55 protein-coding genes (2 of these 55 cut by a window edge) are annotated in these 54,838 nt (G+C 68.8%); 28 read left to right on the top strand and 27 right to left on the bottom strand.

The window, feature by feature from the left end; translation table 11 throughout:
- On the bottom strand, positions 1-1,803 hold the 5' portion of the coding sequence (locus AC1D2H_RS04870) for a TonB-dependent receptor plug domain-containing protein (protein WP_478010096.1). Its footprint begins 1,110 nt before the window's first position; 1,803 of the gene's 2,913 nt are visible here — the first part of the coding sequence; its start codon is at positions 1,801-1,803; the stop codon falls past the left edge of the window.
- Between the two features lie 202 nt (positions 1,804-2,005).
- On the opposite strand from AC1D2H_RS04870, the gene AC1D2H_RS04875 reads away from it, so the two are divergent.
- From AC1D2H_RS04875 to AC1D2H_RS04885, 3 genes are read left to right on the top strand one after another with little or no spacing between them, the layout of a single operon-like run.
- Positions 2,006-2,938: an NAD(P)-binding domain-containing protein gene (locus tag AC1D2H_RS04875; RefSeq protein ID WP_478010097.1), complete on the top strand. Its 933-nt coding sequence runs from the start codon at positions 2,006-2,008 to the stop codon at positions 2,936-2,938.
- Complete coding sequence (gene dacB / locus AC1D2H_RS04880) at positions 2,938-4,353, top strand: D-alanyl-D-alanine carboxypeptidase/D-alanyl-D-alanine endopeptidase (RefSeq protein WP_478010098.1); 1,416 nt, start codon at positions 2,938-2,940, stop codon at positions 4,351-4,353. Before AC1D2H_RS04875 ends, dacB begins: the two co-directional genes overlap by 1 nt.
- A 31-nt stretch (positions 4,354-4,384) precedes the next feature.
- Positions 4,385-5,149 carry a substrate-binding periplasmic protein gene (locus tag AC1D2H_RS04885; protein WP_478010099.1) on the top strand — a complete coding sequence of 255 codons (765 nt, stop codon included), beginning with the start codon at positions 4,385-4,387 and terminating at the stop codon, positions 5,147-5,149.
- On the opposite strand, the gene AC1D2H_RS04890 is transcribed toward AC1D2H_RS04885, so the two are convergent.
- Entirely contained in the window at positions 5,142-6,179 is a 1,038-nt protein-coding gene (locus tag AC1D2H_RS04890; RefSeq protein WP_477927694.1) for a S66 peptidase family protein, read from the bottom strand. The two genes, AC1D2H_RS04885 and AC1D2H_RS04890, sit on opposite strands and share 8 nt — an antisense overlap.
- Before the next feature lie 49 nt (positions 6,180-6,228).
- Here AC1D2H_RS04890 and AC1D2H_RS04895 point away from each other — a divergent pair, with 49 nt between their 5' ends.
- The 4 genes from AC1D2H_RS04895 (at position 6,229) to AC1D2H_RS04910 (ending at position 11,765) form a co-directional block, all read left to right on the top strand.
- Positions 6,229-7,074: a type 2 periplasmic-binding domain-containing protein gene (locus AC1D2H_RS04895; protein WP_478010100.1), complete on the top strand. Its 846-nt coding sequence runs from the start codon at positions 6,229-6,231 to the stop codon at positions 7,072-7,074.
- 106 nt (positions 7,075-7,180) lie between these two features.
- Positions 7,181-10,024: a peroxidase family protein gene (locus tag AC1D2H_RS04900; RefSeq protein WP_478010101.1), complete on the top strand. Its 2,844-nt coding sequence runs from the start codon at positions 7,181-7,183 to the stop codon at positions 10,022-10,024.
- A gap of 15 nt (positions 10,025-10,039) precedes the next feature.
- Complete coding sequence (locus tag AC1D2H_RS04905; RefSeq protein ID WP_478010102.1) at positions 10,040-10,273, top strand: DUF1653 domain-containing protein; 234 nt, start codon at positions 10,040-10,042, stop codon at positions 10,271-10,273.
- A gap of 31 nt (positions 10,274-10,304) precedes the next feature.
- A complete protein-coding gene (locus AC1D2H_RS04910; protein WP_478010103.1) occupies positions 10,305-11,765 on the top strand; it encodes a C13 family peptidase in 1,461 nt (486 codons plus the stop codon).
- On the opposite strand, the gene AC1D2H_RS04915 is transcribed toward AC1D2H_RS04910, so the two are convergent.
- Positions 11,766-12,356 carry a twin-arginine translocation signal domain-containing protein gene (locus AC1D2H_RS04915; RefSeq protein WP_478010104.1) on the bottom strand — a complete coding sequence of 197 codons (591 nt, stop codon included), beginning with the start codon at positions 12,354-12,356 and terminating at the stop codon, positions 11,766-11,768.
- 86 nt (positions 12,357-12,442) lie between these two features.
- Between AC1D2H_RS04915 and AC1D2H_RS04920 the strand changes: the two genes are divergently transcribed.
- From AC1D2H_RS04920 to AC1D2H_RS04940, 5 genes are all read left to right on the top strand, one after another.
- On the top strand, positions 12,443-13,417 hold the full coding sequence (locus tag AC1D2H_RS04920) for a helix-turn-helix transcriptional regulator (protein WP_477927704.1): 975 nt from the start codon (positions 12,443-12,445) through the stop codon (positions 13,415-13,417).
- A 164-nt stretch (positions 13,418-13,581) separates the two neighbouring features.
- The gene (locus AC1D2H_RS04925) at positions 13,582-13,947 is read left to right on the top strand and encodes a hypothetical protein (protein ID WP_477927706.1); all 366 of its coding nucleotides are present in this window, start codon (positions 13,582-13,584) and stop codon (positions 13,945-13,947) included.
- A gap of 65 nt (positions 13,948-14,012) precedes the next feature.
- Complete coding sequence (locus AC1D2H_RS04930; RefSeq protein WP_477927707.1) at positions 14,013-14,297, top strand: hypothetical protein; 285 nt, start codon at positions 14,013-14,015, stop codon at positions 14,295-14,297.
- Between the two features lie 76 nt (positions 14,298-14,373).
- Positions 14,374-14,844 carry a GNAT family N-acetyltransferase gene (locus tag AC1D2H_RS04935; RefSeq protein ID WP_478010105.1) on the top strand — a complete coding sequence of 157 codons (471 nt, stop codon included), beginning with the start codon at positions 14,374-14,376 and terminating at the stop codon, positions 14,842-14,844.
- Between the two features lie 11 nt (positions 14,845-14,855).
- Positions 14,856-15,194 carry a hypothetical protein gene (locus AC1D2H_RS04940; RefSeq protein ID WP_477927711.1) on the top strand — a complete coding sequence of 113 codons (339 nt, stop codon included), beginning with the start codon at positions 14,856-14,858 and terminating at the stop codon, positions 15,192-15,194.
- A gap of 6 nt (positions 15,195-15,200) precedes the next feature.
- On the opposite strand, the gene AC1D2H_RS04945 is transcribed toward AC1D2H_RS04940, so the two are convergent.
- The 3 genes from AC1D2H_RS04945 to AC1D2H_RS04955 form a co-directional block, all read right to left on the bottom strand.
- Positions 15,201-15,806, bottom strand: coding sequence for a M15 family metallopeptidase (locus AC1D2H_RS04945; RefSeq protein WP_477927713.1), 606 nt, complete (start codon positions 15,804-15,806; stop codon positions 15,201-15,203).
- Positions 15,803-16,702, bottom strand: coding sequence for a LysR family transcriptional regulator (locus AC1D2H_RS04950; RefSeq protein ID WP_477927715.1), 900 nt, complete (start codon positions 16,700-16,702; stop codon positions 15,803-15,805). Before AC1D2H_RS04950 ends, AC1D2H_RS04945 begins: the two co-directional genes overlap by 4 nt.
- 144 nt (positions 16,703-16,846) lie before the next feature.
- Positions 16,847-18,430 carry an ABC transporter substrate-binding protein gene (locus AC1D2H_RS04955; protein WP_478010106.1) on the bottom strand — a complete coding sequence of 528 codons (1,584 nt, stop codon included), beginning with the start codon at positions 18,428-18,430 and terminating at the stop codon, positions 16,847-16,849.
- Positions 18,431-18,758: 328 nt separating this feature from the next.
- Between AC1D2H_RS04955 and AC1D2H_RS04960 the strand changes: the two genes are divergently transcribed.
- The 4 genes from AC1D2H_RS04960 to AC1D2H_RS04975 all read left to right on the top strand — a co-directional run bounded on the left by AC1D2H_RS04960 (position 18,759) and on the right by AC1D2H_RS04975 (position 25,215).
- Positions 18,759-21,920 (top strand): hypothetical protein, encoded by a 3,162-nt coding sequence (locus AC1D2H_RS04960; RefSeq protein ID WP_478010107.1) that lies wholly within the window; start codon positions 18,759-18,761, stop codon positions 21,918-21,920.
- Between the two features lie 15 nt (positions 21,921-21,935).
- The gene (locus AC1D2H_RS04965; RefSeq protein ID WP_478010108.1) at positions 21,936-22,823 is read left to right on the top strand and encodes an alpha/beta fold hydrolase; all 888 of its coding nucleotides are present in this window, start codon (positions 21,936-21,938) and stop codon (positions 22,821-22,823) included.
- Positions 22,824-23,089: 266 nt separating this feature from the next.
- Positions 23,090-24,166 (top strand): tartrate dehydrogenase, encoded by a 1,077-nt coding sequence (locus AC1D2H_RS04970; protein WP_478010109.1) that lies wholly within the window; start codon positions 23,090-23,092, stop codon positions 24,164-24,166.
- Positions 24,163-25,215, top strand: coding sequence for a homocysteine S-methyltransferase family protein (locus AC1D2H_RS04975; protein ID WP_478010110.1), 1,053 nt, complete (start codon positions 24,163-24,165; stop codon positions 25,213-25,215). The genes AC1D2H_RS04970 and AC1D2H_RS04975 overlap by 4 nt, the downstream gene beginning before the upstream one ends.
- A gap of 66 nt (positions 25,216-25,281) precedes the next feature.
- Here the strand turns inward: AC1D2H_RS04975 and AC1D2H_RS04980 are convergent, their stop codons facing one another.
- The 4 genes from AC1D2H_RS04980 to AC1D2H_RS04995 all read right to left on the bottom strand — a co-directional run bounded on the left by AC1D2H_RS04980 (position 25,282) and on the right by AC1D2H_RS04995 (position 28,956).
- On the bottom strand, positions 25,282-26,472 hold the full coding sequence (locus AC1D2H_RS04980) for a glycoside hydrolase family 19 protein (protein WP_478010111.1): 1,191 nt from the start codon (positions 26,470-26,472) through the stop codon (positions 25,282-25,284).
- 204 nt (positions 26,473-26,676) lie between these two features.
- Entirely contained in the window at positions 26,677-27,840 is a 1,164-nt protein-coding gene (locus AC1D2H_RS04985; protein WP_478010112.1) for a hypothetical protein, read from the bottom strand.
- A gap of 13 nt (positions 27,841-27,853) precedes the next feature.
- Positions 27,854-28,360 carry a hypothetical protein gene (locus AC1D2H_RS04990; RefSeq protein ID WP_478010113.1) on the bottom strand — a complete coding sequence of 169 codons (507 nt, stop codon included), beginning with the start codon at positions 28,358-28,360 and terminating at the stop codon, positions 27,854-27,856.
- Complete coding sequence (locus AC1D2H_RS04995; protein ID WP_478010114.1) at positions 28,357-28,956, bottom strand: RNA polymerase sigma factor; 600 nt, start codon at positions 28,954-28,956, stop codon at positions 28,357-28,359. The genes AC1D2H_RS04990 and AC1D2H_RS04995 overlap by 4 nt, the downstream gene beginning before the upstream one ends.
- A 150-nt stretch (positions 28,957-29,106) precedes the next feature.
- Here AC1D2H_RS04995 and AC1D2H_RS05000 point away from each other — a divergent pair, with 150 nt between their 5' ends.
- From AC1D2H_RS05000 to AC1D2H_RS05010, 3 genes are all read left to right on the top strand, one after another.
- Positions 29,107-29,511, top strand: coding sequence for a VOC family protein (locus tag AC1D2H_RS05000; protein WP_477927734.1), 405 nt, complete (start codon positions 29,107-29,109; stop codon positions 29,509-29,511).
- Between the two features lie 8 nt (positions 29,512-29,519).
- On the top strand, positions 29,520-29,978 hold the full coding sequence (locus tag AC1D2H_RS05005) for a hypothetical protein (protein WP_478010115.1): 459 nt from the start codon (positions 29,520-29,522) through the stop codon (positions 29,976-29,978).
- Between the two features lie 69 nt (positions 29,979-30,047).
- A complete protein-coding gene (locus AC1D2H_RS05010) occupies positions 30,048-31,199 on the top strand; it encodes a methionine aminotransferase (RefSeq protein ID WP_478010116.1) in 1,152 nt (383 codons plus the stop codon).
- A 12-nt stretch (positions 31,200-31,211) separates the two neighbouring features.
- On the opposite strand, the gene AC1D2H_RS05015 is transcribed toward AC1D2H_RS05010, so the two are convergent.
- The gene (locus tag AC1D2H_RS05015; protein ID WP_478010117.1) at positions 31,212-31,787 is read right to left on the bottom strand and encodes a hypothetical protein; all 576 of its coding nucleotides are present in this window, start codon (positions 31,785-31,787) and stop codon (positions 31,212-31,214) included.
- A 280-nt stretch (positions 31,788-32,067) separates the two neighbouring features.
- On the opposite strand from AC1D2H_RS05015, the gene AC1D2H_RS05020 reads away from it, so the two are divergent.
- Entirely contained in the window at positions 32,068-32,700 is a 633-nt protein-coding gene (locus AC1D2H_RS05020) for a type IV pili methyl-accepting chemotaxis transducer N-terminal domain-containing protein (RefSeq protein WP_477927739.1), read from the top strand.
- Positions 32,701-32,704: 4 nt separating this feature from the next.
- Here the strand turns inward: AC1D2H_RS05020 and AC1D2H_RS05025 are convergent, their stop codons facing one another.
- On the bottom strand, positions 32,705-33,079 hold the full coding sequence (locus AC1D2H_RS05025) for a MerR family transcriptional regulator (protein WP_478010118.1): 375 nt from the start codon (positions 33,077-33,079) through the stop codon (positions 32,705-32,707).
- Positions 33,080-33,157: 78 nt separating this feature from the next.
- Between AC1D2H_RS05025 and AC1D2H_RS05030 the strand changes: the two genes are divergently transcribed.
- Positions 33,158-33,583 (top strand): hypothetical protein, encoded by a 426-nt coding sequence (locus AC1D2H_RS05030; protein WP_478010119.1) that lies wholly within the window; start codon positions 33,158-33,160, stop codon positions 33,581-33,583.
- Here AC1D2H_RS05030 and AC1D2H_RS05035 read toward each other — a convergent pair.
- The 8 genes from AC1D2H_RS05035 to AC1D2H_RS05070 all read right to left on the bottom strand — a co-directional run bounded on the left by AC1D2H_RS05035 (position 33,564) and on the right by AC1D2H_RS05070 (position 43,524).
- Positions 33,564-34,631, bottom strand: a complete 1,068-nt coding sequence (locus AC1D2H_RS05035) for an alpha/beta fold hydrolase (protein WP_477927745.1) — start codon at positions 34,629-34,631, stop codon at positions 33,564-33,566. The genes AC1D2H_RS05030 and AC1D2H_RS05035 overlap by 20 nt on opposite strands.
- 75 nt (positions 34,632-34,706) lie before the next feature.
- Positions 34,707-35,960: a Zn-dependent hydrolase gene (locus AC1D2H_RS05040; protein WP_477927747.1), complete on the bottom strand. Its 1,254-nt coding sequence runs from the start codon at positions 35,958-35,960 to the stop codon at positions 34,707-34,709.
- 9 nt (positions 35,961-35,969) lie between these two features.
- Complete coding sequence (locus AC1D2H_RS05045) at positions 35,970-36,323, bottom strand: bleomycin resistance protein (RefSeq protein WP_478010120.1); 354 nt, start codon at positions 36,321-36,323, stop codon at positions 35,970-35,972.
- Between the two features lie 81 nt (positions 36,324-36,404).
- Positions 36,405-37,853: a dihydropyrimidinase gene (gene hydA / locus AC1D2H_RS05050; RefSeq protein WP_478010121.1), complete on the bottom strand. Its 1,449-nt coding sequence runs from the start codon at positions 37,851-37,853 to the stop codon at positions 36,405-36,407.
- Positions 37,850-39,319 carry an NCS1 family nucleobase:cation symporter-1 gene (locus AC1D2H_RS05055; RefSeq protein ID WP_478010122.1) on the bottom strand — a complete coding sequence of 490 codons (1,470 nt, stop codon included), beginning with the start codon at positions 39,317-39,319 and terminating at the stop codon, positions 37,850-37,852. Before AC1D2H_RS05055 ends, hydA begins: the two co-directional genes overlap by 4 nt.
- Positions 39,320-39,337: 18 nt before the next feature.
- On the bottom strand, positions 39,338-40,840 hold the full coding sequence (locus AC1D2H_RS05060; protein ID WP_478010123.1) for a CoA-acylating methylmalonate-semialdehyde dehydrogenase: 1,503 nt from the start codon (positions 40,838-40,840) through the stop codon (positions 39,338-39,340).
- Between the two features lie 10 nt (positions 40,841-40,850).
- Entirely contained in the window at positions 40,851-42,158 is a 1,308-nt protein-coding gene (preA, locus tag AC1D2H_RS05065) for an NAD-dependent dihydropyrimidine dehydrogenase subunit PreA (protein ID WP_478010124.1), read from the bottom strand.
- Entirely contained in the window at positions 42,151-43,524 is a 1,374-nt protein-coding gene (locus tag AC1D2H_RS05070) for an NAD(P)-dependent oxidoreductase (RefSeq protein WP_478010125.1), read from the bottom strand. The genes preA and AC1D2H_RS05070 overlap by 8 nt, the downstream gene beginning before the upstream one ends.
- 106 nt (positions 43,525-43,630) lie before the next feature.
- Here AC1D2H_RS05070 and AC1D2H_RS05075 point away from each other — a divergent pair, with 106 nt between their 5' ends.
- Genes AC1D2H_RS05075 through AC1D2H_RS05095 form a run of 5 tightly spaced genes read left to right on the top strand, consistent with a single transcriptional unit; the run spans position 43,631 to position 45,879 of the window.
- The gene (locus AC1D2H_RS05075) at positions 43,631-44,263 is read left to right on the top strand and encodes a TetR family transcriptional regulator C-terminal domain-containing protein (RefSeq protein ID WP_477927760.1); all 633 of its coding nucleotides are present in this window, start codon (positions 43,631-43,633) and stop codon (positions 44,261-44,263) included.
- The gene (locus tag AC1D2H_RS05080; protein ID WP_478010126.1) at positions 44,260-44,718 is read left to right on the top strand and encodes a nuclear transport factor 2 family protein; all 459 of its coding nucleotides are present in this window, start codon (positions 44,260-44,262) and stop codon (positions 44,716-44,718) included. Before AC1D2H_RS05075 ends, AC1D2H_RS05080 begins: the two co-directional genes overlap by 4 nt.
- Positions 44,719-44,778: 60 nt before the next feature.
- The gene (locus AC1D2H_RS05085) at positions 44,779-45,192 is read left to right on the top strand and encodes a helix-turn-helix domain-containing protein (RefSeq protein ID WP_477927764.1); all 414 of its coding nucleotides are present in this window, start codon (positions 44,779-44,781) and stop codon (positions 45,190-45,192) included.
- Complete coding sequence (locus AC1D2H_RS05090; RefSeq protein WP_477927766.1) at positions 45,189-45,548, top strand: VOC family protein; 360 nt, start codon at positions 45,189-45,191, stop codon at positions 45,546-45,548. The genes AC1D2H_RS05085 and AC1D2H_RS05090 overlap by 4 nt, the downstream gene beginning before the upstream one ends.
- A gap of 37 nt (positions 45,549-45,585) precedes the next feature.
- Positions 45,586-45,879: an antibiotic biosynthesis monooxygenase family protein gene (locus AC1D2H_RS05095; protein WP_478010127.1), complete on the top strand. Its 294-nt coding sequence runs from the start codon at positions 45,586-45,588 to the stop codon at positions 45,877-45,879.
- Here AC1D2H_RS05095 and AC1D2H_RS05100 read toward each other — a convergent pair.
- The 3 genes from AC1D2H_RS05100 to AC1D2H_RS05110 are packed head-to-tail and all read right to left on the bottom strand — an operon-like array spanning position 45,876 to position 48,879.
- Positions 45,876-47,735, bottom strand: a complete 1,860-nt coding sequence (locus AC1D2H_RS05100) for a sensor domain-containing diguanylate cyclase (RefSeq protein WP_478010128.1) — start codon at positions 47,733-47,735, stop codon at positions 45,876-45,878. The genes AC1D2H_RS05095 and AC1D2H_RS05100 overlap by 4 nt on opposite strands.
- 53 nt (positions 47,736-47,788) lie before the next feature.
- Positions 47,789-48,385 (bottom strand): NepR family anti-sigma factor, encoded by a 597-nt coding sequence (locus AC1D2H_RS05105; protein ID WP_478010129.1) that lies wholly within the window; start codon positions 48,383-48,385, stop codon positions 47,789-47,791.
- Entirely contained in the window at positions 48,382-48,879 is a 498-nt protein-coding gene (locus tag AC1D2H_RS05110) for an RNA polymerase sigma factor (protein WP_478010130.1), read from the bottom strand. Before AC1D2H_RS05110 ends, AC1D2H_RS05105 begins: the two co-directional genes overlap by 4 nt.
- Before the next feature lie 66 nt (positions 48,880-48,945).
- Between AC1D2H_RS05110 and AC1D2H_RS05115 the strand changes: the two genes are divergently transcribed.
- Both AC1D2H_RS05115 and AC1D2H_RS05120 read left to right on the top strand, forming a co-directional pair.
- Positions 48,946-50,244: a S8 family serine peptidase gene (locus AC1D2H_RS05115; RefSeq protein ID WP_478010131.1), complete on the top strand. Its 1,299-nt coding sequence runs from the start codon at positions 48,946-48,948 to the stop codon at positions 50,242-50,244.
- A 109-nt stretch (positions 50,245-50,353) separates the two neighbouring features.
- Positions 50,354-51,115, top strand: coding sequence for a hypothetical protein (locus AC1D2H_RS05120; RefSeq protein WP_478010132.1), 762 nt, complete (start codon positions 50,354-50,356; stop codon positions 51,113-51,115).
- A gap of 42 nt (positions 51,116-51,157) precedes the next feature.
- Here the strand turns inward: AC1D2H_RS05120 and AC1D2H_RS05125 are convergent, their stop codons facing one another.
- The 4 genes in view from AC1D2H_RS05125 to AC1D2H_RS05140 are tightly spaced (at most 8 nt apart) and all read right to left on the bottom strand, a layout consistent with a single transcriptional unit that may run on beyond the window.
- Positions 51,158-51,943, bottom strand: a complete 786-nt coding sequence (locus AC1D2H_RS05125; RefSeq protein ID WP_478010133.1) for an ABC transporter permease — start codon at positions 51,941-51,943, stop codon at positions 51,158-51,160.
- Positions 51,940-54,033, bottom strand: a complete 2,094-nt coding sequence (locus AC1D2H_RS05130; RefSeq protein ID WP_478010134.1) for an ATP-binding cassette domain-containing protein — start codon at positions 54,031-54,033, stop codon at positions 51,940-51,942. The genes AC1D2H_RS05125 and AC1D2H_RS05130 overlap by 4 nt, the downstream gene beginning before the upstream one ends.
- An 8-nt stretch (positions 54,034-54,041) precedes the next feature.
- Positions 54,042-54,710, bottom strand: a complete 669-nt coding sequence (locus AC1D2H_RS05135) for a hypothetical protein (protein WP_478010135.1) — start codon at positions 54,708-54,710, stop codon at positions 54,042-54,044.
- A protein-coding gene (locus AC1D2H_RS05140) for an ABC transporter ATP-binding protein (protein WP_478010136.1) crosses the window boundary here: on the bottom strand, positions 54,707-54,838 show its 3' portion. Its footprint extends 756 nt past the window's final position; 132 of the gene's 888 nt are visible here — the last part of the coding sequence; its start codon lies off the right edge, out of view — the gene reads right to left on this strand; its stop codon occupies positions 54,707-54,709. The genes AC1D2H_RS05135 and AC1D2H_RS05140 overlap by 4 nt, the downstream gene beginning before the upstream one ends.

The raw sequence follows: 54,838 nt of genomic DNA on the forward strand, positions 1-54,838 counted from the left end.
GCCGGCCGTGGCCAGCGCGTTGTCGAAGGGCACGTTGAAGATCAGCGCGTCGACGGTGTTGGCATTGGGGCGCAGATCGCCGTCGAACTTGTACTTCTCGGTGCGCGAGTCCAGGCCGACGGCGGCCATCACCGTGCCGCCGGGCAGCTTGAACAGCGGACCGGAGATGGTCGCGTCGGCCTGCTGCATCGTGAACTTGCCGCCGTACAGCGTCACGCCCTTGGCCGAGATGGCGTCCAGGGCCTTGAGGGCTTCGGGCGTCTGCTCCAGCGAGAAGGGGTTGAGCACGCCGGTGTTGATCAGGTTGGCGAAGGGCTGCCAGTAGTGGTAGCCGGTGCCGACGGTGGAGCTGCCCTTGCTCTCGGCGCGCGAGAAGCCGACGCGGTAGTCCCAGTCCTTCAGGAAGGGCAGGGCGCCGTCGGCGCCGATCAGGTAGCGGGCCGTGTCGGCCGTCGTCTCGATCTCGCGGTTGCCGCAGGGCATGCAGCGCCAGCGGAAGGCCATGCCCAGGCCGCGGTTGCCGGCCAGTTCGGGGAATGACTTGACCAGCGCGTCGAAGATCTGGTTGTACGACGCACCGGTGCTGGGGTAGCGCAGGTCGCGGAAGGGGCTGGGCACCGTCGTGCCGTTGGGCAGCGAGGTGTTGGAGGTGTTGGTGCCGCTGGTGATCTGGTTGGGCGAGAAGCTCTTGGTGGACTCCGCGCGGCCGAGCACGGCCTCGCCGAAGATCTGGTGCTCACCGAGCTTGAAGGTCATCCGCGTGACCAGGTTGGTGTTCTTGATGGGCTGCTGGATGACGGCGGCGCGGCCGGTGTCCCAGGCGCAACCGTATTTGGACGCGGCCGTGGCCCACAGCGCTTCCTGGTAGGGGCTCATGCCGTCCACCGACGAGCAGCCGGCGCCACCGGGCAGGTCCAGCACATTGATGCCGTTGACGCGCAGTGCCGAGTTGGCGAAGTCGACCGGGCCGGCCGTGTTGCTGCGCGTGCCATTGGGCTGGGTCACCGTCAGCACGTTCTCCTTGGTGCCGGCGACGCCGAACAGCGTCGCGATCGGCGTGCCGCGCGTGTCGGGTGCCAGGCCGCGGTCGGGCTGGTAGGTGTTGACGAAGTCGCGCTGGTCGCCGCGCAGCACCTTGTTGTCGCGCACGGACAGCGAGGCCAGGAAGTTGAAGCCGTTGGTTTCCAGGTTGCCGTAGCCGGCCGTCACGGAGGCGCCGTAGATCTCGCCGCCCTTTTCCTGCGGCACGTCGGCCAGCAGGTTCATCGTCAGGCCGCTGTAGTTCTGGCGCAGGATGAAGTTGATGACGCCGCCGATGGCGTCGGTGCCGTAGATGGCCGACGCGCCGTCCTTCAGGATCTCGACGCGGTCCAGGGCCGCGAACGGGATCTGGTTCAGGTCCACCGTGCCGCCGTTCAGGCCGTGGGCCGCCACGCGGCGGCCGTTCAGCAGGATCAGCGTCGCATTGCTGCCCTGGCCGCGCAGGTTGGCGCTGCTGGCGCCGTTGTTGCCGCGCGCCGCGCCGTCAACGACGTCGGCATTGCCGGCCAGGTTGTCCAGGCCGTTGCCGTTGATGTTGAGCTGCATGATCATCTGCTCGGCCGATGCGATGCCGGCCCGCTCCAGCTCCTTGCGGCTGATGACCTGGATGGGCAGGGCGCCCTCGTCCTTGATGCGCTTGATGCTGGAGCCGGTCACCTCGACGCGCTCCAGTCGCGTGCCTTCGTTCTGCGCCAGCACGGCGCCTGTGTGGGCGGCGAGGCCGACGATGGCGAGTTGGGCGACGAGACGGTTCAACTTCATCTGGGGGCTCCTGAACGTGATTCGATTGCCGTCGATGTTCGCCGTCGCGCGGGGGCGCGCCCATGGGGCGGCACCCCAGGTGTTGCGCGGATTTCAATGAATGCTTGTGCGCTGCGCATAACCTGCGGGAATGCGTGCCTGTGCGAAAGCACGGCTGCGGTGCGCGGCGGCCCCTCTACAGTGCCCGGCGGAGGAATTTCGGATGCGATTGATCACCGAGGCCGAAGTCGCGGCCACGCTTGACCCGGACAGCGCCGTCGCGGCCCTGCGCGCTGCCTTTGCCCAGCATGGCCGCGGCCAGGCCCAGGTGCTGGCCCGCCATCGGGCCACCGCCAGCCATGAAGGCGCGGCGCTGGCCATCAGCGCGATGGGCGCCATCCTGGACGCGGACGGCGAGCTGCCGGCCGTGCTCGGCACCAAGGTCTATTCGGCGCGCAACGGCCGATACAACTTCCTCGTCAGCCTGTTCTCGGCGGCCACGGGCGAAGCCGTCGCGACGCTGCAGGCCAACGAGTTCACGCGGCTGCGCACGGCCGCGGCCACGGCGGTGGCGGCCGACCTGCTGGCCTTGCCCGAGGTGAAGACGCTGGCCGTCTTCGGTGCCGGCATCCAGGGCCGAGCTCATGCCGAGGCGCTGACACGGGTGCGCCGCTTCGAGGGCGTCCTCGTCTGCGCGCGCTCGGGGGCCGAAGCCTTCGCGGCCGAGTTGCAGGCGACGCTGGGCCTGCCGGTGCAGGCCGTTGATGCGGCGACCGCGGCGGCCGAGGCTGACGTCATCGTCACGGCGACTCGCTCCGCCACGCCGCTGTTCGACGGCGGCCGCGTCAAGCCCGGCGCCTTTGTCGCTGCAGTCGGCTCCAGCACCAAGGCGGCGCGCGAGCTGGACGATGCGCTGCTGGGTCGTGCGTCGCTGGTGATCGTCGAATGGCGCACTGCCGCCGAGCTGGAAGCCGGCGACATCGTGCAGGCGGCGCCTGGTGTCATCGCGCCGGAGCGTCTCGTCGAGCTGGGCGAACTCATCGTCAGCCCCCGGCCCCGTGAGCCGCAGGACATCGTCGTCTACAAAAGCGTCGGCATCGGCCTGGAGGACGTGGCCCTGGCCCGCCTCGTCGCCCACCGCCTGGGAGCCTGCTGATGCGTTGCTGGCTGCTCGCTGCTGCGCTCGCCCTCGCGGGCTGCGCGACGACCTCCGTGCCCGACCCCGTGCAGGCGGCCCTCGACCAGGCCGGCCTGCCGGCCGACAGCCTGGGCTTTGTGCTGCAGCCGCTGGACGGCTCGCGGCCGGTAATCAGCCGACGCGCCGACGACCCGATGTCGCCGGCCTCGACGATGAAGCTGGTGACGGCCACCGTGGCACTGGACAAGCTCGGCATCAACCACCGTGGGCGCACCGAGCTGCTGGCCGGCTCGGCACCCGTTGGCGGTGTCATCGACGGCCCGCTGATCCTGCGCGGCGGCGCCGACCCCGACCTCGACTGGCCGGCGCTGTGGTGGCTGCTGCGCCAGCTGCGCGAGAGCGGTGTGCGCGAGATCCGCGGCGGCCTCGTCGTCGACCGCACGCTCTTCAAGCCGACCCGCTTCGACGTCGGCCTGCCGCCCTTCGACGACGCGCCGGAGTTCGACTACAACGTCATCCCCGACGCGCTGCACCTGAACGGCAGCCTGCTCGACTTCGAGCTTCAGGCCGGCGCCAACGGCGTCGCCGCGCGCGCCCTGCCGGCCCTGCCGGGCTTGAGCGTGGACGCGAGCGCGATGACGCTGTCCACGCGGCTCTGCAAGGACTGGGACGAGGACTGGAAACCCGCCGCCGTGCAGCCCGCCGGTGACGGCTGGGCGCTGAAGCTGCAAGGCGCCTTCCCGGCCGGCTGCCATCAGCGAGCGCCGCTGCAGATCGTCGACCGGCAATGGCTGGTCACGCATGCGCTGCGCCAGTTCTGGACCGAGCTGGGCGGCACCATGGGTCCGGGCGATGTGGAAGCCGGCGCGCCGGTGGGGGCGATCGTGCTGGCCACGCACCGCGGCCGGCCCCTGGCCGAGGTGCTGCGCGGCGTCATGAAGCGCAGCGACAACGCGCTGACGCGCCTCATCTATCTGCAGCTCGGCGCCCAGGCGGCGCAGGGCGGCGAGGCCACGCTGACCGCATCGGAGCGGGTCGTGCGCGACTGGCTTGGCGCGCATGGCGTCGACGCCAGCGCGCTGGTGCTGGACAACGGCTCGGGCCTGTCGCGCAGCGAGCGCGTCAGCCCGGCCCTGCTGGCCGGCGTGCTGCGCGCGGGTCAGCGCGGCGCCCAGGCGCCGGAGCTGCTCGGCACCCTGCCCATCGCCGGCGTCGACGGCACGCTGTCGCGCCGCCTGAAGGAGAGCCCGGCGACGGCCCGAGCGCGGCTCAAGACCGGCACCTTGCGCGACGCCGTCGGCCTCGCCGGTTTCGTGCCCGACGCAAGCGGCAAGCCCTGGGTCTTCGTCGCCCTGCTCAACCATCCCGAGGCCGCGCGCAGGGGGCGGCCGGTGCTGGATGCCCTCGTGAACTGGGTGGCGACGCAGCGCTGATGGCCCTATCCTCGACGCCAGGAGGGTGAGGATGGGCAAGCGATGGATGGCGGCCGGCCTGGCGGGCATGGCCACGCTGGCCTCGGCGGCGGACTTCCGCTTCGTCACCGAGGCGCTGCCTCCCTACAGCTTCGAGGCCGAAGGTCGCGCGGCTGGCCCCATGGTCGATGTGCTGCAAGCCGCCTGCGCGCGGCTGGAGTGGCGCTGCAGCGTCGAGATCCTGCCGTGGCGGCGCGCGCTGCGCATGGCCCAGGCCGGCGAGGTCGAGGGCATGTTCTCCATCGTGACGCCGCCCAACACGGCGCGGCCGCGCTTCCATGTGTCTCCGGCCGTGGTCGAGGGGCGCTATGTGCTGCTGGCGCGCAGTGGCGAGGCCCTGCGCTACGAGGGCGACGCACGCCTGCTCATGGGTCGGGTCGTCGGCGTCTATGGCCCGTCCGGGGCGCAGGATGCGCTGAAGGCCCTCATCGACGGCGTGCCGGGCGCGCGTGCGGAGGTGGAAACCGACAGCCGCGCCGTGCTGCGCAAGCTGGCCGTCGGGCGTTACGGCGAAGCCGGGCTGGCCCTGGCCAACGAAGGCGCCGCCCAGCACCTCATCCGCGAGGACGGTATCGCCGGCCTGCAGACGGTGGGCGTGGTCAAGACCTTCGGCTATGCCTTCGGGCTCAACAACCAGCGCGTCGATGCCGCTACGGCGGCGGCCTTTGCCAAGGCGCTGCAGGAGCTCTGCCGCAGCGGCCGCACGGCCGAGCTGCTCAAGCCCCATGGCCTGAGCGCGTCGGCCTGCGTCAAGTGACGGCCGGCTGCAGCAGCCGGATCGTTCCCGCCTCCGCATCCATCTCGGCCGGCGCACCGACCGGCACCGTCAGCTTGCGCTTGATGTGGCCGATGGCCGCACCCCGGTAGACGGGGATGTTCAGCGGCAGCAGGTAGTCGTCGAAGACCTCGTCCAGCGTCAGGCTGCCGTAGCCCTCGCCCGGCTCGCATTTGGTGAAGCGGCCGAGCACGACGCCGCTCAGCTGCGACAGCGCGCCGGCCAGGCGCAGCGTCGAGAGGCAGCGGTCGATGCGGTAGATGTATTCGTTGATGTCTTCCAGGAAGAGGAGGGCGCCGCGGCAGTCGGGGAAGTATGCCGAGCCGGCCATGGAGGCCAGCACGGTCAGGTTGCCGCCCACCAGCCGGCCCTGGGCCTTGCCGGCGCGGATCGGCGTGATGCGTTCCTCGCGGGCGATGAGGTCGTCCACGGGCTTGACCACCGGGTTGCGCAGCACGGCGGCCTCGGCATTCATCGCGATGGCCTTGAAGCTCTGCACCGAGTAGTCGTTCCACTCCGACACGGCCACAGGGCTGTGGAAGGTGACGAGGCCGGTCTGGCGGTGCAGGGCGTTGACGAGGCAGGTCAGGTCGCTGAAGCCGCCGAAGAACTTGGGCTTGCGGCGGATCAGCTCGTAGTCGAGCTTGTCGACGATGCGGTTGCAGCCCGAGCCGCCGGTCACGGCCAGGATGCCGGCGACCGCATCGTCGGCAAACATCGCATTGATGTCGGCGGCGCGCTGGGCGTCGGTGCCGGCAAACGGCCCGCGGCGCGCGGCCACGAATTCGCCCAGCTTGACCTTGAAGCCCAGGGCCTGCAGCACCTCGACGGCCATCTTCAGCGGCTCGCGCTCGAAGGTGGCGTTGGCGGGGCTGACGAGGCCGAGGGTGTCGCCGGCGCGCAGGCGTGGCGCGAGCAGCGGCCCGCCTGCGGCTCGCGCGGAACTGGCCGCGGCCAGCAGGCCGGCCGTGGCGGCGCTGAAGTGCAGTAGTTGACGACGTGACGGGTTCATATCGTTTGCAAACAGTCAGAAATGAGGGGCCAACCGCATACTCGGTCGCGTGGATTCGATGTTCTCGCGCGGCATTGTGTGCGGCATGGTGGCGGCCGTGCTGCGTCGTGGGCTGCCGATTGCTGTGGGGCTCATAACCAGCGCGGCCCAGGCCGATACCTGCCCCGAGCGGCTGCGCGTCGCCTTTCCCGAGGGGCCGGCCGAGCCCTTCATGCGCGGTCAGGGCGAAGATTTCCTGCGGCCGCCGGGGCTGCTGGTGGACTGGATGCGCAATGCGCTGCGTGAGCTGGGCTGCCTGGAGCGGGCCGAGATGCTGCGCCTGCCGGTGCGCCGCCTGCGCGCCATGATCGAGGGCGGCCAGATCGACGTGGTGGCCGGCGTCGGCGATGGCGGGCCCATCGCGGCCTTGCTGGCCCTGCCGCCCCGGGAAGGGCGCCGTGGCGAGTTCGACTTCAGCCTGGGCGTCGTCGAGTACGTGTTGTATGCGCGCCGGGGCAGCGGCATAGCCTGGGATGGGCAGGCGATCTCCGGCCTGGCGGCGGAGGCGCGCGTCGGGGTCACCGCCAGCACCCGCACCGAGATGCTGGCCAAGGAGCGCGGCTGGGCTATGGATCTGGCGCCCAGCCACGAAAGCGCCCTGCTGAAGGTGGCCGCGGGCCGCACGCCCCTGCTGCTGATGCACAGCTATTTCGTCGACGACAGGCTACGTCGCGACCCGCAACTGGCCAGGCAGATCGAAAGGCTGCTGCCGGCGGTGGAGAGGCGCCACCTCTTCGTGGGCGTGGCGCCGGCCCTGGCGCAGAGCGGCAAGGGCTTCACGCTGCGGCTGTGGCGGGCCTTGTGCAAGGAGTCCGCGGCCGCCAAGGCCGACGGGGCCTGCCGCCTGCCGCCCTAGCGGGCAGTCCTCAAGGTGAATCTTCCAGGGCCTTCACAGGATTGACGCTGCGGCCCTGGCCTCGCTATGTTGCGCGATCCCGCGAAGAACAAGAGAGGAGCACCTCGTGAAGCAAAGCCTCATCGGCCTGTTGCTGGCCCCGCTGCTGCTGGCCGGCTGCATCAGCACGACACCCCAGGCCAGCCTGGACGACACCAAGAACTGCACGGCCATGGTGGCCGGGGGCTTCCGCAAGGTGGCCGACGAGCGCGGCGAGCGCTTCAACGGCAAGGTCGGCGAGCAGGTCGCCCGTTGCCGCGGCAGCGACAAGGCGGCCGCCTTCCGCCATACGCCCTATGTGGACTGGGCCAACTACTGGGCCACGGGCGACCAGGCCACGCTGCTGCCGGGCACGACGGGCGTCGGGAGTCATCTCGGCCCCAACGGCCGCGGCGTCGACGGCGCGCTGCTGGACCTGGAATACCAGCGCATGGAGCTGATCAAGTTCAACCTCTTCGACAACTCCGGCAGCTTTGCCGACTACGCCAACGGCCGCGAGGGCGTGGCGGGCGCCGCCATCAAGACCTGGCCCTCCATGCGGCTGCCAGCCGACTCGCCCTTCTACGCCGCCGTGGGTGGCGACGGGCAGCAGCTCTGCCAGGGCGAGCTGATCCGCTGGCGCCAGCTCAGCGGCATCTGCAACGACCTCCGCAACCCCAAGATGGGCTCGGCCGGCGCGCTGTTCGCGCGCAATGTGCAGTTCGAGGCCACCTACCCCGACATCAGCGACGACCAGCTGGCCCGCAACCGCCACGGCGACCGCCTCGCGCTGCTGCAGCCTGACCCCCAACTGATCAGCCGCAAGCTCTTCACACGTGCGCAGACCGACCCCGCCAAATGCCGCGACGGCCAGGGCCTGCCGGGCAACCCGGTGGACGCCAACTGTGACTACCAGAAGGCGCCCTTCTTCAATGTGCTGGCGGCCTTCTGGATCCAGTACATGACGCATGACTGGTTCTCTCACCTGGAGGAGGGCCGCAATGCGCCGCAGTGGATGCCGGTGGGCTGCACGGGCGACGCGGCCAAGCTGGGCTGCCGGCCCGATGACCGCATCGACCGCGCCTTTGTCGCCGATGGCAATGCGCCGCCGCGCTACACGGCCGCCGATGGCAGCAAGCCGCTGGCGCGCGCCTTCCGCACCCATGCCAACAACAACACCGCCTGGTGGGATGCCTCGCAGATCTACGGCTACAGCCAGGTTTCGCGCCAGCGCGTGAAGCGCGACCCGGCCGACCCGGCCAAGCTGCTGATGCCGGCCGGCACACGCGCCGGTGCCGGCGAAGCCCTGGGCCAGCTGCCCGTCTTCGCGGCGGGCGACCCCATCCTGCCGCAATGGGCCGGCCAGAGCGCGGCCGCCTTCCCGGACAACTGGAGCATTGGCGTCGGCTTCTACCAGACGGTGTTCTCGCGCGAGCACAACGCCTTCGTCGCCGAGTTCCGCCGCCGCGCTGCGGCCACGCCGGACGCGGATTCGGGTCTGCGCGACCCCGCGAACCCGACGGCCGTCGTGCGCTATCGCGACGTGACGCCCGATGTGCTCTTCGAAGTGGGCCGCCTCGTCGTCGCCGCCGAGATTGCCAAGATCCACACCATCGAGTGGACGACGCAGCTGCTCTACGACGAGCCCCTCTACCTCGGCATGAATGCCAACTGGGGCGGGCTGTTCGAAGGCCACCCCTTCGTGGAGAACGCGCTGGAAGCCATCGTCGTGCAGAACTACGGCAAGAGCAGCGACGCCAAGAAGGCCGGCCAGTGGTACTCGGCCCTGGCCTCGGGGCCGGGCATCTTCGGCCTCGGCGCCCGCGTCTACAAGGACGACAGCCTCTTCGCCCGCCACGACGCCAAGAAGGACGACGTGTGGAGCCTGTCCAACCCCGAGCATGTGAATGGCGGCGTCAACCACTTCGGTTCGCCCTTCAACTTCCCGGAGGAATTCGTCAGCGTCTACCGCCTGCATGCGCTGGTGCCCGACCTCATCGAGCTGCGCCATTGGGACAGCGACCCCAACCGCATCGCCGCCAAGGTGCCGGTCATCGAGACCTTCCGCGCCAAGGCCACGCCCGCATTGGCCAATGAAGGGGTGGCGGACTGGGCGCTGTCCATGGGCCGCCAGCGCCTGGGCCTGCTGACCCTGGGCAACACGCCGGCCTTTTTGCAGAACCTGGCGATACCGCGGCTGCAGTCCAGCACCGGCAAGATCGACGTCGCCGCCCTGGACATCATCCGCGACCGCGAGCACGGCGTGCCGCGCTTCAACGAATTCCGCCGTCAGTACGGCCTGCGCCAGCTGAGCAGCTTCGACGACTTCATCGACGCCCGGCTGCCGGCCGATTCACCCGAGCGCGCCCGCCAGCAGAAGGTCATCAACGACCTGCGCGGCATCTATGGACAGCACAAGTGCGATGCGAAGAAGGTCATCACGGCCGCGCAGAAGAACCTCGATGGCAGCCCCATCAACGACTGCCTCGGCAAGCCCGACGGCAGCCTGGTGGACAACGTCGAGGACGTGGACACGGTGGTGGGCTGGCTGTCCGAGTTCACGCGGCCGCATGGCTATGCGATCTCGGAGACGCAGTTCCAGGTCTTCATCCTGAACGCGTCGCGCCGCCTCTTCAGCGACCGCTTCTTCACCAGCAGCTTCCGCCCCGAGTTCTATGGGCAACTGGGCATCGAATGGCTGCTGAACAACGGCCCGACGGGCAAGCAGTTCGAGGCCAGGGAAAGCAACGGCCACCGCATCGAGGTCTCGCCCTTCAAGCGCGTGCTGCTGCGGACCGTGCCGGAACTGGCGCCCGAGTTGAGCCATGTCATCAACGCCTTCGATCCCTGGGCCCGTGACCGTGGCGAGTACTACGGTCTGGGCTGGCAGCCGCGAAAAGGGGCTGAAACTGATCCGGCGTTCAAGCCCTGAGGTGAAATCGGGGGCATGAACTCAGACCTGCCCCCGCTGCCCCACCTGGCCCCTGGCCGCTACCGCCACTACAAGGGCGGCGAGTACGAAGTTCTTCATGTGGCGCGCCACAGCGAGACGCTGGAGGTCGTGGTGGTCTACCGGCCGCTTTACAACGACAGCGGCTGGTGGGTGCGGCCCTTCGAGATGTTCACCGGCACACTGGAGGTCGACGGCGTCGTGCGGCCGCGCTTCGAGCGCGTTGGCTAGAGACGATGGCCCGGCTGGGGAGGCTTGGTGGATGAATGAAGAGGGTCAGGCGCCGGACGCGCCTGTCGGCGGGCCGTTGCTGACGGCTGCGGCGCTGGACGACGGGGCACCCACAGGCGGCGGCGCGTCGTGGCTGCGTGAAGGCGCGCGTGTGCTGGCGTTTCGCCCACCGCGATGGGAGGGCCTGGAGGCTGCGCCGGCGACGGTGGCGGCGCCGATCCTGGCGGGCTATCTGCTGCAGTTCATTGCTCAGCGCCTGATGATGCAGGGCGCGCCGATGTTGCTCTGGCAAGGCTTTCTCGCCGGCTGGGCGGGCATCGCCATCATGGCCTGGCTGTGCTGGGTGGTGGCGCGGTCTCGCTCGGCGCAAGCGTCAGCGACGCCAAGACCAGCCACGCTGTTCGCGCTGGTTTGCATTGCCGGACTGCTGCTCGGGCTGTTGTTCGGCGGTGTCTTTCTCGGCATGCGGGCCGCGTTCAATCCGTTTGAGGACTGGCCCCTGAGCCTGCAGCTGACGATGTGGCTGCTGCCCTTGTGCTGGGCGGGCCTGACGCAGCTCGTGCTGCTGTGGCGGGCAGCGGGTTCCGGGCTGGCGCGTGGTGCTGCCCTGTTGCTGGTCCCTATCCCGCTGATGCTGAACGGCTGGCTCGCGCCGCCGATGTTCTGGTGGGCCGAGCCAGTGGCCAATGCCGAGGCTGATGCCGAACCCGAGGTCGGACTGCCATTGACCGACGAGACCCTAGGCAGGCAAGCGCAGCTCGTCGCTGTTGCATTGCAGGGTCTGCGACCACCGCAGCCGGGCCGGGTCAACGTCTACGCAGCGACCTACGCGCCCAACGCCTCGGAAGACGTCTTCATGCGCGAGAGTGCCACCGTTGCCAAGACCATGCGCGAACGCTTCGGCGCGGACGGTCGTCTGGTGGAGCTGGTGGCCAACCGTGCCACCACCGACACGCTGCCCTGGGGCACGCCGGCCAATCTGCGCCAGACCATCACCCGCATGGCCGCCGTGATGGACCGCGACCGGGATGTGCTTTTCCTGCACCTGACCTCGCACGGCGGCCGCGACGGCAAGCTGGCCAACGACACCTGGCCGTTGAAGACCGAGCCCGTCACGCCCGACTTGCTCAAGCGCTGGCTGGACGAAGCCGGCGTGCGCTGGCGCGTGATCTCGGTGTCGGCCTGCTACTCGGGCAGCTGGATTGCGCCGTTGGCCGGCGACGGCACTTTGGTGATGACGGCCGCGGACGCGGAGCACACCTCCTACGGCTGCGGCAAGCGTTCGGAGCTGACCTTCTTCGGCCGAGCCATGTACGAGGATGCGCTGCGCAAGACCTGGTCCTTCACCGAGGCGCATGCGCAGGCGCGCCAGCTTGTCGAGGTGCGCGAGAAGGAGGCGGGCAAAAGCGACGGCTATTCCAACCCGCAGATCAGCGAGGGCGCCGGCATCCGCGGCGTGCTGAAGCGGCTGGCGGAAGAGCGTGCGCGCTGATCACGCCACCCGGGTCCAGTCCATCGACCAATCCATCACCCAGGTCTTGCCGCCGTCGCGAGACGCGGCCTGTTGCCAGCGGCAACTCGTCGGCGTGATGCGGTCCCAGACGCTGCGGTAGATCACCGGCTTGCCATCCTCCTCGGATTGCTCCCGGAAGATGCCGGCGCCGCCCTCGAAGCTGCCGGGCAGGCCTTGCCCACCCAGCTCGCCCGCGGCGCCGTTGACCCAGAAGTCGGACCACTGCGACTTCTTCACGTCGAGCAGGCGCAGACCCATGCCGCTGAACTGGCGCGCGGGGATGCGCAGCTCCTCGACGCTGCAGACGCCGGCCAGGATGGCATGGACGGTGGCCTCGCCTTCGAAGACATCCCAGACACCGTTGCGGCGCTTGTGGTTGAGGATCTTCCAGCGGCCGGTCAGAAAGTCGAAGTCGCCTGGCTTGCCGGGCGTGCGGGTGGTCGGCAGGGTGCCGGTCATGGCCGGCCCGGGCACGGGCTCGGCGGGGGCGGCGGCCGCCGCGGTGCCTGCAATCGTCATGGCGGCGGCGGCTTGCAGCAATTGGCGGCGGTCGGGGTCGGGCGTTGTCATGTCTCGTCCTTGTGTTGGGGATGTCGGCATGTTGCGGGGCTGAAGATGACAATGCGCGTCATGTATTGCGAGGCCCAATCGACGACATGCGCGCCAGCCGCCTGCTTTCCATCCTGATCCTGCTGCAACTGCGCCCGCAGATCACGGCGCCGGCGCTGGCGCGTGAGTTCGAGGTGTCGGTGCGCACCATCCTGCGCGACATCGACGAACTGTCGGCGGCCGGCGTGCCGGTCTATGCCGAGCGCGGCCGCGGTGGCGGCTTCAAGCTGCGCGAGGGCTTCGCGACGCGCCTCAACGGCCTGCTCGGCGACGAGGCGCAAGCCCTGCCGCTGCTGGGCCTGCCGGGTGCGGCCAGCGAGCTGGGTCTGGGCGGCGCGTCGCAGCGGCTGCGACTCAAGCTGCAGTCGGCGCTGCCGGGCGAGTCCGCGGCGTTGGCGGGTCGGTTGCAGGCGCGGCTGCATGTGGATCCGCTGGACTGGTACCAGGGCGGCGAGCCTGCCGCGCATCTGCCGGCGCTGGCCCAAGCGGTGCTGGAATGCCGGCGCGTCGAGTTGGACTATCTGAGCTGGAAGGGCGAGCGGCACTGGTGCGCCGAGCCGCTGGGCCTGGTGCTCAAGGGCGGCAGCTGGTACGCCGTTGCGCGCGCCGGCGCGCGCACGCTGACGCTGAAGGTGGCCAACATCCAGTCGCTCAGTGTGAGTGAGGAGGTTTTCGAGCGCCCGGCTGACTTCGACCTGTCGATTTGGTGGCAAGCTTCGCTGCAGCGCTTTGAGCGCGATCTGCGGCCCGAGGTCGCGGTCATTCGCATCACCGCCGAGGGCCGCCGGCGGCTTGCCGAGAAGGGCAGCTACGCGGCGCAGGCCGTGGCGGCTGCGGTGCCCGAAAAGCCGGCGGGGCCGCAGCGGTGGGCGCGGGTGAAGTTGCCGATCGAGAGCGTGGATCAGGCGGCGCGGCTGGTGATGTCGCTGGCGCCGGAGGCTGAAGCGGTGGGGCCGGAAGCGGTGAGGGCGAGGGTGGCGGAGTGGGCTGGTGAATTGGCGGGGCGCCATGCAGGCGCTTAGCAGTCGCCGTCCTGCAATCGGCCTGGCGGGCCTCCGTCCGCCGATGGAGAACTTGTCACTTCAAGCCGCTTTCGCCGATGTTTCATTGGCATAGTCATTGCCCATCAAGCACTTGCGATGGCCCCTTCGGTTTTATGCGGCAGTGGCTGTCGCGCTAGAACACGTTGAAGCTCATGGGAACGAACTTAGTCGACGTGCATCGTGGCGGCCCTAGCAACGCATGGGTCTGGACCGCCACGAGCATCGTCTTCGTTGGGGCCGTGTTCTTTGGTTTGGCCTCTTGCGGCGGCTACGCGTGGCACAAGGAAGTCTTCCGCGTCTCCGCCACCGTCACGGCCATCTTGGCAGTAGTTGTCCCGAGCCCTCTGTTACGGACCATCGTGCGCAAAGCCGTGTTTCTCGCGTTGGTTGTCATCGGCTTTCACTTCGTAGAGGCCGCCGTCGCCCCGTTCTATCCCGGTCCACCGGAATCGCTGAGCGAATACGGCACTCTCTTCCTTGAATCACTGGAGTTTGGTCCGTGCCGCTGAGCTTCAACTGGTCATTGCAGCGGACGCCTCCGGCGCCCGCTGAACTCCGACGTCAGAGCGCACCAATGAAATCCTACGCAACCATCGCCTGCCGAGTGGTACGCATCCTCGGTCACCCCAACAGTGGGTGGTCGCCCGCAGATCCTGATGACGACAACGCGCTCGAGCTCGAGTTCCGATTCGAGATCACAGACGATGGAAACAAGAACTTCCTGCTTGTTTACCATTCGTTGGACGGGCGTTATGCCGCCGATACGTGGCATGAAACCCTTGAGGAGGCCGTTGCCTGGGCACGGGACTCCTATGACATCGCGCCATCGGAATGGGTGATGTCGGGGCCCATTACCTGACTGAGCTGGCAGGCCGTGACGTCAACCACGGCGTCCGGCGCGTCATGCCTTCCCTTCAAGCCATGGAGCCATTTGCTTGACGAGCATCACCTTTGAATCTGCCAACCAGCCCGAGGTCATCGCCCTCATTGCCGAGCTGGACGCCTACCAGGACACCCTTTATCCGCCCGAAGCCCGGTATGCCTTGGACCTGGCTTCGCTGACCCAGCCGAACGTCGTCTTCGCCGTGGCCCGGGACGCTGCGGGGCAGGCGGTGGGCTGCGGCGCTGTCGTGCTGGGCCCGGATTTCGGCGAACTCAAGCGCATGTTCGTCAGCCCGCGCGCTCGCGGCCACGGTGTGGCTCGGCAACTGCTCGAACTGTTGGAGGCCGCGGCGGTGGCCAGGGGCTGCCGGCGCTTCACGCTGGAGACAGGCCCCTACCAGCCCGAAGCCCTCGCCTTCTATGCCGCCTGCGGCTATGAGCGCCGCGGGCCGTTCGGCAGCTACGCGGATGATCCGCTGAGCGTCTTCATGCAGAAGCCGCTGGATGCCACCTTGCCGACCTGAAGGAACGAGCCGTGCCCCTGACCGATGCCGAGACCCAGTTTGCCGCCCTCGTGGTCGACCTGTCGGGCGAGCCCGGCGTGAGCCTCGGGCAACGCGGCAAGAAGGGCTTCGGGTCGTCCGCGCTGCAGGTCAACGGCAAGATCTTTGCGATGGTGTCGGCCACGGGAGCGCTGGTGTTCAAGCTGCCGCGCCAGCGCGTGGACGAGCTCGAGGCGCGCGGCGTCGGCAGGCGCTTCGACCCCGGACATGGGCGGCTGATGAAGGAGTGGCTGACGGTCGACCGTTGCGCGCCGGACGAGTGCCGGTCGATGGCCCGCGAGGCCTTGCGCTTCGTCGGGGGTGCGGCCTGAACGGCGTCAAACCACCCGCGGCAGATCGCGCCTGACCGCCACGCGGTCGCCAAAGTCGAAGTGCCACCACTCGGTGGTGATGCCGTGAAAGCCCGCTTCACGCATGGCCGCGCGCAGCCAGCCGCGCTCGACGAGGTGCTCGGGCTTCAGTGCGCCGAGGGCCAGGTGCTCGGCCTCGTGGTCGGGGTGGCTGGCCAGCGTCATCTCGTCGAAGCCGCTGCCCATGTCGACCTCGCGGCCGGCGGGGTCGAGCAGGGTCAGGTCCACCGCCATGCCGAAGCTGTGGATGGAGCCGCGCTCGGGGTGGGCGAGGTACATGGTCAGCGGCGTGCCCTGCAGTTCGTCCCACAGGCGCTGCTGGACGCGTTGGGGGCGCAGCGCGTCCAGCACGAGCAGGCGGTAGCCCGGGCGGCGTTCGTGCAGCCAGGCGGCCGCCTGTTCCAGCGCATCGGCGGCCTCGCGGCGCAGCCAGGCGCAGTCGATGCCGGCGTAGACGGAGTGGCCGACGAAGTTGTCGGCGGTGGCGTAGCGCAGGTCGACGGCAATGCCATGAGCCAGCGAGGCCAGGCGCCGGAAGTCGGCATGCGAGGCGATGTCTTCGATGCGAATCACGGCAGGCGAGAGAGGTGTTCGTGCGCAGCGGCGGTGATGAACTTGACCAGGCGGCGCGAGGCCTGGCCCAGCGGCGCGCTGGCCGCGCTGAGCAGATAGAGCTGCACCGGCACGGCCGGCGACAGCGGGCGCACGCGGACCTTGCTGGCATCGGCGCTGGCGGCGGTGAAGGGGTCCACCAGCGTCATGCCGACACCGGCCTCGACGAGGGCGCGCGCGAGCTGGTAGGTCTGCACGGTGATGCGGCTGGCCAGCGGCTGGCCCAGGGCCTCGCCAGCGTGGTGCAGCAGGCCGGCCAGCGGGTCGTCGCTCTGCAGGCCGACGATCTCGGTGCGGATGTCGGCCAGGCCCAGCGGGCCTTCGCCCTTGGCCTCGGGGCTGTTCAATGGGCAGAGGGCAACCATGGCGCCGCTGGCGATGACCTCGGCCTTGATGCCGGGGTGGCGCGGGTCCTGCAGCGACAGGGCCAGGTCGGCCTCGCCCAGCAGCAGTGCCGACACGATCTCGCGTGTGTGGTGGGTGGCCAGCGAGCAGCTCGCGTTCGGGTAGGCCTTGCACCAGGGCGTCATCGCGGCCGGCACGATGGCCATCGCGAGCGCCGGTGTGGCCACCAGGCGCACCTGCTCGCTTTCGCCGCTCTTCAGGTTGGCCGCCAGGCGGCGGATGCCGACGAGGTCGCGGTTGAGCTTGTCGATCTCGACGAAGAGGCGCTGCGCCTCAGGCGTCGGGTAGAGCTTGCCGCGCACGCGGTCGAAGAGGGCCATGCCGAGCTGCAGCTCGCAATGCTGCAGCACCTTGGTCACGGCCGGCTGGGAGATGTGCAGCAACTGGGCCGCACCGCTGATGGTGCCGGCCTGCATGATGGCGTGGAAGACTTCGATATGCCGCAAGCGCATCTCAGGCCCCCGGCCCAGCGAGTACGCTGATCCGCCCCCCGAGGGGGCCGACCGACTGCCGGGCGAACGGCCCGGCCGCCGGCCGTGAGGGCCGGCTAGGGGCGGCCCGTCGCTCGGCCCCGTAATTCACGACGGCCTCGACGCTCATTTCCGGTACACCCCTTCGAAGTCAACCGAGCCGTTGGGCGCCATCTTGAAACCCACCACGTCCTTGCGGACGGGGATGTAGACGGTGGAGTGCGCCATCGTGATCCACGGCCGCTCGTGCTTGAAGATCTCCTGCGCCTTCTCGTACATCGCGATGCGCTTCTTCGGGTCGGGTGTGGCGCGGGCCTCGTCGATGAGCTTCTCGAACTCGGCGTTGCAGAACTTGATGCCGTTCTTGTTGGCGGCGCAGCTGAGGTTGGGCGTCAGGAAGTCGTCGGCGTCGCCGGTCTCGCCGCTCCAGCCGCTCATGTAGACGTTGTGCTCGCCGTTGTTGGCGCGCTTGAGGTACTCGCCCCACTCATAGGTCTTGATGTGGGCCTTGACGCCGATCTTGGCCCAGTCCTGCTGGATGAGCTGGGCCATCAACTGGCCGTTGGGGTTGGTGGGGCGCTGCACGGGCAGGGCCCAGAGGTCGATCTCGAAGCCGTTCGGGAAGCCCGCCTTGGCCAGCAGGGCCTTGGCCTTGGCCGGGTCGAACTCGTTCTTCAGCTTCTTGTTGTAGCCGGGAATGGCGGGCGGGAAGGCACTGACGGCCTGCGTCGCGTCGCCGCGCGGGAACAGCGCCTTGAAGATCGCGTCGCGGTCGACGGCGATGTCCAGCGCCTCGCGCACCTCGCGCTTGTCGGTAGGCGGCTTCTTCAGGTTGAAGCTCAGGTAGGAGATGTTGAGCGCCTGGATCTTCTCGATGCTGATGTTGGGGTTGTTGGCCAGCGAGGCGACATCCACGTCACGCAGGGCCGCTGTTACATGGCATTCGCCGGCGGCGATCTTCTGCACGCGCACATTCGGCTCGCGGCTGATGCTGAAGACCAGCATCGGCGTGGGCTGCTTGCCGCCCCAGTAATCTGGGTGCGCTTCCATACGCAGCACGTCGTCCTTGGCATAACTTTTGAAGCGGAAGGGCCCCGTGCCGACCGGTTGGACATTGATCTGCGAGGCCTTTCCGTCCTTCAGCAACTGCGCGGCGTACTCGGCGGACTGGATGCCCGCCCAGGCGAAGGCGAAGTTTGCGACGAATGTCACGTTCGGTTGCCGGAGCCGGAAACGAATTGTGCGGTCGTCGATCTTGTCGATGCCCTCGATCAGCTTGGTCAGTCCGAGGTTCTGCGGATAGATGAAATTTGCCGGAAACGCCTTGTTGAACGGGTGGTTGGGGTCGATGAAACGTTGAAAAGTGAACAGGACATCATCTGCATTGAGGTCGCGGGTGGGCCTGAACCAGGGGGTGCTGTGGAACTTCACGCCTTCCCGCAATTTGAAAATGAAGCTCTTCGCGTCGGGCGAGATTTCCCAGCTGGTGGCGAGCTTGGGAGTCAATTCCGTCGTGGGTCGTTTGAAGCCGAGCAGACCGTCGAACATCTGGCCGCTGACCGTGTTGGTGCTAGCGCTGTCCCACATTCCAGGGTCAAAGCCTTCTGGACTGGCGTCGGCACAGTAGATCAGCGGCTTGCCCTGGGCCTGTGCGGCGGGCGCTGCGGCCAGTGCGAGAAGGGTCAGCAGGGCGACGTGCAAGGGCTTCATGACGAGGGCTTTTTCAGAGGAAGAACGGGCGGGAATTGTTTGGAGCCAGACCCGCCGCGACAAGGGCAGCAAAGGTCGAGTTGCATAACCCAAACTTATACCCTTCAGCATCCCTAGTTCGTAACGTTTAGCCACGGTCGATTCAGACGCCGCCGTCAGAATCCGCTCCGCCGCTAGGAGACCCCCCTAGTACCGAAGTGCAGCGACGTCCGCTGCTAAGGATTGCTTTGCCATGACTGACCCCCAACGTCGTAAATTTCTCCAGTATTCAGCCGCCCTGAGCGGCTCCATCCCCTTGGTCGGTTGTGGCGGTGGAGGCGGAGAAGCCATGGCGGCCGCGGAAGCACCGACTGCCGAGGCGGCCGGCGTGATCAAGCTGCCCACCACGCCCGTCACGCCCGCGCCGGTTCCGGCGCCCGCGCCTGCCCCGGCACCGGCACCGGCGCCCGTCCCGGTGGCTGTCACGACGCTCGGCCTGGCCACAGGCGCGATGCAGTTCAGCCTGATCAGCACCAAGAATCAGGTGAAGGCGCCCTTCTGCCTGGGCTTCGCGTTCAAGCGCGGCGACATCCCGGCTGGCAGCAGCGTGGCCTCCAATCTGAGCGCCATGCAGGTCATTTCACGCACGACCTGGCCGGACGGCTCGCTGAAGTTTGCCCAGCTGGCAGGCTTCGCCGACCTGACCGCCAATACATTGCAGACGGTGCGCTTGCGCCGGGTGGCCAGCGCCGCTGCCGCCGCCGCCACGTCGCTGAGCCTGGCCGACCTGAAGAAGACCGGCCTGACGGCCGAGGTCGGTGCCGGCGCGCTGGGCAGCGCCAGCTTCGCTGCCGCCGACTGGGACGCGCCTTTCCAGGCCTGGGTCAGCGGCCCGCAGATGTCGTCCTGGATCTTCCGAAAGGCTGTGGGCAGCGATGCCCACCTGACCGCCTGGCTGGAAGTGCGCCTGTTCGCCGGCGGCGCCGTCGAGGTGCTGCCGTGGATCGAGAACGGCTATCTGCAAGTGGCCGCCCCGATCAACAAGGCGGCCACCTACACCTTCAAGATCAATGGCACGCAGCGCTTCTCCGCCGCCATCGACCTGCCCCACCACTGCCGCACGCCACTGATCAGCGGCACGGCGCTGTCCTACTGGCTGGGTGAAGACCCCGCCGTGACGCCGCGCCACGACCTGGCCTATCTGCAGGCCACCGAACTGGTGCCGACCTACAGCGCCCGCGTCGATCCGTCCGCCACCAGCGCCAAGACGCTGGTGGCAACCTTCACGCCGCTGGACAGATGCAACTTCAGCTATGACGGTGATGCCATGACGGCCACCGGCTACCAGGACCCAATCGGTCTGCTGCCCCAGCACGATGCGCTCTATCTGACCTGCGAGTCTTCGACGACCTATGCCGCCGTGCTGCGTAACGGCTTCGCAGCCGGCCGCTATCCCATCCACTATCGTGACGAGAAGACTCAGCGCCCGCTGCGGTTCTCACAGTTTCCCAATCTGGTGCTGAACGAATCCAACAGCGGGGTGGCGAACATCGGCAGCTCCACCCGCTACCAGTTCACGCCCAAGCCGACAGGCACCAAAGGGCCCGGCTGGGACTGTGCCCACAGCCCGTCGGTGGGCTATATGGCCTATCTGCTGACTGACCGCTGGTATTTCATGGAGCAGGTCCAGTTCGCAGCGACGCTGGACTATCTGTCCAAGGGCGACAACGACATTCTGCGCAACGGTTCCCAGGGCCTGGTGCAAAGCTGCTATGGCGCCTGGCAGACACGCGCCTGTGCCTGGCAGTGGCGCACGCTGGTGCAGGCCCTGACCGTGACGCCCGACAGCGACTCTGCACTGAAGCAGGAATTCGTCACCTGCGTGCAGACCAATATCGACAATTTCCACGCTCGCTACGTGGCTCAGCCCAACAACCCCTATGGCTGGATCCAGCCGGGCGAGGGCTACGACAACGGCCTGCAGCTAGGCGCGCCTTGGCAGCAGGACTTCGTGACCGCGGCTTTTGGATACTCACTGTCGCTGGGACTGCCTGTGGCAGCGGCCTATGCCACCAAGCTGGATGCCTTCTTCCGCTGGAAGGCGCGCAGCGCCATCATGCGCTTGGGGCCTTCCACGGGCTTCTGGTACGTCAATGCAGCGCCCTACACGATGAGCATCACGGCGGTGGCGTCTCCGGACTTCGCTGGCGGCAAGGGCCCCTGGCTGCCCAGCGATGCGGCGGTCTACCTGGCCACCTTCGCCAGCAAGCCGGCCTGGTTGGGCGTTCTCGAAGGCAAGCTGGCCGCCGAATTCATGCCGGGCGACCGTGCCACCTGGGGCAATCTGACGCCGGCGATCGCCTATGCGGTCCGACACGGCGTGACGGGCGCGAGCGCGGCCTACCAGCGTATGGTCAACGCCAGCAACTACCCGGCCCTGCGCGACGCCTTCAATATCTCGCCGGTCTGGGCTGTCGCGCCCGCCCTCCACCAGCCCGCCTGGATCGCCAACAAGCCGCTGAACACCTGGTTCGAGATCCCCAACACCGCCGGTGCCGGCGGTGCCGCGATCGATGCCTACAGCGGCATGGCCGTCAACGATCGCAACTGCGAGCTCATCATCGCGGCCGCTGGCGGCCATGGCGACTCTTCGGACAACCGTGTCGTCTCCATCAGCCTCGCTGCCGACACGCCGAGCTGGACGGTGCGCATGCAGCCCAGCCTGATCACGGCGCAGAACGTTGCCTACTACGTCGACGGCAAGCCGACTTCGCGTCACGTCTACAGCTCGGCGCATTTCGTGCCGCAGCTCAACCGGGTCATGTTGTTCGGTACCCGCGCGTCATATGGCTCCGCCTGGGACTTCGGCAAGGTCGACGCCTTCAGTCTCGATACCAACACCTGGGACAAGGCTGGCACCTGGGCTGACATCACGGGCGCCTACTTCGGCTCCGCGCAGATTCGCGCCACCGGCGAGGTCATCAGCGTCGGCCTGAAGAAGTGGTCCCCCGTCGACAAGAAGTGGACCGACCTCGTCAGCAACGCCAACGGCGACGCGGTGCGCTGGCCCATGGCCTTCGATCCGCGACGCAACCAGGTCTTCTGCCTGCAATGGGGCGACGGCCAGGGCTTTGACCCGCAGCGCATGGTGGCCAGCCGCGCGCCGGTCGGGGGTGCCCAGCAGATCGCTGTCAGCTTCAATCCCAGCGCCGCACTGACGCAATGGCTGGCCGACAAGCCCAGCTATGCCGGCATGGATTACGACGCCGACAACGATCGCTTCCTGTTCTACAGCGGCCAGGGCGACGCGGCGGGGCGCGTCTACGTTATCACGCCCAATGATGGCAATGTCTGGGACATGAGCTTGCTGAGCGTCGGTGCCGGCAGCGCGAAGATCGCGGCGACACCCGATAGCGGCGTTCAGAACCGCCTGCGCTACATCCCGGCCCTGCGCGGCTTCGTGCTGCTGGCTCGTGGCAGCGCCAACCTCTACTTCCTGCGCACGGCCTGACAGAATCGGTCCACGATGTGGACCGATTTCCAACCGCTAACCATCCAGCGTGACGGCGTCACGTTGTTTGCCCGCCAGGGCGGCCCGTCGGAATCCGGCAGGCCGCCCTTGCTGCTTCTGCATGGCCATCCCCAGACCATGGCGATGTGGCATCGCGTCGCGCCGACGCTCGCCCAGCATCGCCGGGTCGTGCTGATGGACCTGCGCGGCTATGGCGACAGCGACCGTCCGCCCGCCGGCGAAGCCAGCACGGCCTATGCCAAGCGCGAGATGGCCCTCGACGCCGTCGCGCTGATGCAGTCCCTCGGCCACGAGCGCTTTGCCGTGCTGGCGCACGACCGCGGCGCGCGGGTCGCGCATCGGCTGGCGCTGGATCATCCCCAGGCCGTGACCCGGCTGATGCTGCTGGACATCGCGCCGACGCTGGCGATGTACGAGGGCACCACCGAGGCGTTTGCGCGCGCCTACTGGCATTGGTTCTTCCTGATCCAGCCGGCGCCGCTGCCCGAGCGCCTCATCGAGGCCGACCCCGCCGCCTATCTGCGCGATGGCATGGGCCGCCGCGGCGGCGCCTTCTTCGACAAGCGCGCCTGGGCCGAGTACGAGCGTTGCATGGCGCGGCCCGGCTCGGCCGCCGGGGTCTGTGCAGACTACCGCGCCAGCGCCGGCATCGACCTCGATCACGACCGTGCCGATCGCGATGCGGGCCGCCGCATCACCCAACCCCTGCGCGTGCTGTGGGGTGCCGAGGGCGTCGTGGGTCGCTGCTTCGAGCCACTCAAGCTCTGGCAGGCCGCGGCCGAAAACGTCGGCGGCCGCGCGGTCGCCAGCGGCCACTACATCGCCGAGCAAGCGCCCGAAGTGGTGCTGGCCGAGGCGGCAGATTTCTTCAAGGAGGACTAGGGGCTTTCCTCACCACGGGAGTCGGATGCGTTGCCACTCAAAAGGCCGCGAGCAAGGCGCGAAGCCGAAGCTGGGGTCGTCCCCAGCGAGGCTTTGCAACGCCGCGCGCGGCCTTTTGAGTGACAACCCTTCGGGAGAGGGTCTGCGCGGGCGCATGGCGTTGTTGCGCGCCTGGCCTGGGCATGAGCCCAGGGCGGCGGCGCACGTCTAGCCCTGCGCCCGCGCAGATCCTCTCGCACCGATTCCCGTGGTGAGGAAAGCCCCTTATGCAAAAGATCGCCGTGATCGCCGGTGACGGCATCGGTACCGAAGTCATGCCCGAAGGCCTGCGCGTGCTGCGCGCCGTCGCCGAGCGATTCAGCCTGCCGCTGCGCTTCGACGAGTTCGATTTCGCGCACTGCCGCTACTACGAGCAGCATGGCCAGATGATGCCGGACGACTGGAAGGAACAGATCGGCGGCCATGACGCCATCTTCTTCGGCGCCGTCGGCTGGCCGGCCGTGGTGCCGGATCACGTCAGCCTCTGGGGCTCGCTGCTGAAGTTCCGCCGCGAGTTCGACCAGTACGTGAACCTGCGCCCCGCGCGACTGCTGCCCGGCGTGCGCTCGCCGCTCGCAGGCCGCTCGCCCGGCGACATCGACATGTGGATCGTGCGCGAGAACACCGAGGGCGAATACTCCAGCGTCGGCGGGCGCATGTACGCCGGCACCGAGCGCGAGATCGTCATCCAGGAGACGGTCATGAGCCGCATTGGCGTCGACCGCGTGCTGCGCTTCGCCTTCGAGCTGGCTGCCTCGCGGCCGCGCGCCAAGCTCACCTCCGCCACCAAGAGCAATGGCATCGCCATCACCATGCCCTATTGGGACGAGCGCGTCGAAGCCATGGCCGCGCAGTTCCCTGGCGTCGCGGTCGACAAGTTCCACATCGACATCCTCTGCGCCCACTTCGTGCAACGGCCGCAGCACTTCGACGTGGTGGTGGCCAGCAACCTGTTCGGCGACATCCTGTCCGACCTGGGGCCAGCCTGCACCGGCACCATCGCCATCGCGCCCTCGGCCAACCTGAACCCGACGCGCGCATGGCCCAGCCTGTTCGAGCCGGTGCACGGCTCGGCGCCGGACATCGCGGGCAAAGGCATCGCCAACCCCATCGGCCAGATCTGGGCCGGCGCCATGATGCTGGACTTCCTGGGCCACCGCGCCGCCCACGACGCCGTCATGGCGGCCATCGAAACCGTGTTGGCCGACCCCGCCGCGCCCAAGACGCCCGACCTGGGCGGCAAGGCCTCATGCACCCAACTGGGCGAGGCCATTGCCGGGGCTGCGAAAATGGTGAAATCATGAAGTCCATCGCCTACACCCGTGCCCAAGGCCTGCCGGCCCTGCTCCAGCAACGCATTGCCGTCCTCGATGGCGCGATGGGCACCATGATCCAGCGCTACAAGCTGGTCGAGGCCGACTACCGTGGCGAGCGCTTCAAGGACCATCACAAGGACCTGAAGGGCAACAACGAGATGCTGATGTTCACGCGGCCCGATGTGCTGCTTGAAATCCACGAGCAATACCTCGCCGCCGGTGCCGACCTCATCGAGACCAACACCTTCGGCGCCACCACCGTGGCCCAGGAGGACTACGACCTCGCCGAGTTGGCCTACGAGATGAATGTCGAGGCTGCCAAGCTGGCCCGCGCCGCCTGCGACAAATACTCGACGCCCGACAAGCCCCGCTACGTGGCGGGTGCCCTCGGCCCGACGCCGCGCACCGCCTCCATCAGCCCGGACGTCAACGACCCCGGCGCCCGCAATGTCGACTTCGACACCCTGCGCGCCGCCTATTACGAGCAGGCCAAGGGCCTGCTGGAGGGGGGCTGCGACCTCTTCCTCGTCGAGACCATCTTCGACACGCTGAATGCCAAGGCCGCCATCTTCGCGCTCGACGAGCTGATGGAAGACACCGGCGAGCGCCTGCCCGTCATCATCTCGGGCACGGTGACCGACGCGTCCGGCCGCATCCTGTCCGGCCAGACCGTGACCGCCTTCTGGCACTCGGTGCGCCACGCCCGCCCCATCGCCATCGGCCTGAACTGCGCGCTGGGCGCGACGCTGATGCGGCCCTATATCGAGGAACTGGCCAAGGTGGCGGGCGACGTGGCCGTCAGCTGCTACCCCAACGCCGGCCTGCCCAACCCCATGAGCGACACCGGCTTCGACGAGACGCCGGACGTGACGGCGCGCCTGGTGGGCGAGTTCGCCCAGGCCGGCTTCCTGAACATCGCCGGCGGCTGCTGCGGCACGACGCCCGACCACATCGCAGCCATCGCCAAGGCCGTGTCGGCCTACAAGCCGCGCGTCAGCGGCGAGAAGTTCTTCAGCCAGATGCTCGCGGCGGCCTGAGGCCGTCGCATCCGAGCCCTGCGGCCTGAGGCCGCCCGCATCCCAGCCCTGCGGCCTGAGGCCGTTTCAGAGCGCGGCCTTGGCCGCCGCCAGGTAGGCGCTGCGCTGCTCCAGGCCGTTGTAGCCGCCGTTGATGCGCCTCGTGACCAGCCGGATATCGTCGCTGTCGCTGTAGGTGTTCAGCTTGGCCTGGATCCAGTACTGCAGCGCCGTCTCCAGCGCGAGCTCGGGGTCGGATGCGATGAGCTCCGGGGTGGTCATCAGCTCGGGCCTGCCGAGGGCCTCGGCAAAGCGCTGGTAGTTGCTCCGCCCGGTCAGCAGCAGCAGCCCGCGGCCTTTGAAGCGGGCTCCGTCGCCCGGCTGGGTATTGCCCAGGTCCGCGCGGCCTTCGTAGGCCGCACCCGAGGACAGCTCCTGCGTGAAGTGCAACTCGTCGCTCTCGCGGCCGATCTGGGCCAGGAACATCGCGGCCCGCGAGCAGGTGTTGATCTCCGCCTTGGCCATGCCCTTGCGCAGCAGCGGCAGATAGGTCTCGAGGTCGGCCGGCCTGGCGCGCGGGTAGATGCGAGCCAGCTTGGCCACCGTCAGCTTGTTCAGCGGGTTGCCCTGGCCCAAGGTGCAGGCGCGATCCTCGACAGGCATCGTGGTGGCGGCGCCCTGACCCGTGGTGGTCGACGGCGTGGTCGACAGCTTGGTGGTGGGCGCAATCGCCACCACGACGGCCGCGCGCGTACCGGTCTCGAGATCGCGGCAATCGCGCTCGACCGCGCTCGTGTAGTCATCCTTGATCGCGGCGCCCAATGTGTCCCGCATGTCCTTGCGGTCGAAGGTCTCGGCCACCAAGTAGCTCTGCACCTTGAGCTGCTGCTCGAGATAGGCCTTGCATTCCACCAGCGTCGTGTAGCGCCGGCCCTCGAGACGGCTGCGCAGGGCTTCCATGACGGCTTGCTGTTCGCCGCGGCGTGCCTGCAGCTCGGCGCGAGCCCAGGTCTGCAGCGGATTGCCTTCGATGGAGGCGATCACCGTGAGCGTGTCGCGCCGGTATTCGCGTGACGCCTTGTCCGCGATGGCCAGCTTGGCGAAGTCCAGCGCGATCTGGTGCGCGATCTCGGTCTGCTTGAGCTGGTTCTGCCAGTAGCCGTTGATGAACTGCACCAGAGGCACGACGGCGGCGGTGAGGGCGCCCAGCCAGGCCAGCACGGTGGGCGTGAGCACGCGCGATGCGGCTTCGGGCGTCGGCGTGGCGGGTGCGGGCATGAGGGCCTCCTGTGAGGGGCCGATGCTAGAACGGCGCACACGCGTTGCCGGCGGCTGCGTCCTGAACATTCAGGATGGCTTCCCGCCGCCCTGTTCATGGGAACACATGACAACAGGTGGCCGTATGGCGGCACAGGCCCTCACGATGTCCGATGCCCTGAAGACCCGTGCGGGCCGCCGTGCGATCGCCGGCCGAATGACGCGTCAGGACGCCTTGGGCGCGCTCGGGGCATTCGTCGAAGGCCTGGCGCTGCGCTTCGGCACTTCGCTGAATTCGGCCGGCGGCCTCATCAGCGCCGCGTCGGGCTCGCCACGCTTGATCTTCTCCAGCCGGTAGTTCTGCTCGCCCATGCGCGGGTCGGCATCGCGGCTCTGCACGGTCAGCATCAACTCGGGGCTGCGCCAGACCTCGCGGCTGCTGACGATGGGCTTCTCGTTGCCGATCTTGCCGGCCTCGATGGTCCACGTCGTGCGCTCGCCGGTGACCTTCAGGCCGTCGATCTCCTTGGGTGCCAGCGCGGTCGTCGTGCCGCCCTCGCGCGGCAGCATGGGGAACTGCAACAGGGGCAGGGGCGGCAGCGGCGGCGTGGGCGGAGTCATCGGCGCCGGTGGTGCGGGCAGGGCGGGCATGGCAGGCATGGCGGGCAGTTCGCTGGCTCGGATGACGCGCAGCTCACGGCGGCGCTCGACGGCGCTGGCACCCGGCGCGGGTGGCGCCACCAGTTCCTGCTCGATGACGATGCCCGGCTCGCCGGCCATCGCGCGGCCGCGGACGCGCTCGGCATCCACGCTGCGGGCGCGCTCGGCCACGCGACCACCCCATTCCTTCCAGCGCGCCGCTTGCTCCTTCATGCGCTCGCCCCAGTCCTGCATCGACGCCTCCCAGGCGGCGTGCGCGGCCGCGTCGGCGCCCGGTGCCCAGACCATGGAGCCGCGCAGTCGTTGCACGCGCTTCTGGTCCGGGTAGATGACCCAGCTCTCCTTGGCCACCGGGTCGTTCAGGTAGACGACCTTGGGGCCACCCTCGCGCTGGACTTCCCGGCGCGTGCGACCCTCGCCGTCTCGGCAGAGCTGGCTCAGCTGCTTGCGCACGATGCGGTTGCCGTCGCCCAGCGTCTGCACGTTCTCGTGCACGGCCGTCGCGCAGTAGGGCGCACCACGCACGACGCGCTCGCCCTCCAGCTCGCGGCCGGCAAAGGCCAGGGCCTGGTCGCCCATGGCGATGCGCACGGGCAGGTCGGACAGGGCCAGCTGCACGCTGCGCTCGACTTCGCGTTCGATGTCCCGCGCTTGCAGGCGGTCAGCTTCCAGCGCGGTGGCCGAAGCGGCCATGGCGATCAGCGTCAGGGCGGTGAGGGGCGTCTTCATGTCGTTCTCCAGGTCAATTCAGGATCCGCACGGCCAGCACCTGGCCGCTCGGGTTCAACATCAGCTCGGCGCGCACCGTCTCGTCGGCGCACGCGGCATCGAAGGGCAGGCCCAGCAGCGCCAGGCGCTCGCGCGGCAGCTCGGCGGGTTGCAGCCACACGGCGGCATTGCGGCTGGCCGCCAGCGCCGCGCGGAACTCACCCTCCGGCACCAGCGGGATGAAGCCGCTGCCAGCAGGCGCCGCCTGCGCGGTCTGGGTGCCGGGCGGGTCCAGCAGCAGCATGGCGCTCAGCAGCACGGCGGCCGTGGCGCCCAGCGCCCCACTGCCCCAGGCCAGGCGGCGCAGCCAGCGGGGCTCGTGGGCCTCGGCCGTCTCGGCTACCCGGCGTCGGGCGCGCAGCACGCGTTGCTGGTCGGTCAGGCGGGCCAATAGCGCAGCGTCTTGGTCGGCGCCGGGTTGGAGCCGTGCGAACTCGCCGCGGGCGGGCAGCAGCCAGTCGGGGGTGTCGTTGGGGCTCATGGCTTTTCTCCCACGGCGAGCAGATCGGCCAGGCGCTGCCGGGCGCGGTGCAGGCGGGTGCGCAAGGTGTCCACGCTGACGCCGGCAATCCCGGCGGCGTCCTCGTAGCTGCGCTCCTGCAGGTCCACCAGCACGATGGCTTCGCGCTGCGGCCAGCTCAAGGCGCGGATGGCGGCCCAAAGGCCGTCCTGCTGTTGAGCCTGGTTCAGGCGGGTGTCGCTGGCCGGCATGGCCTCGGCGCCTTCGTCGGCGTCGAGGGAGTCGTCCAGCGGCACATGACGACGTGCGTCGCGCCACTGGTTCAGCAGTTGGTGGCGGGCCATGCCGGCGAGATAGGCGCCCAGCGAACCGCGGCCGGCGTTGAAGGACTGCGGCCCGCGCAGCAACTGGGCAAAGGCTTCCTGCACGGCATCCAGCGCCGTGGCCTCGTCGCCGGCCAGCGCCAGCGCATAGCGGTAGACCGAGCCGCTCTCGCGCCGGTAGACCAGGGCCAGCGCGTCGGCGTCGCCATCGGCCACGCGCGCCAGCAGCGCGGCGTCATCGCCGGCTGCGGACGCGGCCGGGGCGACAAAGCCGAGGCGGGTCAGCCAGCTCATGTCGGGGCGCATGGGGAGGAGGCCTGCAGAAGTTGCATGTCCCTATTGAGCGCGGCGAGGCCCTTTCGTTACTCCGGACAAACCCGTCGTCACTTTCGGCATGGGCGCGGCGCGGCATGATCCTCACGCCCCCGGAACAGGAGACTGCGCATGCTGAAGCTGCAAGGCATTGACCATCTCGTCCTGCGCGTCATCAACCTCGATGCCATGGTCCGCTTCTATGTCGACGTGCTCGGCTGCTCGGTCGAGCGCCGCCAGGACGAGATCGGCCTCGTGCAGCTGCGTGCCGGCCATTCGCTGATCGACCTCGTGCCGGTGGACGGCAAGCTCGGCCGCATGGGCGGGGCCGCGCCCGGCGTCGAGGGCCGAAACATGGATCACTTCTGCCTGCGCGTCGAACCCTTCGACGGGGACGCCATCCGCGCGCATCTGACGGCCCACGGCGTTGAGGGCGGCAAGACCGAGAGCCGCTATGGTGCCGAAGGCGAGGGGCCTTCCATCTACTTGAGCGACCCTGAAGGCAATGTCGTCGAACTGAAGGGGCCACCCGCATGAAACCGCTGATGAATCCTCTAGCCAGGGCCATCGCCTGGGGTGGCCTGCTCGCCGGCACCGGCGACCTCGTTTTCGCGCTGAGCTATTACGGCATGAAGCTGCGTGTCTTCCAGACCGTCGCCGCCGGCCTCATCGGCCGCGAGGTGGCCTTTGGCGGCGGGCCGGAGACCTTTGCGCTGGGCGTCGCGCTGCACTACGGCATCGCACTGATCTGGGCTGCCCTCTTCTGCGTGGTGGCCCTGCGGCTGCCGGCCCTGCTGCGCAATGCGACGGCCGCCGGCCTGGCTTATGGCTTCGTTGTCTACTTCGGCATGAACAACGTCGTGCTGCCGCTGTCGGCCCTGCACACGCCGTTCTGGCCACCCAAGCTGGATGCGGCGGCGATCGCCGCGCATTGCTTCCTGTTCGGCTTCCCGATCGGACTGGCGGCGCGCCGGGTGCTGCTGGGCGGGCCGCGGCGCGGCTGACGTCGCTGGCCGCATCAGCAAATGCGGCCAGCGAGGAAGGGTGGGCCGGCTCGCGCAAAATCGCCCACCATGCGTGACCTGCCCACCAAGCTGCCCAATACCGGCACCACCATCTTCACCGTCATGTCGGCGCTGGCCACCGAGCATGGCGCCGTCAATCTCGGCCAGGGCTTCCCGGATTTCGGCGCCGACCCGGCCCTGCTGCAGGCCGTCACCGACGCCATGGCCGCCGGCCACAACCAGTACCCGCCGATGACCGGCGTGCCGGCGCTGCGTCAGGCCATCGCCACCAAGCTGAACGCGCTCTACGGCTCGGCCTATGACGCTGACCGTGACATCACGATCACAGCCGGCGGCACGCAGGGGCTGATCACGGCGCTGCACAGCTGCGTGGGCGCTGGCGATGAGGTCATCATCATCGAGCCGGCCTACGACAGCTACGACCCCGCCATCCGCCTGGCCGGTGCCATTCCCGTCGGCGTGCCGATGACGCTGGACTATTGCATCGACTGGACGGCGGTGCGTGCCGCCATCACGCCGCGCACGCGGGCGCTGGTGATCAACACGCCGCACAACCCCAGCGGCCGCATCGCGACCGCCGAGGACCTGCGCGAGCTGGAGCGGATCGCTGAAGCGCACGACCTCTTCGTCATCAGCGACGAGGTCTACGAGCACATGGTCTTCGATGGCGCACCACACGAGAGCGTCGCGCGCTACCCCGCCCTGAGGGAGCGCAGCTTCCTCGTCAGCAGCTTCGGCAAGACCTTCCATGTGACCGGCTGGAAGGTCGGCTTTGTCGCCGCGCCGCCGGCGCTGTCAGCGGCCTTTCGCCGTTTGCACCAGTACACCGTGTTCACCGTGCACACGCCGACCCAGCACGCGATTGCGGCCTATCTCGCCGACCCGGCACCCTGGCAGGGCTTGAGCGGCTTCTACCAGGCCAAGCGCGACGGCTTCCGCGCGGCGTTGTCAGCCACGCCGCTGAAGCTGCTGCCCTGCGAGGGCACCTACTTCCAGACGGTGGACTACAGCGCCGTGTCGGATCTGCCCGAGCTGGACTTCGCCCAATGGCTGACCACCGAGATCGGCGTCGCGGCCATCCCGCTGTCGGTCTTCTACCAGCAGCCGCAGGAGAGGCGGCATGTGAGGTTCTGCTTTGCGAAGCGGGATGAGACGCTGCGCACAGCAACGGAACGACTTTCGAGTGGCCTACGCACTTGAGCTGCCAGCCAGTCATTGGGAAAAAAGAACGTCCCGTCTGATGGCGCCGAAAATCCTGGTGGCGAAAGTGTCGAAGTCTGATTCGTTCGGTTTGCGCTCGCTGCTGACGCTCGATTCAACGCTCCAGATGAGCTGGCCGGCGGTGGAGAGCGCCTCGACCCGGACATAGAGATAGGTTGCGCAGCCTCGTTCGTCACAGCCGGTTCCGATTCGGTTCGGTTGAATGCGAAGCACTGGCAAACCGGCCGTGGGTCCTTGCAAAGGTATTTGCTGACTCATCGCGAGAGCGATGAACCTGCCCTGAACATCGTTCACGAATGACTTGAGTACAGCGCTCGAATGAAGCTGTGCATAGGCACGGTCGGCGGAGGTGATGGGTACGGGATCTTTTTTGGTAGAGAACCTTGTGATCTTGGTCGGCAGCGTTTCAGGCACATCCAGAATCAGTTGTGCAGACTTGATACGGTCAAAAGGGGATACCTGACCTACGGACTGAGGCAGCTTGGACGAGGCGCAGCCAGTCAGGCAGGCCGCAAGAAGCAATGCCGATAGAAGACATGGTCGAGAACGCGCAGAGGATGTTTTCATGACGATGCTGAGTGCAGCGTGAGCACCCCGGCATTTTGAGTCGCTGTTGGTCAGATGAAGCGAGCTGTCACGATGGGGTGGCAAGGCGATGCTCGCAGGACATGGGAGGGCGGCCGCTGGCTGCTGCGCACGCAGGGATTTGCTGGCACGCCCCGTGCTAACCCTAGGGTTGGCAGGACCGGCACGCGCATTGCGGGAGGCACCGGTCGTGACCCAGCTCACGGAGGATGTCATGTCGCACCATCAGCGTGCAGTGCCCGATGCACGAAAAGCGGGGGCCGTGCCCAAACAAACGGCAGGCGAGGCGTTTGGCAAGTTGATCAACCTGTCGGGTCGACGCCGTTTCACATCGCAGCGCCTGGTGCTGTTCGCGGTGCTGGCCTTGCAAGGCCGCGAAGGTGCGCTCGCCACGGCCCACGATGCGCTGGCGACCTTCCGTGAGGCCCATCGCTCGCTGACCGAAGGCGAACTGTCGCCGCGTGCGCTGGGCGGCGAGCTGGAGCAGGCCTACTTCGGCCCCGACCGGGCCGATGAGCGCATCGGCGGCTTCATCGCGTTGGCGCAGCGAGCGCTCGATGCCATCGCCACCGAGGGCCGCAGCGCTGCGGCCCTGCTGGAGGAGCTGGTGGAAAGCGTCACACCGCTGCTGGCGGTGCTGAACCGGCTGACGCAGCTGTACGAGGACCTGGCACGCCAGCAGGCCGCCGCGGCCAAGAAGCAACTCACCGCCGTCATGGGCGACATCGAGACCATCGCCAAACACGCCCGCATCGTGTCCTTCAACGCGCAGGTCGTCGCCGCGCGGGCGGGCGACTCGGGCCGCGAGTTCGCCGTCGTGTCGGGCGAGCTGACGCAGATCACCGGCAAGCTCGACGGCCTGGTGCGCGAGGCGGTGCGCAGCGCGGTGGCGTGAGCGGTCAGGCGGCCGGTCGCAAGGGGCAGCTCGCGCCGGTCTCAGGCGTCTCGGCCAAGCGCACTGCCAGCTCCGCCCTCAGGCCCTGCAACGCCGCGATGCGCGCGTCGATGTCTGCCAGCTTGCGCGCCAGCGCTGCCCGCAGCGCCGGGCCGGCCTCCTCGCCCTGGGCGAGCAAGGGCATGTCGGCCGCGATCTCGGTCAGTGTGAAGCCCAGTTGCTGGGCCGTGCGCACATAGCCCAGCCATTGCACGGTCTCCGCGGGGTAGTCGCGGTAGCCGTTGTCGGTGCGGCGCGCCTGCAGCAGGCCGCGCTTCTCGTAGAAGCGCAGGCTGTCGCGGCTCAGGCCGGTCAGTGTGGCGAGGGTGCCGATGAGCATGAGGCATCCGAAATAGCTTGACCTTGGAGTGTGGTCCAAGGTCGAGCATGTGTGCACGTCCCTATTTCATGCCTCGCCATGCCTGCCTTCAGCAACTCCGGTTTCCTGCGCGTCGTCTGGCTCAGCGCCCTCTACGACCTCATCGTCACCGCGCCCTTCGCCACGCCCTGGACCTTTGAATTGAATCGCGCCCAGCTCGGCGCCATCAACCAGGCCCTGGGGGGCCTGCCCCTGCCGGCTTTCGATGCGGTGCAGACCCTGTTCGCGCTGCTGATGGGCAGCATCGTCCTCGTCTGGGCGGTGCTGAGGTTGCGCGGGCCGACGGTGCAGTTCGGCCGCTATGACGCGGCCGGGCGGCTGTTGTTCGGCGTGTGGATGGCGTGGGCCTGGCTGCAGACCGGCGCACCGGTGATGCTGCTGTTCATCGTGCCCGAGCTGAGCTGGGCCGTGGTGCAGGCCTGGTGCGTCAGGGCGCGGCCTGCGTTCAGCGCGTCAGCGGGATGACCTCATCGCGCAGCAGGCGGAGTTGCGCCTCCAGCAGCGGTCCGTTCGGGTCGTGGCCGGCACGGGGCACCGTCACCAGCTTCTTGCGCGGCGCCTGGATGCCGTCGAACCAGGCCTGCGTCACGGCCGGCGGGGTCAGCAGGTCTTGCTCGCCCTGGATGAGGAAGACCGGCAGCCGGAAACGCGTGCGCTGTTCTTTCAGTGCCAGCTGCCAGAGCATGCCGTCGGCCTTGAAGCCGACGAACTTCAGGAAGGAGAAGTCCTCGCCCGCCTCGTAGGCGGCCAGGTCCTGCGGGCTGGCGTAGCCGGGCGCGGGGCGCCAGTCGGGGCCGGCGTCGCTGCGCTGGGCTTCGTAGCGGCGCACGATACGGCGCAGCTGGCCGAAGCTGCGCGGGTTGGTCCAGGGGGGCGTACCGAGGGCTTGCAGCGTGGTCAGTGCGGCCTCGTCTCCGAGCTCGCGGGCGCGTTGCAGCGTGAGGGCATGGCTGGCGATCAGATCCGGCGGCCCGACGAGCTGGGCCACGCCGACATAGGCATGGAAAAGCTCGGGCTTGAGACTCGCCATCTCCGCGGCCAGGGCCGAGCCCCAGGAGCTGCCGGTCAGAATGAGCTTGTTCTTGCCCAGACGCTGTTGCAGGTACTCGGCCACCGCGAGGCCATCGGCGGCCATCAGCGCCAGCGTCAGCGGCGTGCGCGCGAATTCTTCGGGCTCCAGCTCACGCACCGGCAGGTTGCGGCCATAGGTGCGGCCGGCGCCGCGTTGGTCCCATTGCACCAGGGTGAAGTCCTTGGCCCAGCCGCCGTAGAGATTGTCTGCAAACGGGCTGATCGGATTGCCGGGGCCGCCGTGGATGAAGAGCAGCACCGGGTTGCGGCAGTCCTGGCTGCTGATGGTCACCCACTGCGGGATGCCGTTGATGGCCACGAAGCCCTGCTCGCGGACGGTGCGGTCAGCAGCTTGCGCTTCGCAGGCCGGAGCCAGCGGCTCGGCAGCATGGCTCGTCAGCTGCGCAAGCAGCAGGACAGTGGTCAACAGACGTCGGATCAAGCCGGCTCCTCGCAGGGCGAGGCGCCGAAGCAGGCGCCATGGCGGCGCACTATAGGGGCGGGACTTGCTGCGAGATCAGCCCGCGCGCTCGAGCATGGCCTGCAACAGCACATTGCACCCCGCCTCGATGTGCTCGGGCTTGGCGTCTTCGATCTCGTTGTGGCTGATGCCGTCCTTGCAGGGGATGAAGATCATGCCAGCCGGGGCCAGGCGGGCCATGTAGACGGCGTCGTGGCCGGCGCCGGAGACCGCGCGCATATTGCTGTAGCCCAGCGTGTCGGCGGCCTTCTGAACCGCAGCGATGCAGTCGGCGTGGAAGGGTTGGGCCGGGTAGGCGCTGACCGGCGTGATTTCGATGGGCAGGCCGCTGTCGGCGCTGAGCTTGGCAGCCACGGCGCGGATGTCGGCGTCCATCGCTTCGCACAGCGCATCGGTCGCGTTGCGCAGGTCGATGCTGAACTTGACGCGGCCGGGGATGACGTTGCGGCTGTTGGGGTGGACCTGGACCATGCCCACGGTGCCGCGGCCATGCGGCGGGTGGCGGTGGGCGCAGGCGACCACTTCTTGCATCAGCTTGGCGGCCACCTGCAGCGCATCCTTGCGCAGGGCCATGGGCGTGGGGCCGGCGTGGGCCTCCATGCCGGTGACGACGCAGTCATACCAGCGGATGCCCAGCACCCCGGTGACGACGCCGATGGTCTTGTCGTGATCCTCCAGCACCGGGCCCTGCTCGATATGGGTCTCGAAGTAGGCGCCGATGGGGTGGTCGCCCGGCACTTGGCTGCCGACGTAGCCGATGCGCTCCAGCTCGCCCTTGACGGTCTTGCCTTCGGTGTCCGTCGCGGCGTAGGCATGCTCCAGCGTGAAGGCCTTGGCGAACACGCCCGAGCCCATCATGACGGGCACGAAGCGCGAGCCTTCTTCATTGGTCCAGAAGGCGACCTCGATGGGCGCCTCGGTCTCGATGCCGTGGTCGTTCAGCGTGCGCACGACCTCGATGCCGGCCAGCACGCCGTAGTTGCCGTCGAACTTGCCGCCGGTGGGCTGGGTGTCGATATGGCTGCCGGTCATGATGGGGGCCAAGCTGTTGTTGCGGCCCGCGCGGCGCATGAAGCCGTTGCCGATCTGGTCGATGGTGACCGTCATGCCGGCCTCGCGCGCCCAGCGCGTGACGAGGTCGCGGCCCTGCTTGTCGAGGTCGGTCAGCGTCAGGCGGCAGACGCCGCCCTTCTCGGTGGCGCCGATCTGCGCCAGCTCCATCAGCGAGTCCCAGAGGCGCTGGCCGTTGACGCGCAGCTTCGTGATGTCTGTCTTGGTGGGCATGTCCATCGTGGACTCCTAGAGCTTCGTGCCGAAGCGCAGTTTGTTGTGGTCGGGGTCGACGAGCAGGAACTCGCGCACGCCCCAGGGCATGTCTTCAATGGGCTTGACCGGCTTCACGCCTTTGGCCGTGAAGGCGGCGTAGACGGCGTCGGCGTCGGGCACCCAGAAATAGACGGCGCCACCGGGCGCGCAGTCGCCGGCGTGGCCGGTCAGGAAGATCGTCTGGCCTGCGCGCGTGAGCTGCAGGAACAGCGGCAGGCCGGGTTCGAACTGGTGCTGCCAGTCGATGCTGAAACCCAGCTGGTCGATGTAGAAGGCTTGCGTGCGCGCCGCGTCCGTCATGCGCAGCTGGGGGATGACGGTTTGCATGTCAGCGGCGCCCGGCCGCCCGAAGGCGCTGACGCGCCCCCTCGGGGGGCAGAGAGCGAAGCGAGCGTGGGGGCTTCATTTTCATCGAGCGACGGCGGTAGGAGCCAGGTCGTGGGCGCGCTTGGCCGCGGCATCGAACTGCGGGCCGAACGGCGGGCGCTTCAGATAGCGGCCCTTGCCTTGCTCGGCGCGCAGCTCGCCGCGGGCGAACACGAGGCGGCCTTGCGCGATCGTGTGGCTGGCAATGCCGCGCACGGTGCGGCCCTCGAAGATGTTGAAGTCGTTCCTGGAGAACTGCGTCTTGGCGCTCAGCGTCTTGATGCCGGCCGGGTCCCACAGCACGAGGTCGGCGTCCGACCCTTCAGCGATGACGCCCTTGCGCGGGTACATATTGAAGAGCTTGGCCGCGTTGGAAGACGTGATGGCGACGAACTCGCTGGGCGTCAGGCGGCCGGAATTGACACCAGCGTCCCACAGCACCGCCATGCGCTCCTCGACGCCACCGCAGCCGTTGGGGATCTTGGCGAAGTTGTCGATGCCGGCGGCCTTCTGGCTGGCGCAGAAGGTGCAGTGGTCGGTCGCCGTCGTGTGCAGCTGGCCGCTCTGCAGGCCGCGCCACAGGAACTCCTGGTGGATCTTGGGCCGGAAGGGCGGGCTCATCACATAGGCGGCGGCCTTGGCGAAATCCGGATCGCGGTAGACGCTGTCGTCGATCAGCAGATGGCCGGCCAGCACCTCGCCGTAGACGCGCTGGCCGCGGGCGCGCGCACGGGCGATCGCCTCGGCGCTCTCGATGCAGCTGACGTGCACGATGTAGATGGGCACGCCCAGCACATCGGCAATCGCGATGGCGCGGTTGGCGGCCTCGCCTTCTACCATCGGCGGGCGGCTCAGCGGATGACCCTCGGGGCCGGTGATGCCCATCTTGGCGACCTCGGCCTGCAGCAGGTAGACCAGCTCGCCGTTCTCGGCGTGCACGGTTGGCATGGCGCCGAGTTCGAGGGCACGCTTGAAGCTGTTCACCAGCGTCTCGTCGTCGCACATGATGGCGTTCTTGTAGGCCATGAAGTGCTTGAAGCTGTTGACGCCTTCCTCGCGCACCAGCGTGCCCATGTCGGCATGCACCTGCTCGCTCCACCAGGTCACGGCGACGTGGAAGGCGTAGTCGGACGCGCTCTTCTCGGCCCAGCCGCGCCACTGCCGGTAGGCGTCCATCAGCGGTTGCTGCGGGTTGGGGATGACGAAGTCGATGATGGACGTCGTGCCGCCCGCCAGGCCCGCCGCCGTGCCGCTGAAGAAGTCGTCCTGCGTGACCGTGCCCATGAAGGGCAGCTGCATATGCGTGTGCGGGTCGATGCCGCCGGGAATGAGGTACTGGCCGGTGCCGTCCAGCGTCGTCGTGCCGGCGGGCGCTTCGGTGACGGCGCGCTCGCCCATCGCGGCGATGCGGCCGTCGACACAGAGCACATCGGTGCGGGATTCGGCATCGGCATTGACGACGACGGCGCCGCGGATCAACAGGGAAGTCATGTCGCGCTCCTCGTGAGCGGTTGGGGTTGGGTCTTGCCGGCCATCAGTGCGCCATAGACGATGGCGGCAAGGGCAAGACCGGCAAACCAGGCGTACGTGTAGATGGCCTTGAAGGCCGCGCCGACCTCGGGGAAGGCGGCCGGGAAGGCGGCGTTCAGGAAGCCGGGGATGTTGGGCGCGACGCCGACGGCGAAGGCGATGACGGCGGCGATGTTCCAGCCACCGCGGTAGCTGTAGCGGCCGCCTTCGCGGTAGAGCTCATCCACCGACAACTCGGTCTTGCGCAGCACGTAGTAGTCGACGATGAGGATGCCGGCGACCGGCCCCAGCAGCGCCGAATAGCCGATCAGCCACGTGAAGATATAGCCCTCGGTCGAGGCCAGGATCTTCCACGGCATCATGACGATGGCGATGCCGGCCGTCAGCATGCCGCCGGTCTTGTAGCTGATCTTGCCCGGCGCCAGCGCCGAGAAGTCATAGGCCGGGCCGACGAGGTTGGCTGCGAGGTTGACGCTGACGGTGTCGATCAGCAGCACGATGAGGGCGATCAGCACGGCGGCACCCGTCATGCGGCTGGCCACGTCCACCGGGTCCCACAGCGCCTTGCCGTAGATGACGACGGTGGCCGAGGTGACGAACACGGCCAGCGCCGCCAGCAGGCCCATGGGCAGCGGCAGGCCGATGGCCTGGCCGATGAGCTGGTCGCGTTGCGTCTTGGCAAAGCGCGTGAAGTCGGGGATGTTCAGCGCCAACGTCGCCCAGAAGCCGACCATGGCGGTCAGCGAGGGCCAGAACACGGCAGAGAACTCGCCGGCCTTCTTGCCGCCTTCCACGAACGCCGAGGGCTGGTCGAGGATGGGCCCGAAGCCGCCGGCCTTGTCCCAGGCCCACCACAGCAGCACGAAGCAGATGACGATCTTGATCGGTGCCGTGTAGGTCTCGAGCTTGCGGATGGCCTCGATGCCGTGCACGACGAACCAGAACTGCAGCGCCCAGAACAGCAGGAAGCAGCCGAGCTGCGCCGGGTTGATGCCCAGGCCCGGCAGCGGATCACCGGTCAGCGGATGGCCGATCAGCACGCCGGCCAGCGTGTAGATCATCTGGCCGCCGAACCAGGTCTGGATGCCGTACCAGCCGCAGGCCACCAGCGCCCGCAGCAGGGCCGGCAGCCGCGCGCCCTGGGTGCCGAAGGAGGCCCGCGCCAGCACCGCATACGGGATGCCGTATTTGGCGCCAGCATGGCCGATCAGCAGCATGGGCACCAGCACGATGAGGTTGCCCAGGAAGACCGTGCCGACGGCCTGGCTCCAGCTCATGCCCGACTCGATGAGGCTGGCCGCCAGTGTGTAAGCCGGGATGCACATGACCATGCCCACCCACAGCGCCGCAAAGTGGTACCAGCGCCAGGTCCGCTGGGCAGCGGTCGTCGGGATCAGGTCCGGATTGCTCAGCGTGGGGTCGGTCATGGGCAGCGTCCTTGCGGTTCAGGTGTTCTGCGGGAAAGCAAATTGCGGGCCCTTGGGCAGGCTGTCCGGCCAGCGCTGCATGACGGCCTTGTGCTTGGTATAGAAGCGCACCGCCTCGGGGCCGTAGGCGTGATGGTCGCCGAACAGGCTGCGCTTCCAGCCGCCAAAGCTGTTGAAGGCCATGGGCACCGGCAGCGGCACGTTGACGCCCACCATGCCGACCTGGATGTGGTGCACGAACTCGCGCGCCACATGGCCGTCGCGGGTGAAGATGGCCACGCCATTGGCGTACTCATTGGCCTCGATCAGCGCGAGCGCGGCGGCCAGGTTGGGCACGCGCACGACGCAGAGCACCGGCCCGAAGATTTCCTCGGTGTAGCAGCTCATGTCGGCCGACACGCCGTCCAGCAGCGTGCCGCCGACGAAGAAGCCGTCTTCAAACCCGGCCACGCGATGGCCACGGCCATCGACGACGGCCTTGGCGCCGGCCGCCACGCCTTCGCCGATCAGCTTCTCGACGCGCTGCTGCGAGGCGCGCGTGATCAGCGGCCCCATCTCCATGCCGGCACCAAATCCCTCGCCGATCTTCAGTGCGGCGACCTTGGGCGCGAGTGCGGCCACCAGCGCATCCGCTGCATCGCCCACGGCCACGGCCACCGAGATCGCCATGCAGCGCTCGCCGGCCGAGCCATAGGCCGCGCCCATCAGTGCGTCCACGGCCTGTTCGAGGTCGGCGTCGGGCATGACGACCATGTGGTTCTTGGCGCCGCCCAGGGCCTGCACGCGCTTGCCGTGGGCCGAGCCGACCTTGTAGATGTGTTCGGCCACGGGCGTGGAGCCGACGAAGCTGACGGCCGCGATGCCGGGGTGGGCCAGGATGGCGTCGACGATGTCCTTGTCGCCCTGGATGACGCTGAACACGCCGTCGGGCAGACCGGCGTCCTTCAACCATTGCGCCATCAGCAGCGACGCCGACGGGTCGCGCTCGCTGGGCTTCAGGATGAAGGCATTGCCGCAGCCGATGGCCAGCGGATACATCCACATGGGCACCATGGCCGGGAAGTTGAACGGCGTGATGCCGGCCACGACGCCCAGCGGCTGACGCACGCTCCAGGCGTCCAGGCCCCGAGCGATCTGCTCGGTGTACTCGCCCTTCAGCAGTTGCGGCATGGCAGTCGCGAACTCGATGTTCTCGATGCCGCGGGCCACTTCGCCCAGCGCGTCGGGCAGGGTCTTGCCGTGCTCGCGTACCAGCGCGCGGGCCAGCTCCTCGCGCTTGTCCTGCACGATGGACAGGAACTTGAACAGCACGCGCGAGCGGGCCAGGGCCGGTGTCTGGGCCCAGGCCTTGGCGGCCTTGGTGGCGCTGGCCACGGCGGCGTCCAGGTCGGCGACGCTGCCCAGCAGCAGCTTGCCTTGCACCGCGCCGGTGGCGGGGTTGTAGATGTCCTGCTGCCGGTCGCCATTGCCGCGGTTGATGGCCCCGTTGATCCAGTGTGCAACTTCGTAGTGACTGCTCATTTCAATTCCTTCAGGCGCAGCCCGAACGCATGGGGTTGTTCGGGTGCGTGGTCCAGTTGGCATAGCTGCCGTCGATGACGCGGCCGGTACGGGCGTCCGTCTCGCCGGCTTCCAGCTTGCGCATCGTGATGGTGCCAGGGACGGGACAGATCGACACGCAGAGATTGCAACCGACGCATTCGGCGTCGTTGACCTCGAAGTGGCGCTGGCCGTTCTTGGTCGCGAAGATGGCCTGGTGGGAGGTGTCCTCGCAGACGACGTGGCAGCGCCCGCACTTGATGCAGCTGTCCTGGTCGATGACGGCCTTCTCGACGTAGTTCAGGTTGAGCTGGTTCCAGTTCTTCACGGTGGGCACGGCGCGGCCCTGGAAGTCGGCGATGCTCTTGTAGCCCTTCTCGTCCATGAAGGTGTTCAGGCCCGAGCACATGTCCTGCACGATCTTGAAGCCATAGACCATGGCGGCCGTGCAGACCTGCACCGTGCCGCAGCCCATGGCGATGAACTCGGCCGCGTCGCGCCAGGTGGTGATGCCGCCGATGCCGCTGATGGGCAAACCGGCCGTGGTCGGGTCGCGGGCGATCTCGGCCACCATGTTCAGTGCGATCGGCTTCACGGCCTGGCCGCAGTAGCCGCCGTGCGAACCCAGGCCGTCGGTGACCGGGCTCATGGTCATGCGGTCCAGGTCCACACCCATGACCGAGTTGATGGTGTTGATGAGGCTGACCGCATCGGCGCCGCCGGCATGCGCAGCGCGCGCCGGGAAGCGCACATCGGTGATGTTGGGCGTCAGCTTCACGATGACGGGCATCCTCGTGTGCTTCTTGCACCACTCGGTGACCTGCTGGATGTACTCCGGCACCTGGCCGACGGCCGAGCCCATGCCACGCTCGCTCATGCCATGCGGGCAGCCGAAGTTCAGCTCCACGCCGTCGGCACCGGTGTCGGCCACGCGCTCGAGGATGGCCTTCCAGCTCGCCTCGTTCACCGGCACCATCAGCGACACGATCATGGCCCGGTCGGGGAAGTCGCGCTTCACGCGCTTGATTTCGTCCAGGTTGGTCTGCAGCGGCCGGTCGGAGATCAGCTCGATGTTGTTGAAGCCGATGACACGGCGGTCCTGGCTCCACAGCGTGGCGTAGCGCGGGCCGTTGACGTTGACGACCGGTGGGTCCTCACCCAACGTCTTCCAGACCACGCCGCCCCAGCCGGCCTCGAAGGCGCGGCGGACATTGATCTCCTTGTCGGTCGGCGGCGCCGAAGCGAGCCAGAAGGGATTCGGGCTCTTGATGCCCAGGAAGTCGGTGCTCAGGTCAGCCATTCGAGGCCTCCTTGTCCATGTGACGGGCGGTGCTCAGGCCCAGGGCGCGGTCGATGCTGACGGCGGCGCGCTTGCCGTGTTCGACGGCTTCCACGGTCAGGTCTCTGCCGCCGGCGCGGCAGTCGCCACCGGCCCAGACGCGGGCCAGGCTGGTCTGGCCATCGGCGTCGGTCTTGATGCGGCCGGATTGCAGTTCGATGCCGGCGCCCGCGGGGGCCGCCTCATAGGTCTGGCCGATGGCGCGCAGCACCATGTCGGCCTCGATGAAGAACTGCTCGCCGGTGTCGACCAGCTTGCCGCCTTCGAGCTGGGTGGCCGCGAAGCGCATGCCGCGCAGCGCGCCGCCTGCCGCCTCGACGGACAGGGGCCGCGCCCAGCAGCGGATGGCCACGCCGTTGGTTTGAGCCCAGTGCTGCTCGTGCTCGGAGGCCGACAGGCCGTCGGGCCCGCGGCGGTAGACCATGGTCACCTGCTCGGCGCCCAGCAGCCGGCTCTGCACGGCGGCATCCACGGCCGTCATGCCGCCGCCGATGACGACGACCTTGCGGCCCACGGTGACGATCTCCGGTGCGCTCTGGCGCAGTTCGGCGATGAAGTCGACGGCGTCGCGCAGGCCGGTGACCTGCGGCTCGGCAATGCCCAGTGCGTTGACGCCGGCCAGGCCCAGGCCGAGGAAGACGGCGTCGTACTCAGCCAGCAGGCCGTCGAGGGTGATGTCGCGGCCGAGTCGACAGTTCAGCTTGGGCGTGACGCCGCCAATGCTCAGCAGCCAGTCGATCTCCTTCTGCGCAAAGCCGCCGGCGACCTTGTAGCTGGCCAAGCCGTATTCGTTCAGGCCGCCGAGCTTGGGCGCCGCGTCGAACAGCACCACGTCGTGGCCGCGCCAGGCCAGGCCGTGCGCCGCAGCCAGGCCGGCCGGGCCGGCACCGACGACGGCAATGCGGCGGCCCGTCGGCATGCCGCGCTCGAACAGCGGCTTGGCTCCGGGATTGGCGAAGTGACCCTCTACCGCATAGCGCTGCAGCATGCCGATCTCGACCGGCTTGCTTTCGTTGGTGTTGCGCACGCAGGCCTGCTCGCACAGCACCTCGGTCGGGCAGACGCGGGCGCACATGCCGCCCAGCGGGTTGGCCGTCAGGATGGCCTCAGCCGCGCCGCGCACATTGTCCTGCGCCACCCGCTGGATGAAGCTCGGGATGTCGATGCCCGTGGGGCAGGCCGTCTGGCAGGGCGCGTCGTAACAGTAGTAGCAGCGCTCGGCCTCGATCAGCGCCTGCGTGCGGTTCAGCGGCGGATGGGCGTCGGCAAAGTTGCTGGCGTACTCATCGGGCGTCAGGCGCCCGGATTTCAAGTCGGCAAGGTCCACGGGAATCTCCCAGGCGAAAACAGGCAAACATTACTACCCTGTAAAACTTGACCGAAGCGTAAAAACCCGCAGGGCCGGCTTGGTGCGCCCCGTCAAAATGCGCGCCATGACCGACACCGCGACCGTGACGCGCACCCCGCGCGCCGCCACCCTGCGCAAGCAGGAGGCCATCCTTGCCGAGGCCGAACGCCAGTTCGCCCGCTTTGGTTTTGAAGGCGTCAGCCTCGACAGCATCGCGGCCGTGCTCGATCTGTCCCGCCAGAACCTGCTCTACCACTGGCCCAGCAAGGAGGACCTCTACCGCGCCGTGCTGGACAGCGTCATGGGCGAGTGGATGGCCAATATGAACGCCATCACCGAGGCCGACGAACCCGAGGGCGCCATCCAGGCCTATGTGTCGGCAAAACTACGTTTCAGCCGGGATCGGGCCAGCGGCAACGCCGTTTTCACGCGCGAGATCATGGCCGGCGCGCCGCGCTACCAGGACGTGCTGAAGGCCCAGGTCATGCCGCTGCTGCATGCCGACGTCGAGCGCTTCGAGGGCTGGGCCGATGAAGGCTTGATCCGGCGTGTCGACTTCACCCATCTGATGTTCCTGATCTGGTCGTCCACCCAGGCCTATGCCGACCTCGGGCCGCAGTTTTCCCTCTACATGGGCAAGCCGGCGCTGGACGATGCCGACTTCGAGGCCGCACGCGAGTTGATCACCAGCCTGATCTGGCGCAGCCTCAAGCCATGAGCACGCGCCGTGTCGCCCTGGCGGCGTTGATGCTGGCGACGGCTGCCTTCGCTCATGCCGCGCCGCCCCCCAAGTTGCTGGCTCAACTCAAGGCCCAGTCCGACGCCTGGGACCAGGCCATCATCAAGAAGGACCGCGCTGCCATCGAGGCGAACATGGCCGCGGACTTCCGCCAGATCGATGGCCGCGGCAACATCGAGACCAAGGCCAGCTTTGTCGAGGGCCTGGTCTCGCCCGACCTCGTCATCGACCCCTACACCGTCGAAGACTTCGAGGTGCGCGTCTACGGCGACACGGCCCTGCTCAGTGGCCGCACGCGCATGACGGGCAGCTACGAGGGCCAGGCCTTCAAGAGCCACTACCGCTACATCGACATCTACGTGAAGCGCGGCGGCGCCTGGAAGATCGTCAGCGTGCAGATCAGCCGCATCCCCGAGCCCGACAAGGCGCCCTGACCGGGGGATCGCACCAGTTTCTGCGCGAGGCCGGCGAGGCCCGCGCTTAAGCTGGGCGCCATGGTCCTGCACACCCTGCTCGCCGACACCCTGGCCCGCCGCCGCGCCGTCAATCCGGCCTATTCGCTGCGGGCGCTTGCGCAGTCGCTGGGCGTGCACCACGCCACGCTGACGCGCCTGCTGGCCGGCCGCACCGTCGCCACCGGCCGCTGCGTGCAGCGCCTGGGCCGGCGCCTCGGGCTGGCCGACGACGAGATCGCGCAGCTCGGCCTCGCCGAGGCCCGCCGCGGCGTCTGCCGCGCCATCACGCGGCGCGATTTCCGCCCCGATTCCCGCTGGCTGGCCGCCATGACCGGCCTGCCGCTGGACGCCGTCAACGTCGCGCTGCAGCGCCTGCTGGTCGACCGCGTGCTCGTCATGCGCAGCCGGGGCCACTGGCAACTTCAATCCCCCCTCCAGGAGACTCAACGATGAATGCACCCGTCACTCACTGGCAGATCGTCACGCCCGACCCCGAGCGCGCGGCGCAGTTCTACGGGCGCGTGTTCGGCTGGGCCATCACGGCCCACAACGCCATGGGCTATCGCGAGATCCCGGCCGCGCCGGGCGGCATCCCCGGCGGCATCTGGCCCGCGCCGCCCGGTGCGCCCAGCAGCGTGCAGGTTTTCGTCAGCGTGCCCGACGTCGCGGCGACGCTGTCTACCGCCACGGCCCAGGGCGCCACGGTCATCGTGCCCGTCACGGCGCTGCCGGATGGCGACGTGATGGCCGTGATGCTGGACCCGCTGGGGCTGGCGGTCGGTCTGATGCAAGACCACAAGTCGGCCTGAACGCGCGGGGCATGGCAGACATGGCAGAGTTCAGACCATGATTCTCGAAATCGCCGACTTCCGCATCCTGCCCGGCCAGCAGGCCGCCTTTGAAACCGCGCTGCAGCTGGGCATCGCCGAGGCGCTGTCGCAGTCGCCGGGCTTCATCCGCGCCAGCGTGCAGCGCGGCCTGGAGTCGCCCGAGCGCTATGTGCTGCTGGTCGAATGGCAGACGCTGGAAGACCATATGCAGGGCTTCCGCAACGGGCCGCTGTTCGCCGTCTGGCGCGCTCACATCGGCAGCTTCTTCGCCAGCCCGCCGAGCATGGAGCACTTCACGGCGGTGCTCTAGGGCGGCGGGTCCGCGTCCTCGGCCATCACCCAGCGGCCCTTGCCGGCGCGCTTGCCGGCCAGCATGGCCTGGTCGGCACGGGTGATCAGCGTGTGGGCGTCCCTGCCATGGCGCGGATACATGGCCACGCCGATGCTGATGCCGATCCGGGCCGAGCCGCCGTTCGGCAGCGCAAACGGCGCCTCGAAGGCGTCCAGCAGCCGGTTCAGCGCATGCCTCTCGTCGGCGAGCCCGCTGAGCTGGTTGAGCACCAGCACGAACTCGTCGCCGCCTATGCGTGCCACCACGTCGTTGATGCGCACATTGGCGAGCAGGCGCTCGGCGGTGGCGCGCAGCACCGCGTCACCGGCGTCGTGGCCCTGGTTGTCGTTGACGGCCTTGAAACCGTCCAGGTCCAGATAGCAGACGGCCAGCCAGCGCTCGTTGCGCTCGGCATCGCGCAGCAGCAGGGCCAGGCTCTCCTGCAGCAGATGGCGGTTGGGCAGGCCGGTCAGCAGGTCGTGGAAGGCTTGGTGGCGGGCCTGCTCTTCGCTTTGCTTGAGGGCCGTGATGTCCAGCATCAGCCACAGCGACTCCCCATCGGGCAGGGCCGTGCCGCTGAGGTCGATCCAGATCGCGCTGCCGTCCTTGCGCCGCATGCGCAGCTGGGTGCGGTAGCTGCGCAGGGCCTCCAACTGCTGGTAGGAGCGGCCGACCAGAGCAAAAGACTCGTCGTCGAGATAGAGCAGGCGCGCGGGCTGGCCGCTCAGCTCGCCGGGCGCGTAGCCGAACAGCAGGGCCAGGGCGGCGTTGTGCCAGGTCTCCTGGCGGTCGCGCATCCTCACCATCGCCACCAGCTCGTTGTCCAGCAGGGCGCCGCGTTCGGCGGCCAGCAGTTCGACGCGGCTGCGCTCCTTCACCTGCCGGGCCTGGGCGCGGTAGATGAAGACAGAGAAGGCCAGCAGCAAGGCCTCCAGCAGCAGCAGCAGCGCGGCCAGCACCATGACCTCGCGCCGCCAGGCGGTGAAGAAGTCGTCGGTGGCCAGGCCGACCAGCAGCAGCATGGGGTAGTCGGGCACGGCCTCGTAGGCGGTGACGCGCTCGATGCCGTCCAGCACCGTGCGCGTGACAAAGCTGCCTCGCTTCGGGTCCAGCGCCAGCGCGGCGCGCAGCTGGTCGGACACCCTGGCCGTGCCGGTGCCGGCCTCGGGGTTGACGTCCTGCGGTGAATGTCGCGCGATCAGCTGCAGCGTGCCCGAGCGCAGCGTCACGGCGCCCTGGGGGCCGACGTCGGCGCGCCTGAAGTCGTCGCGAAAGCGATCCGTCTTGACGCTGGCGTAGACCACGCCCTGGAAGCTGCCGTCCGCTGCCATGCGGGCGCGTGCGATGGCCAGGCCCCAGCCGCCGATGAGACGGCCGCGCACCGGCTCGGACACCACCGTCCTGGTCGGCTCGGCCTTGGCGGCCTGGAAGTAATCGCGGTCGGCCATGGACACGCCGGGCCTGTCACCGGGGTTGAGCACCAGGCCGCTGGCGTCGGTCACGCGCAGCGCATCGATGGTGGGCACCAGGGTGCGCTGCTCCTCGGCAACGCGCGCCAGCTCCCGCAGGTCTGCCGGCCCCTTGCTCAGCAACTCGTCCAGCCGCTTCAGCGTCGTCTGCAGGCTGTTGTCCACCAGCTTGAGCCCTGCACTGACGCTCTGGCTCAGCGTCTGCGCCAGATTGGCCGCGGTCTGGCGCGCACGCGCCTCATGCGTCTGGTGGCTGGCGTAGGCGACCTGCCATGCGACCCCAGCGAGCATCGCCAGGATGACGAGGTTGCCGAGAATCAGATAGCGCTTGAAGCGCAGCAGGCTTGCGGAGATTCGCCAGGGCATGCAAAGGCAAAGGTTGGGCCGGCTGCGTCATGCTAGCCCGGCAGGGCTGATTCTCAGCGCCAGCCGGCGTCGCGTGCGGCCTTCTCTTGGTCGGCGTTCAAGGCCTCGCCGGCCATGGTGCTGTCGATGGCGGCCAGCACCGAGGGCGGCAGGCTGCTGGCCGCCTGGCGCATGCCGGTGCTCGCGGTGCTCGTCGCCGCGACCTGCTGCAGCGCCCAGGCGCCATCCGCTTCACGGCAGGCCAGGCCGGCCGAGGCGTTTGTCGAGAAGCTGCGGCAGTAGCGGCCGTCCTTGGCCTTGAAGCTGACCTGCACGGCCACCGCGCGGCCGGGAGCGCTGGCGAGCTGGGTGTCCAGGGCCTGGGCGATGACGCCGCTGGCGACCAGACGCTCATCGCCGCCGGCAGGCGGCGGCAGCCGCATGCCGATCAGCGTGCCCAGCACCAGCGTCGCCGCCATGCCGCCCCAGGCCATCCAGTTCGACATCGAACGGCGCTGGGCGCGCACGGCGCCGAGGTCCACCACCTGGGCAGCGGGCTCGGCCAGCAAGGCCTTGAATCGGTCGGGCACGGGCTCGTTCAACACGTCGCCGAAGGCGGCCGCCATGCGCGCCCGCTCGGCCTTCAACAGCTCTTCATCATTGCGGCTCATGGCCACTCTCCCACCAATTCCTGCAGCGCCTCGCGGGCGCGGGCGAGGCGGCTCGTGACGGTACCGACCGGCACGCCCAGCGTCTGCGCCGCTTCCTGGTAACTCAGGCCTTCCACCAGCACGAGGCCGACGATGGCGCGGTGCTCGTCGCTCAACTTCGCCACGGCCCTGCGCACGAGGATGGCATCGAGCTGCGATCCCGTCACAGCGCCGTCGCCGACATGCTCGCCTTCCTCCTCGGGCAGGAAGGTCTGGCCGCGTCGCTCGCGGGCCCTCAGTTCATCGATCCAAGCGTTCTGCATGATGCGAAACATCCAGCTGTCCAGACGCGTTCCAGGCGTCCACTGGTCGGTGCGGGTCAGGGCCTTCTCGATGGCGACCTGCACGAGGTCGTCGGCGTCTTCGCGGGAGTGGGCCAGCGTGCGGCCGAAACGGCGCAGCCGCGGCAGCAGGGCGGCGATCTCCTGGCGAAGTTCGGGAAGGTTTTCGGGCATCGATACCGGGACAACGGGCGAGGCATGGATTTTCTTCCCGCTGTCGCTCGTTATCCTCACAAAGCCATGAAACAAGCCGTCTTCGCCCTGTCGATCGCCGCCGCGCTGACTGCGCCGGCCCAGGCCCAGCTGCGCCTGCCGCAGCTGCCGGGAGTGCAGCGCCTGCCCGGCGTCGTGGATCGTGTGGTGGACCGCGTCGTGCAACCCCTGCCCGAGCTGCTGTCGTCCGCCACGCAGCTGGTGGACCTGCGCCTGACGACCGTGCGCGACCTGCTGCAGCGCCATCCGGATGTCGTCGAGGCCGATCCGCGCGGCGAGCTGATCCGCCGCCGCGAGCTGGTGCTGCTGTCGCCCAGCGAGGCTGCGTTGGCGGCGGCGACGGCCCTGGGCCTGGTCAAGCTGCGTGAGGAGGCCTGGCCCGAGCTCGAGCTGCGCGAGGTCGTGCTGCGCGTGCCCGCGGGCCTGGACACGGCCGAGGCACTGGACAGGCTGCGCGCCGCCCAGCCCGGGCTGCAGGCCGATTTCAACCATCTGTATTCACGCAGCGGCGAGGTGACAAAGGCCGCTGCGGCCACCGTCCCGGCACAGCGCGGCCCGGTGCGCGTGGGCCTCATCGACGGCGGTGTGGACCGCCGCCATGCGGCGCTGCGCCATGCCGCCGGCCCCAGCTTCGGCTGCGGTGGCAGCGCCGTGGCCAGCGAACATGGCACTGCCGTCGCGTCCCTGCTCGTCGGCCGTGATCGCGGCTTCGCCGGCGCGGCGGTGAAGGCCGAACTCTTCGCCGCCGACGTCTATTGCGACAAGCCGGATGGCGGCTCGGCCGAGGAGGTCGTGCGCGCCCTGGCCTGGATGGCGCGCGAGCGTGTCGCCGTCATCAACCTCAGCCTCGTCGGGCCGCAGAACCGGCTGCTGGAGCAGGGTGTTGCGGCCTTGGTGAAGCGCGGCCATCTGCTTGTCGCGGCGGTCGGCAACGACGGCCCGGCCGCGCCGCCGCTGTTCCCGGCGTCCTATGCCGGTGTCGTCGGCGTGACCGGTGTGAACCCGTCGCGCCGCGTGCTGCCCGAGGCGGCGCAGGGGGCGCAGGTGCTGCTGACGGCGCCGGGCGCCGATGTCGCGGTGGCCCGCAGTGGCGGCGACTATGGCATCGCGCGCGGCACCTCGTATGCCGCGCCGCTGGTGGCCGGCCTGCTCGCTTTGGAACTGCGCGAACCCGACCCGGCGGCCGCTGCTGCGGTGCTGGAACGCCTGGCTGCCTCGGCCATCGACCTCGGCGCGCCGGGCCGTGATCCGGTCTATGGCCGCGGCCTCGTCGCCGAAGACCTGCGTGTGGTGCCCGAGCAGTTGCAGGCGCGTCAGGCGCGCTGATACACAAGCTTGCATCTCGGCGGGGAAGGATGTTTCGACGGTGCTCGTTGTACTCAGTGAAAGGGCCGGAATCGCTGGCTCTTCTGATCCAACCACCCGGAGATTCATCATGTCTGCAACCCGTCGCACCCAAGTTCTTCGCACCACGCTGAGCATTGCTGCCGTCGCGGCTGGCCTGCTCGCCGCCAATGCCCACGCCGGCCTGCTCGGCGGCGGTGGTGGCGGCCTCACCGGTGGCTTGACCGGCGGCCTGAACGGCGCGCTGTCGCCGCGCCAGCTCGACGTCGGCGGCAAGGCCAACGGCTCGGCCAATGCCGAGGGCTCGCTGATCAAGGGCACGGTCGACAAGACCAAGGGCGCCGTGGGCGGTGTCAAGGACACGGCGGCCGCCAAGGTCGGCGAGCTGAAGACCGCCAGCGAAGGCGCCAAGGATTCGCTGGGCAATACCGTCGGCAACGCCTCGGGCAGCGCCGATGGCAGCCTCAGCGGCGCGCTGAACGGCACGGCCAACGGCGTCAGTGGCAGCCTGGCTGGCCAGGGCAGCGGCGCGCTGGATGGCGCGCTGAAGCAGGGCGACACGCCGGCCGCCACGACCCCGGCAGCACCCACCACGCCGACGGCCACGGCACCGGTGACCCCCGCGGCGCCGGCTGCGCCCACAGCTGCCACGACACCCGCCAAGCCTGCTTCGCCGCTGACGCTGGGCGGCAACGCCAACGGCAACGCCAGCAAGCAGGACCTGGGCGGCAGCGCCAGCGGCCAGGCCGCCGGCCGCAAGGCTCAGGCCGAAGGCAGCGCCGCGGCCAAGGCCTCACGCACCGACAACGGCGTCGCGCTGAACGCCTCGGCCGACGGTTCGGCCAAGCGCTGATCCACGGCGAGGGATGGGGCGGCCTGCGGGCCGCCGTTTCCTTCAGCCGCGCCGCTTCAGCCGGTGCAGGGCGATGCCGCTGCACAGCACCGTGAAGCCCAGCAGCACGGCGAAGGCCATCTCCGGGCCGATCCAGCGGAACTTTTCGACGCCGCCGGCGGCGAAGACGAGCTGGTTGAGATGGAACTGCGGCCAGTACGGCGCCTGGAAGTACATCGACTTGGGCAGCGGGAAGAACACGCCCGACAGATAGAGGCCCGGCAGATAGAGCAGGTGGGCATAGGCGGGCGCGGCGGAGCCGCTGGCCAGCGCACCCACCATCAGCCCGAGCGCGCAGAAGGGGATGGCGCCCGCCACCAGCACGGCGCTCATGGCGGCGAGCTGGCCGGCGCTCAAAGCCGCCTGGCCGCTGACGGCGGTGACGACGAGGATGGGCAGATAGGCGATGGTGCCGGTCACGATGCCCGCCACGATCTTGGCCGTCAGCCAGGCGCCGGGCGGCGCGGGCTGGGCGCGCTTGAGGGTCAGCAGGCCCAGCTCGCGCTCCAGCGCGATGGAAGGGCAGGTGGCGAACACCGCGGCCATGGTCACGGCCATCAGCGAGAAGCCGGCGAACATGAAGCGCGCGGTGTCCGGGTCCTTGGCCGCCTGCTCGCCGGCCACGGCGAAGGCGAACAGCAGGTAGAGGGCCACCGGCAGCACGAACATCGGCAGCGCGAAGGCCGGCGCGCGCAGCAGGCGCAGCAGTTCGAGCCGGATTTCGACGACGTAGGGCGAGGCCGCGCGCCGCGGCGGCGCCAGCTCCAGGGGGTGGGTCAGCGTGGTCATGCGGCCTCCTGTGTCAGGGCGTTGAATGCATCGTTGAGCCCGGCCTGCTTCACTTCCAGGCGCGACAGCGTGGGATCGGCCGCGAGCAGGCGGCGCACGACGGCTTCGGCGTCGGTGGCGACGATGGCGAGCTGGTCGTGATCGCAGCACACGTCCACCACGCCCGGCCACTGGCTCACATCGCCCGGCACCAGCGTGGTCTCGCAGCGGATGTGGCGGCGCGACACCAGCGCGCGCATCTCGGCCACGCTGCCCGAGGCGATGACGCGGCCCTTGCCGAGCACGGCGACGCGGCTCGCGAGAGCTTCCGCCTCTTCGAGGTAGTGCGTCGTCAGCAGGATGGAGCAGCCCTCGCGCAGCAGCGCCCGGATGTTGTCCCACATCAGCTCGCGGGCCTGGATGTCGAGGCCGACGGTGGGCTCGTCCAGGAACAGCACCTTGGGCCGGCCGCAGATGGCGATGGCGAACTGCACCTGGCGCTTCTGGCCGCCCGAGAGCTTGCCGTAGGGGCGGCTCGCGAGGGCCGTGATGCCGGCGCGCGCCAGCGTGTCCTTCACGCTCAGGGGGTTCGCGTAGTAGCTGGCCGACAGGGCGACGAGCTCGTGGACCTTCAAGTCCTTGGGCAGCTCGACGTCCTGCATCATGACGCCCAGGCCCTGGCGCCGCGCGATCTCCTGCGGCGAGCCGCCGAGCAGGCGCACGAGGCCGGCGTCGGCGTCATGCAGGCCCAGCCACAGCGAGATGGCGGTGGACTTGCCGGCGCCATTGGGGCCGAGCAGCGCCAGCAGTTCGCCGCGCTTGAGCTGCAGGTCGACGCTGCTGAGCGCCTCCAGCTTGCCATAGCGCTTGGACACGCCGCACAGCGAGGCGACGACCTCGTCGTCCGCGGGCATCTCGACGGGCGCCGTGGCGGCACGGCGCGGGTAGATGCGGCCGTTGAGCAGCTTGCCGATGAGCGTCGAACGGACGAGGAAGTGATAGCTCAGCAGCAGCAGGGCCAGGCTGGCGACGACGACGAAGGGGTACTTCAGGCTCCAGTGCAGCGGCCAGTCGCCCACCCAGACCTGCAAGGCGGCGACGACCGGCAGGTGGGCCAGGTAGATCCAGTAGGACGCATCGGCCACATAGCGCCGCGCCGGGCTGTGGCCGGACAGGAAGCGCAGCGCCGCACCGGTGATGGCGAAGCTCCAGCCCCAAGCCGAGGCGACGAAGGACAGCGTGAAGATCAGCTTGGGTTGGGCGGGCATGCCGAAGACCGGCTGGGTCTTCAGCACGTAGAGGCAGACGGCCGAGGAGGCGATGGCCAGCGCCAGATGCACCAGCCAGCGCCCGCGCAGGGCCGCCAGTGCGTCGGGCGCGCGCTGCACCAGCCAGCCGAACGCGAAGGCCGTGCCATAGCCCAGCGTGGCAGGCAGCTGCGGGATCAACGACTGGTCGGGCGTGGGGATGCCGGCCCAGGGCATCCACATCGGCAGCGCCAGCAGGCAGGACGCCAGCGGCAGGCCCAGCAGCAATGCACCGGCGGGCCAGCGCAAGGCGCCGGTCGTGAGGCGGTCGACGAGGCCGCGCAGGGTCTGGTGGCGGTCCAGCTTCGCGACGAGGCTGCGCACGCCCAGCGCACCGGCGTACAGCCACAGCAGCTGGTAGAGGAACCACAGGTGGAACAGCGGCAGCGCGCCGAAGGTCTTGGGCATCTCGGGTGGTGCGGGGGGCGTGCCGTGGAAGACCTTCCGCATGCCGAGCGACCACACGAAGATGATGGCGACGAACAGCAGTGGCCAGCCGACGATCAGCGGCACGGCGATGCGCTTGCCGCGGTTGGCCCAGAAGCCGGCCGTGCCCAGGCGCTGGTGCAGCAGCCGCGCGAAGAAGCCGGCGATGAAGAAGAAGAGCAGCATGCGGAAGCTGTGCGCCACGAAGCTCGCGTCGGCGAGGAACGGGCTGGGCGAGTTGTCGTTCATGGCCCACAGGCCGGGCGGCATGCCGGGGATGAAGGACAGCATCGCGTGGAAGGCCACGCCCAGCAAAAGGGCAAAGCTCCGCACTGCGTCGAGGGCGTGCAGCCTCTCGCCGTTGGGTTGGGAAGTCATGAGCGCTCCTAGAGGAAGTCGCGCCGTCTTGCGGCGATGAACAGGGGCAGGGAGAGGGTCAGCAGGGTCAAGGCCAGTTCGGCAGCGAGCAGCTGCCAGAAGGCGGCATTCCAGACCGGGGCGGCCGCCTGCGTGTACTGGCCGATGGCGGGGATGCGGCCTACGCCCATCATGAACAGCGAGATGGACATATTGGTCAGGATGATCAGGCCGCCCATGCCGGCTTCGGAGGCGATGTGCAGCGCGCCGCACAGCACGATCGAGAAGTTCAGCAGCATGAAGACGCACAGCAGCACCGCGTAGGGCAGCAGGCCGTCCGGGATGCCCGGCATGACGAGGATGAGGGCCAGCGAGCCGGCACTCAGCAGGCCCCAGGGCAGCAGGAAGCAGGCCAGCAGGCCGAGCAGCTTGGCGCGCACATAGTCGCCCGGCGACAGCGGCAGGCTGAGCATGAAGAGCAGGGAGCGCTCCTTGCGCTCGGTGGCGATGCCGAACAGCGCCAGCATGACGCCCAGGGCGATGATGGCCGTCAGCCAGACGATGAAGCCGATGTTGAAGCCCACCTCGCCGGCGCTGGCGCTGAGCAGGCCGGCGAAGCCCGCGGCGGTGCCGCCCACCAGCAGCCAGCGGAACAGGTAGAGCTCCTTGATGACGAGCTTGCGCGTGAGCGGATTCATGGTGTGCGGGCCTCGCGGCTGTGCATGACGGTGGCGACGAAGACCTCTTCCAGGCTCATGCGGTGCACTTCCTGCACGGGCGCGCCGAGGCGGGCGAGGAAGTCGTCGCTGAAGCCGTCGACGGTCAG

Source organism: Roseateles sp. P1_C1_2 (assembly GCF_056406535.1).

Coding starts and splice junctions, on each gene's coding strand:
- AC1D2H_RS04875 (WP_478010097.1), top strand. CDS start 2,006: ATGCGATTGATCACCGAGGCCGAAGTCGCGGCCACGCTTGACCCGGAC.
- dacB (WP_478010098.1), top strand. CDS start 2,938: ATGCGTTGCTGGCTGCTCGCTGCTGCGCTCGCCCTCGCGGGCTGCGCG.
- AC1D2H_RS04885 (WP_478010099.1), top strand. CDS start 4,385: ATGGGCAAGCGATGGATGGCGGCCGGCCTGGCGGGCATGGCCACGCTG.
- AC1D2H_RS04890 (WP_477927694.1), bottom strand. CDS start 6,179: ATGAACCCGTCACGTCGTCAACTACTGCACTTCAGCGCCGCCACGGCC.
- AC1D2H_RS04905 (WP_478010102.1), top strand. CDS start 10,040: ATGAACTCAGACCTGCCCCCGCTGCCCCACCTGGCCCCTGGCCGCTAC.
- AC1D2H_RS04910 (WP_478010103.1), top strand. CDS start 10,305: ATGAATGAAGAGGGTCAGGCGCCGGACGCGCCTGTCGGCGGGCCGTTG.
- AC1D2H_RS04915 (WP_478010104.1), bottom strand. CDS start 12,356: ATGACAACGCCCGACCCCGACCGCCGCCAATTGCTGCAAGCCGCCGCC.
- AC1D2H_RS04920 (WP_477927704.1), top strand. CDS start 12,443: ATGCGCGCCAGCCGCCTGCTTTCCATCCTGATCCTGCTGCAACTGCGC.
- AC1D2H_RS04930 (WP_477927707.1), top strand. CDS start 14,013: ATGAAATCCTACGCAACCATCGCCTGCCGAGTGGTACGCATCCTCGGT.
- AC1D2H_RS04950 (WP_477927715.1), bottom strand. CDS start 16,702: ATGCGCTTGCGGCATATCGAAGTCTTCCACGCCATCATGCAGGCCGGC.
- AC1D2H_RS04955 (WP_478010106.1), bottom strand. CDS start 18,430: ATGAAGCCCTTGCACGTCGCCCTGCTGACCCTTCTCGCACTGGCCGCA.
- AC1D2H_RS04960 (WP_478010107.1), top strand. CDS start 18,759: ATGGCGGCCGCGGAAGCACCGACTGCCGAGGCGGCCGGCGTGATCAAG.
- AC1D2H_RS04965 (WP_478010108.1), top strand. CDS start 21,936: ATGTGGACCGATTTCCAACCGCTAACCATCCAGCGTGACGGCGTCACG.
- AC1D2H_RS04970 (WP_478010109.1), top strand. CDS start 23,090: ATGCAAAAGATCGCCGTGATCGCCGGTGACGGCATCGGTACCGAAGTC.
- AC1D2H_RS04975 (WP_478010110.1), top strand. CDS start 24,163: ATGAAGTCCATCGCCTACACCCGTGCCCAAGGCCTGCCGGCCCTGCTC.
- AC1D2H_RS04980 (WP_478010111.1), bottom strand. CDS start 26,472: ATGCCCGCACCCGCCACGCCGACGCCCGAAGCCGCATCGCGCGTGCTC.
- AC1D2H_RS04985 (WP_478010112.1), bottom strand. CDS start 27,840: ATGAAGACGCCCCTCACCGCCCTGACGCTGATCGCCATGGCCGCTTCG.
- AC1D2H_RS04990 (WP_478010113.1), bottom strand. CDS start 28,360: ATGAGCCCCAACGACACCCCCGACTGGCTGCTGCCCGCCCGCGGCGAG.
- AC1D2H_RS04995 (WP_478010114.1), bottom strand. CDS start 28,956: ATGAGCTGGCTGACCCGCCTCGGCTTTGTCGCCCCGGCCGCGTCCGCA.
- AC1D2H_RS05000 (WP_477927734.1), top strand. CDS start 29,107: ATGCTGAAGCTGCAAGGCATTGACCATCTCGTCCTGCGCGTCATCAAC.
- AC1D2H_RS05005 (WP_478010115.1), top strand. CDS start 29,520: ATGAATCCTCTAGCCAGGGCCATCGCCTGGGGTGGCCTGCTCGCCGGC.
- AC1D2H_RS05010 (WP_478010116.1), top strand. CDS start 30,048: ATGCGTGACCTGCCCACCAAGCTGCCCAATACCGGCACCACCATCTTC.
- AC1D2H_RS05015 (WP_478010117.1), bottom strand. CDS start 31,787: ATGAAAACATCCTCTGCGCGTTCTCGACCATGTCTTCTATCGGCATTG.
- AC1D2H_RS05025 (WP_478010118.1), bottom strand. CDS start 33,079: ATGCTCATCGGCACCCTCGCCACACTGACCGGCCTGAGCCGCGACAGC.
- AC1D2H_RS05030 (WP_478010119.1), top strand. CDS start 33,158: ATGCCTGCCTTCAGCAACTCCGGTTTCCTGCGCGTCGTCTGGCTCAGC.
- AC1D2H_RS05040 (WP_477927747.1), bottom strand. CDS start 35,960: ATGGACATGCCCACCAAGACAGACATCACGAAGCTGCGCGTCAACGGC.
- AC1D2H_RS05045 (WP_478010120.1), bottom strand. CDS start 36,323: ATGCAAACCGTCATCCCCCAGCTGCGCATGACGGACGCGGCGCGCACG.
- hydA (WP_478010121.1), bottom strand. CDS start 37,853: ATGACTTCCCTGTTGATCCGCGGCGCCGTCGTCGTCAATGCCGATGCC.
- AC1D2H_RS05055 (WP_478010122.1), bottom strand. CDS start 39,319: ATGACCGACCCCACGCTGAGCAATCCGGACCTGATCCCGACGACCGCT.
- AC1D2H_RS05060 (WP_478010123.1), bottom strand. CDS start 40,840: ATGAGCAGTCACTACGAAGTTGCACACTGGATCAACGGGGCCATCAAC.
- preA (WP_478010124.1), bottom strand. CDS start 42,158: ATGGCTGACCTGAGCACCGACTTCCTGGGCATCAAGAGCCCGAATCCC.
- AC1D2H_RS05075 (WP_477927760.1), top strand. CDS start 43,631: ATGACCGACACCGCGACCGTGACGCGCACCCCGCGCGCCGCCACCCTG.
- AC1D2H_RS05080 (WP_478010126.1), top strand. CDS start 44,260: ATGAGCACGCGCCGTGTCGCCCTGGCGGCGTTGATGCTGGCGACGGCT.
- AC1D2H_RS05085 (WP_477927764.1), top strand. CDS start 44,779: ATGGTCCTGCACACCCTGCTCGCCGACACCCTGGCCCGCCGCCGCGCC.
- AC1D2H_RS05090 (WP_477927766.1), top strand. CDS start 45,189: ATGAATGCACCCGTCACTCACTGGCAGATCGTCACGCCCGACCCCGAG.
- AC1D2H_RS05095 (WP_478010127.1), top strand. CDS start 45,586: ATGATTCTCGAAATCGCCGACTTCCGCATCCTGCCCGGCCAGCAGGCC.
- AC1D2H_RS05100 (WP_478010128.1), bottom strand. CDS start 47,735: ATGCCCTGGCGAATCTCCGCAAGCCTGCTGCGCTTCAAGCGCTATCTG.
- AC1D2H_RS05105 (WP_478010129.1), bottom strand. CDS start 48,385: ATGAGCCGCAATGATGAAGAGCTGTTGAAGGCCGAGCGGGCGCGCATG.
- AC1D2H_RS05110 (WP_478010130.1), bottom strand. CDS start 48,879: ATGCCCGAAAACCTTCCCGAACTTCGCCAGGAGATCGCCGCCCTGCTG.
- AC1D2H_RS05115 (WP_478010131.1), top strand. CDS start 48,946: ATGAAACAAGCCGTCTTCGCCCTGTCGATCGCCGCCGCGCTGACTGCG.
- AC1D2H_RS05120 (WP_478010132.1), top strand. CDS start 50,354: ATGTCTGCAACCCGTCGCACCCAAGTTCTTCGCACCACGCTGAGCATT.
- AC1D2H_RS05125 (WP_478010133.1), bottom strand. CDS start 51,943: ATGACCACGCTGACCCACCCCCTGGAGCTGGCGCCGCCGCGGCGCGCG.
- AC1D2H_RS05130 (WP_478010134.1), bottom strand. CDS start 54,033: ATGACTTCCCAACCCAACGGCGAGAGGCTGCACGCCCTCGACGCAGTG.
- AC1D2H_RS05135 (WP_478010135.1), bottom strand. CDS start 54,710: ATGAATCCGCTCACGCGCAAGCTCGTCATCAAGGAGCTCTACCTGTTC.